A 57,671-nucleotide genomic window follows, 5' to 3' on the forward strand; every position below is an offset into this window, starting at 1 on the left:
ACTGTACCTTGAGTAAAGCCAGATTGGTAGTTAAGCATGAAACCCTGACCCCACTCTTCAACTTTTGAAGGTTTACGAGTTGGGTTGATCTGGTTGCGGTTATCGGTGTTGATGTAGAAGTTCCGCATCGAAAGCGTTGCTTTGCTGTCTTCTACGAACCCAGCAGCTTGAGCGGAGGAAAAGGCGTACAGAGACAAGCAAGCGCTGGCGACAGCCAGAGCCAAAGGCTTCTTACCCATGAAAATAGATGCTCCAAACTATTTTTGTGTTGCTACTGAACTTATCGGTCGATAAGAACAGAACTTAAGCGTAGACCACTAGCAACACCGTTTTAACGCTATTTGAAATAAGGTTTCCCCGTCTTATTTCATGTAGCTATTAAAACCGTCATTAGTGACCGGTTCCCTTGCAGGGGAGCAAACTAAATGTAAAAAGTGTTTTCGTCTAGCCCTGGACGATTTGATCTTTACCCTGCCGCTTGGCCTTGTACATGGCCTCGTCAGCACGAGCGTAGAGGGCATCGAGCCCTTTGTCGTCTTCCTTGAGAACGGCCAATCCCTGACTGATCGTGACCCGCAAGGGGCCCTGGGGAGTAGGCACCATCAATTGGCGTACCGCTCGTTGCAAGCGTACCCCGATTTGCTCCGCCAGCTCTCGATCACAGCCCGGTAGCAGCAGCGCAAACTCTTCTCCACCGATGCGGCCAAACAGGTCGCCCCGGCGGATCATTTGGGCTCCACATTCAGCCACACGCTGAAGCACCAGGTCGCCCATCTGGTGACCGAAACGGTCGTTGATTTTCTTGAAGTCGTCGATATCGAAAAGCAGAAAAGCCAGCGGCTCAGTGGTCGTTTTAGCCAACTCAAAGGCACGCTGTGCGCTCTCGAAAAAGTGACGTCGGTTACTGCTGCGCGTAAGCACATCAGTTGTCGCCAGGCGCTGGAGTTCTTCCTCCATGCGCTTTTTCTCGGTGATGTCCTCGGCGATACCGACGACCAGCAGCGGCATACCGGCTTCGCTGCGCTGGCTGACAAAGCACTTGTCGCTTAGCCAGCGAATTTCTCCATCCCCTCGAATGATGCGGTATTCACGGGATTCCATGGCGCCCTGCTGAAGCACCTGGTTAAGCGTTTCCTGAACATATTCGACGTCATCGGGGTAGACGTTATTTATCCAGACGTCGTAGCTGGTCATGGCCAGGGCGATCGGCCGACCAAATACCTGCTCATAGGCAGGACTTACGTAGATGATTTCACCAGTCTGCCAGTTGAGTGCCCACAGAACCGAATTAACGCTTTCCAGCAGAGCGCTAAAGAGTCTTTCACGCTCCCGCAGACGCTCAGCCTCAGCACGCGAATGCAGTAACGCGAGCATTGTTTCATCCGCAGAAAGCGGACCTAGCAGCTGTTCGTCCATAATGTCGCCGTTATATCAATCCAGCAGCATAAGAACATCATTCGGGTTTCCAGTTCCGCTGCCGAAAAGACAAAAGCCCGCCATTTGGCGGGCTTTTGTTCAAGTTTATTTAAGAAAGCGCTGAAGCCGTTGCTGGTCGCAGTGAGTACGTCTTCAAATGCTCTGCAAATTCCTTCAAGGATTGGATGCCACTTGTCTCCGCCTCGACAATCCACTCCTTCATGGCCGCTAGCATGTCATGTCCGTTGGCACTGGTCTTGACCCAGATATGCTGTAATGCCAAACGTTTCTCATAGATCAGTTTGAGCGACTGACTTTGCTCGAGCAGTGATTGAATTGTAGCGTGTTGGCGCTCTTTGAGCAGACTGGTTTCACGGGACAGCAACCGCTTTGCGCTGCGGATCAACGGCCGCTTGGCTGGATCGGCCGTGCGCCACTCCTGCTTGACCAGGGGAGCGATGACCTGCTTTCGATATTGCGCCATGATCTGGAAGCGATTGTTGAGAATCGCCATGGCCGTATCCATATCGAGCAGCCCTTTCCCCTCCACGCGATGCGCGATGGGTGCCACGCGATTGACCTTTGCCAGCTTGAGCCAGGAAAAGAGCTTGATCCAGGCCCAGCCCATGTCGAATTCCCACTTCTTGACCGACAGCTTGGCCGAGTTCGGATAGGTATGGTGGTTGTTGTGCAGCTCTTCGCCACCAATGATGATGCCCCACGGGATCAGGTTGGTAGCCGCGTCGCGGCACTCGAAATTGCGATAGCCCACCGCATGACCCAGGCCATTGACCACACCGGCTGCCCAGAATGGAATCCAGGCCATCTGGATAGCCCAGACGCTTATTCCGAGCGTACCAAACAGGGCGATGTCGATAAGGAACATGAGCAGGATGCCGCCGTTGGGATACCGGCTGTATACGTTACGCTCGAGCCAGTCGTCCGGGCAGTTCTTGCCGTAGATGCGCAGGGTTTCTTCGTTCTTGGCTTCCTCTTTATAGAGTTCGGCGCCTTTACGAACGACTGTACTGAGTCCCTTGAAAACCGGGCTGTGAGGATCGTCTTCGGTTTCGCATTTGGCGTGGTGCTTACGATGAATGGCAGTCCATTCACGGGTGTTCATGGCCGTGGTCAACCACAACCAGAAACGGAAAAAATGCTTGAGCGCGGGATGGAGATCCAGCGAGCGGTGAGCGGAATAACGGTGCAGGTACACCGTGACGCTTACGATGGTGATGTGCGTGAGCACCAGCGTAACCGCAATCAGTTGCCACACTGAAAGATCGAGCAAGCCGTTGTACCACATAGTGCTGGCATTACCTCAGAGGGGGTAAGAATGAATACGCTCAGTGAACAGGCGTTCGCCCATTATTACTGAGTATTTACAGATGTCTACTCATGCTTTTGCTACGAATAATGTCACCGCTCGGCTTCTTAAAACCTTAAAGCATAATAAAATCACTAAATAGTATTTTAAGAAATAAGCCGTTTCCATCACTATGCGCTCACGCCGTTAACACGACATGACGATCAGGAAGACTCCATGAGCGCAACGCCCTTTCGTAGTCTGGATAACCACAACGACACCATTCTTCACGATATTCAAAACGCTCTGCAGGGCCTGCGCTTCGGCTCGGTCGAGATCACCGTGCATAACGGGCAGGTTGTGCAGATTGAACGCAAGGAAAAGTTTCGCCCGCAGCTACCTTCCAATAATAAGGCTTGAACGTCTATGCGACGTTCGTGCCATGCCACCGTCTATCCTAGTAGCCAACTCTAAATAAAAAGTCACAAGGAGCCGTTTCATGTTCATCCGCCGTTTCGCTTTGGCCGCGCTGGCCAGCGTATTGATTGCAGGGCCGGCCGCAGCCGCAACGGAACTGTTGAATGTGTCTTACGACCCGACACGTGAGCTGTACCAGGAGTACAACGCGGCGTTCGCCAAGCACTGGAAAAGCGAAACGGGTGAAGGCGTTACCGTCAAAAATTCGCATGGTGGTTCAGGCAAACAGGGGCGCTCGGTGATCGATGGGCTACGGGCGGATGTAGTCACGCTGGCCCTTGCAGGCGATATTGACCAGATCAGCAGCATCGGCAAGCTGCTGCCAGATAATTGGCAGACTCGTCTTCCCGATAACAGCACGCCCTATACTTCGACCATTGTATTTCTGGTACGCAAGGGTAACCCGAAAGGTATTCATGACTGGGCCGACCTGACCAAAGAAGGTGTAGAAGTCATTACACCCAATCCGAAAACGTCTGGCGGGGCTCGGTGGAATTTTTTGGCAGCCTGGGCCTGGGCCAAGAAACAGTACGGCACTGACGAGAAGGCACAGGCTTATGTGCAAGACCTCTATAAGCATGTCCCTGTACTGGATACCGGGGCGCGCGGTTCGACCATCACGTTCGTGAACAACCAGTTGGGCGACGTGCTCATTGCCTGGGAGAACGAGGCCTTTCTGGCCAAGAAGGAACAAGGCGGCGATCAGCTCGAGATCATCGTGCCGTCACTGTCCATTCTGGCTGAGCCGCCGGTAGCGGTGGTGGACAAGGTGGTCGATCGCAAGGGGACACGCAAGATTGCCGAGGCCTACCTGCAGTACTTGTACAGTGAAGAGGGCCAGCGTATTGCCGCGAAGAACTTTTACCGTCCGCGTAACGAGAAGGTGGCTGCCGAGTTTGCCCAGCAGTTTCCGAAGCTTGAACTGGTAACCATCGATGACGCCTTTGGCGGCTGGAAATCGGCGCAGCCCAAATTCTTCAATGATGGCGGGGTTTTCGACCAAATCTACCAGGGCCACTGATGCCCGGATGAGCTCCACAGAATGGTCCCGGCTAACCGGGGCCTTTTGCCAGGTCTGCGGGCCTGACTAAGGACACACTATGTCGCGTCGTACTTCCCCGGTCATACCCGGCTTCGGATTGACCCTGGGCTACACCATTGTCTACCTCAGCCTTCTTGTGCTGATTCCGTTGGGGGCCATGTTTGTCCATGCCGCCCAGCTTACCTGGGACCAGTTCTGGGCCATTATTACCGCACCGCGTGTATTGGCGGCTTTGCGCCTGAGCTTTGGCACCGCGTTTGCGTCCGCTGTTATCAACAGTGTTATCGGGGTACTGCTGGCGTGGGTACTGGTCCGCTACACCTTCTCCGGACGCAAGATCATCGATGCCATGATCGATCTGCCCTTTGCGTTGCCAACGGCCGTTGCCGGCATTGCCTTAACGGCGCTGTATGCTCCGGCCGGGCTTATTGGCAGCCTGCTCCAACCGCTGGGCATCAAGATTGCGTTCACCCCGCTGGGTATCACCCTGGCGCTGGTGTTCGTCACGCTGCCGTTCGTAGTCCGTACCGTGCAGCCTGTGTTGGCGGACATTCCCAAGGAAATTGAAGAAGCGGCAGCCTGCCTCGGCGCCAAGCCGTTGCAGGTGTTTCGTCATGTTCTGTTACCGGCGATTCTTCCAGCGTGGCTGACCGGCTTCGCCTTGGCCTTCGCCCGCGGGGTGGGTGAGTACGGCTCGGTTATCTTCATTGCCGGCAATATGCCGATGAAGACTGAAATCCTGCCCCTGCTGATCATGGTCAAGCTCGATCAATACGACTATACCGGCGCCACGGCCATTGGCGTGATGATGCTGGTGGTGTCGTTCATCCTGCTGCTGGGCATCAACCTGCTGCAGCGCCGCATCGAGCATCCTTGAGGGAACACCATGAATACATCGAATCCATCCTCCCTCAGTGCCGCTCGGCGTGTCAGCCCCTGGGGGCGTCGTATCCTGATCACAGCTACCTGGATCGTATTTACACTGTTCCTGTTGCTGCCCTTGTATATCGTCCTGTCGGAAGCCCTGAAAGAGGGGTTCGGCACGTTCGTTAGTGCCATCATCGAGCCGGATGCGTTGTCGGCTCTGAAACTGACGCTCATTGCGACCGGTATATCGCTGCCACTGAACGTAGTGTTTGGCGTGGCGGCGGCCTGGTGCGTGAGCAAGTACGAGTTTCGTGGCAAGAGCATCCTGGTCACGTTGATCGATCTGCCCTTCTCCGTTTCGCCCGTCATTGCCGGTCTGGTGTATGTGCTGCTCTTCGGCGCGCAAGGGCTGCTGGGTCCGTGGCTGCAGGATCACGATATTCAGATCATCTTTGCCGTACCCGGAATCGTGCTGGCGACCCTGTTTGTGACCTTTCCTTTCGTGGCCCGCGAACTGATCCCGTTGATGCAGGAGCAAGGCACGCAGGAAGAGGAAGCCGCGCGGCTGCTGGGCGCCAACGGCTGGCAGATGTTCTGGCATGTCACCCTGCCCAACATCAAATGGGGCCTGATCTATGGCGTGGTGCTGTGTAACGCACGTGCCATGGGTGAGTTTGGTGCGGTATCGGTCGTATCCGGCCATATCCGTGGCGTAACCAACACCCTGCCGTTGCATGTCGAGATCCTTTATAACGAATATAACCATGTGGCCGCGTTCAGCGTGGCCTCGCTGCTGCTGGCCCTGGCCTTGCTGACCCTGCTGCTCAAGCAGTGGAGCGAAAGCCGCCTCGCCAACCAGAACAGCACCCAGGAGACGCATTGATGAGCATCGAAATCCGTAACGTCAGCAAGCGCTTCGGTGCTTTCCAGGCCTTGAATGACATCAACCTTGATATCCAGAGCGGTGAGCTGGTCGCCCTGCTCGGCCCTTCCGGCTGCGGCAAGACCACCCTGCTGCGGATTATTGCCGGCCTGGAAACACCGGACAACGGCAACATTGTCTTTCATGGTGAAGACGTCTCCGACCGTGACGTGCGGGATCGAAACGTAGGCTTCGTGTTCCAGCATTACGCCCTGTTCCGCCACATGACCGTGTTCGACAACGTGGCGTTTGGCCTGCGCATGAAGCCCAAGCGCGAACGGCCCAGCGAGAAAGTGATCGCCGAAAAGGTCCATGAACTTCTAAACATGGTTCAGCTGGACTGGCTGGCCGACCGCTACCCTGAGCAGCTGTCCGGCGGCCAACGTCAGCGGATCGCCCTGGCGCGTGCGCTGGCGGTAGAGCCGAAGATTCTGCTGCTCGACGAGCCCTTCGGCGCGCTGGACGCCAAGGTACGCAAAGAGCTGCGCCGCTGGCTGGCCCGTCTGCATGAAGAAATCAACCTGACATCCGTCTTCGTTACCCACGACCAGGAAGAAGCCATGGAAGTGGCAGATCGTATCGTGGTCATGAACAAGGGCGTGATTCAGCAGATCGGCTCGCCGGGCGAGGTGTATGAGCAACCTGCCAGCGATTTCGTCTATCACTTCCTGGGCGACTCGAACCGCCTGCAGGTTAATGGCTCGGAGATCATGTTCCGCCCCCACGAAGTCTCCATCAGCCGGGAGGCACTTACAGGGCATCAGCCTGCCGAGGTACGTGATGTTCGCCCGCTGGGTGCGACCACACGGGTGACGCTACGCGTGAATGGTCAGGATGAGCTGATCGAGGCAGAGGTCATCAAGGATCACGACAGCCTCATTGGCTTGCACAGAGGTGATGCCTTGTATTTCCGCCCCACCGTCAGCTGATCCTTACTATGAAAGCAGTCAGCCGTTGCCCGGCTGGCTGCTTTTTTATCGCCTGCTATAAATAGATCGCACCACGCGTATTCACATACAGCGAATAAAGCGAGTGGCTGCTCGCCATGAAGAGACGGTTACCGTTCAAACCACCGAAGCATAGATTCGGGCAGCGCTCCGGCAAACGGATATGACCGATCGCCTTGCCGGCCGGATTGAAAACCATCACGCCGTCCAGCTCTTCCGGCTTGGCCTCCGGGACACCTGGGCTTCCCCAGCCACACCAGAGATTGCCGTCTTCGTCGCACTTGATACCGTCCAGCGCCCCGTAATTTACGCCTTCGATATGCTTGCGCCGCTCACCTAACGTACCGTCATCGTTGACCACATAGGCCCAGACCAGACGGTTCGGCTTGGCACGCCCCTCGACCACATACAGGGTCTTTTCATCTGGCGAGAAGCATAGGCCATTGGGCCCTGCCAGATTATCGATCACCCGCGTGACCGCTCCCGTCTTGCCATCGATGCGGTAAACCCCATGCGGCAGCTCGGTCTGGACCTTATGCCCTTCATAGTTACTGTCGGCCTGGAACGGTGGATCGGTAAACCAGATGGAGTCGTCACGCTTCACAGCAATATCATTCGGCGAGTTGAAGCGCTTGCCTTCGAACTGATCCGCCAGAACAGTGATGCGACCGTCGTATTCCATCCGCGTGATGCGGCGGCCTTCAGTGGTGGTAGTTGATCCTTCGCAGATCAACAGGCGACCCTGACGATCCCGGCACAAGCCATTGGAATAATTGGAAGAATCACGGAAAACGCTCAGGCTACCGGTAACCTCGTCCCACCGCATGATGCTGTTATTGGGAATATCACTAACCAGCAGATACCGACCGTCACCAAACCAGACCGGCCCTTCGAGCCAGCGCATGCCGGTGCCGAGCTTTTCAATGCTCGCGTTGAAAATACGGTATTTAAGAAAGCTTTCATCCAGCACCTGGACCAGCGGATCCGGATAACGCTCACTGAGCGGTTCGGGGCTTGCGGCTTCTGCAAGACTGAAGCGGCACAGGGTTACAGATGCAGCCGAAAGGACGAGTGATGTTTTGAGAAAGCGCCTACGGGTATCGTCAGCCGTAGCGCCATGCTGCTGTTGATCAGCCATGGGGGCATTACTCCTTGTTCTTATTATGGATAGCCTGCCGAAACGTGGCGACGGGCCTGTCATCCTCCCGACAGCAACGCCCACATTGGCCGCTCGTGCTGCATACAGTACGGGAGCATTCGAAGAGGAAAGACAGACTCTAGACAAGTCATCGTATGACTTGCAAGGAAAAGGCTGCAGAACGCCTCACAAAGCGGCCTAAAGGCTCTAAATCAGCGCCTTAAATCATCAGACAACTTCTTCCCAGACAATAAAAAACCGCCGCGAAAGCGGCGGTTCTTGTCATGCTGCAGATCAGGCCAGTTCGTCGAAGCACTCGCCGATAATGCTAATACCACGCTGCAGGTCTTCATCGCTGACGGTCAGCGGAACCAGGATGCGCAGTACGTTCCCGTAGGTGCCGCAGCTGAGCATGATCAGGTTCTTTTCACGGGCACGAACCACAATCTGGCTGGCCAGTGCACCGTTGGGCTTGTGGACGTCACCGTCTTCACCCAGCTCGACCGCAATCATGGCACCCAGGCCACGTACATCGACAATTGCCTTGTGTCTGGCAGCAATGGCCTTGAGGCCTGCCGTCAGCTGCTCGCCCACAGCCTTGGAACGGTCCAGCAGTTTTTCTTCCTCGAAGGCCTCGATGACGGCCAGTGCCGCCGCACACGCCAGCGGGTTACCGGCATAGGTACCGCCCAGGCCGCCAGCGCCAACAGAGTCCATTACGGTTGCACGGCCCGTAACCCCCGATAGCGGGAAGCCACCCGCGATAGACTTGGCAAAGGTGACCAGATCAGCATCAACGCCCATCTGCTCCATCGCGAAGAAAGTACCGGTACGGCCCGCACCCGATTGAACCTCATCGGCAATCAGCAGGATGCCATGGTCGTCGCACAGCTTGCGCAGGCGAACCATGAATTCTTTCGGCGCCGCATAGAAACCGCCTTCGCCCTGTACCGGCTCAAGAATGATCGCTGCGATATCACCCGGCTGTGCGTCGTTCTTGAACACACGCTCCACGCTTGCAATAGCGTCGTCCACGGTGATGCCATGCAGCTCGCAGGGGTACAGAGCGCGGAACACACCACCCGGCATGAGACCCATGCCAGCCGAGTACGGAGCGACCTTGCCGGTAAGCGAAAGAGTCATCATGGTACGGCCGTGGTAGGCGCTGGTAAACGCGATGACACCGGCGCGCTGAGTGGCTGCACGGGCAATCTTCACCGCATTTTCAACGGCTTCAGAGCCTGAGTTGAACAGTGCGGTCTTTTTAGGGAAGTTGCCTGGCACCAGCTGGTTGAGCTTTTCGCAAAGGGCGACATAGGGCTCGTACGCCAGTACCTGGAAGCAGGTATGGGACACCTTCTTCAGCTGCTCCTGTACGGCCGCCACAACCTTGGGATGCAGATGGCCGGTATTCAGCACAGCGATACCGCCAGCAAAATCCAGGTATTCGTTGCCTTCGACGTCCCACACCTTGGCATTCTCGGCGCGGTCGACAAAGATCGGGTGAGTCTGCCCAACGCCACGGGGTACAGCGGCGTTACGGCGATGCATCAGGGAAGCGTTTGTATCAGTCATGGTGTCCTCTTGAGCTGCTCATCGTCAGCCAGATAGGGAGTAAAAGCGAGCACCGGTCACAGGGCAGCATACGATGATCGACTGCCAACAACGCCAGCCACTCGCCGGAGGTAGTGTGTTACTAACCGCTCGCTCAAGGCGATGACACCCTGAGCGAGGGAACCACAAGACAGCTACCAAAACTGGTCTGGCCTTGGGCCAAACGGGGTCCGATAGCCATCAACGTCTGTTAACCAGACGCCGTGGCAATCAAACACCCAGGCAGAGGTATTTGATTTCCAGATAATCTTCCATACCGTACTTGGAACCTTCACGTCCCAGGCCGGACGACTTCACGCCACCGAACGGTGCCACTTCGGTAGAGATCAGGCCAGTGTTGATACCCACCATGCCGGACTCCAGCGCCTCAGCCACACGGAAGACGCGGGACAGGTCGCGGGCATAGAAGTACGCGGCCAGACCGAACTCGGTATCGTTCGCACGGGCGATGGCTTCTTCTTCCGTCTTGAAGCGGAACAGCGGAGCCAGCGGACCGAAGGTTTCTTCCTTCGAGACTTTGGCGTCTGCCGGTACGTTAATCATGATGGTCGGCTCAAAGTAGCTGCCGCCCAGCTGGTGAGCCTTGCCGCCTGTGATCACCTGGGCACCGTGGGACACAGCGTCCTCGATGTGCTCCTTAACCTTGGCAGCCGCCTTGTCGTCGATGAGCGGGCCAATGGCTACGCCCTCTTCCAAGCCATTACCCACTTTAAGCTTCTCGACCGCTGCCTTGAACTTCTCGGCAAACGCGTCGTACACACCATCCTGCACATAGATACGGTTGACGCAGACACACGTCTGGCCCGCATTGCGATACTTGGAGATGAGCGCGCCCTGAACGGCGGCATCCAGATCGGCATCGTCAAATACAATGAACGGTGCGTTACCACCTAGCTCCAGAGACACCTTCTTAATGCCTGGGGAGCACTGCTCCATCAGCTTGGCTCCAATCTCGGTAGAGCCAGTGAAGGACAGCTTGCGAACAGTCGGATTGCTGGTCAGCTCGGCGCCGATTTCGGACGCGCTGCCTGTAACCACGCTCAGTACCCCTTTTGGAATACCGGCACGCTCGGCCAGCTCGGCCATGGCCAGTGCGGTGAATGGCGTCTGGCTGGCAGGTTTGATGACCATGGTGCAACCGGCTGCCAGGGCAGGACCGGCTTTACGGGTAATCATGGCGGCCGGGAAATTCCAGGGCGTGATTGCTGCTGTTACACCAATCGGCTGCTTGATAACGATAATGCGCTTGTCCGCCTGATGACCCGGAATGGTATCGCCATAAACGCGCTTGGCTTCTTCAGCGAACCACTCAATAAAGGACGCGGCATAGGTGATCTCGCCCTTGGCTTCGGCCAGTGGCTTGCCCTGCTCCAGCGTCATCAGGCGACCCAGGTCGTCCTGGTTCTCGATCATCAGCTCAAACCAGCGACGCAGCTTCTGCGAACGCTCCTTGGCCGTCAGATCACGCCAGGCCGGCAGGGCGCGCTCGGCAGCCTCGATGGCGCGCTTGGTTTCCGCGCGGCCCATCTTTGGTACTGTTCCCAGGGTTTCGCCCGTGGCCGGGTTGCCTACGTTGATCGTCTGGCCGCCGTCGGCATCCATCCAGGCTCCATCAATGTAAGCCTGCTGTCGGAACAGTGAAGCATCTTTCAATTGCATGAAGGTCTCCTCGAGAGATTTCAGTGTCGACGGGGCCACTTTATTAAACCCCGCTGACGATATTCTGAATGGGAAAGGCAACAGCGCTTTCCGTTCAACTCTTTTATCGCGAATCGATAACCATCCCTCACCCTGAATTCAAAGGGTTACGAAGAGGCAATGATTGGCGGTATACAGCGGAACACGGCCCATCGCCGGACGGGCCGATGGATGACACAGCGAACGTCTGCCAAAGCGAAGCGGCAAGCGTTCAAAATCTCAAACGCATGCTAGGCTTCCGCTAACATAAGCGCAATATGTGTTCGATAAAAACAACGCATGCTGCTTTATAGAAGAAATAAACCGTTAGAGAAGCTACGAAGCCAACCCGCTGATTTTGCTTGGAAACACGAACGCGCAACAGGGCATGGACGTTCCGCCCTGACATGAGTATCATGTCGCCCTCGTAACGCATCCGTAGCTCAGCTGGATAGAGTACTGCCCTCCGAAGGCAGGGGTCGTGGGTTCGAATCCCGCCGGATGCGCCAGATACCTGTTTCCACATGCGCTGCATGTAGCGAAACACCAAAAGCCCGCCTTGTGCGGGCTTTTTCGTTTCTTATCCTCTTTCAGCCTTGAGCAGTGCTTCGTAATGTGGGCTGATTTCGGACAGGATGACCAGGGCGGCAGCACCAAGGGCGACGGTGTCCGGGCCCGCAGCGCCGAGTTGGATGCGGGGGTATTCACGGTCCGGGCGGCGGCTGACCGAGACGGGTAGCGGCGCTAGCCGGTTTACCAGTTGCTTGAGAATTGGCTCAGGCAGAAAACCGCTGATGAGGATGGTTTGCGGGTCCAGGAGGGATTCGAGGATGTTGATGGCATGTCGCAGGGCGGGTACGGCCTCATTCAGCCAGGCATCGACGCCTTGCCTGAAGGCGGCGGTGTTGCAGTCCCAGGTGGCAATATCCTGATCAGCGGTTTGTCCCAGGTGTTCAAGCAGCGAGGCGATGGACACATACCGTTCCAGACAACCCGTGTTTCCGCAGTAGCAGACCTTGCCGTCAGGAATGACGGACATGTGGCCAATCTCCCCGGCGTTATGCCAGTGCCCGGGATACAGGCGATTTTCCAGATACAGCCCTGCTCCCAGGCCGCTGCCAATGAAGAGATGCACAAAGTTTTGCAGATCGCTGGCAACGCCATGTAGTCGCTCACCCATGGTGGCGGCGGTTGCGTCGTTTTCGATAAGCACAGGCAGTTCCAAGGCTTCTTCGAGGCGTGAAGGAATGGCAGGGTCATCCCAGCCGGATAGGGCCGTGGGGCCAACGGCAGTGATGCCTTCCACCTCGAACGGCCCGGGCAAGGCAATACCGACACCGATGAAGCGATGCGAGGGAAACTGTGCCCGGAAGCGGCCAACAGTTTCAGTGAGCAGGGGCAGCGCTTCGTCAAAGGTGGGGTAATCGACCGGCAGGCTGGCCTGCGCCTGACACTCTCCGAGTAGATCAAGCAGCACGGCAATGATGCGATGCTGCTCGACATGAAAGCCGATGGCATAGCCGCCCTGAGGGTTGATCGACAGGGGAACCGGGGGCTGGCCCCGGCCAACCTTTTCCGGCGCATGGGCGAGCAGCACGCCCTCCTCCTGCAGCTCCGTCACGATGTTCGAGACGGTTTGAGCGGTAAGGGAGGTCAGCCTTGTCAGGTCGGCACGAGTCAGCCGTCCACCCAGGCGGATGGCTTCCAGAATGACCCGGCGATTATGCAGGCGGGCGTGTTCGGCATTGGTGCCGGTGGTCACGATGCGTTTGGTAGATGCCTTTCTCATGTTTACATCATCAGGATCGCGCATTAATTAAATCAAGTTGAATTAATATAAAGCCTATGGTCTTCTAAGGGTGGTTCGCTGTTTGGCATGTGCTCACCTGACCAAAGCGATCCCTTCACTACAACAATAATGCCGAATCGGTAGAGCCGATCGATGGCACGAAGAATCTTTCATCTGCCCATCCTTTACCTTTCGAGCGAAGAGATCGTCCTATGCCGTCATCACCCGTAACCGGCCAGCCTTCCTCCGGCCTCAAGAAAAAACTTGGTCTGTTTCCCGCCACTACGCTCAACATGAGCCAGATGTGTGGTGTGGGGCCTTTCATTACCATTCCAACCATGATTGTCATCATGGGCGGCCCACAGGCCTATCTCGGCTGGATACTGGGCGCCCTGCTGGCCCTATGCGATGGTCTGGTATGGGCGGAGCTGGGTGCGGCATTGCCAGGTGCCGGGGGTACCTATGTGTACCTGCGCGAGGCCTTTGGCAAACGCACGGGAAAGCTGATGCCCTTTCTGTTCATCTGGACGGCAATGCTGTTCATTCCGCTGATCATGTCCACGGGAATCATCGGGTTCGTTCAATACCTCACCTGGTTCTGGCCGGACATGAGCCAGACAGCAGGTAATGTGATTGGCCTGGGACTTATCTGGCTGATCATCGGGCTGTTGTGGCGCAAGATCGAGTCGGTCGCCAAGCTGGGCATCGTGCTGTGGGTGATCATGCTGATCAGCATTGGCAGTCTCATTACTGCAGCCCTCTCCCACTTTCACCCTGAGCTGGCCTTCAGCTTTCCCGAGGGAGCGTTTGATCTTTCCGACAGTGGCTTCTGGCTTGGCATGGCTGGAGGGCTAACAATCGGCATTTATGACTACCTGGGCTACAACACCTCGGCCTACCTTGCTGGTGAGGTTGACCAGCCGGGCCGCGTGATTCCCAGGTCCATCATCTTTTCGATTCTCGGCATTCTCGCCATTTACCTGTTGATGCAGGTAGGCGTGCTGGGCGTCGTGGATTGGCATCGCATGCTTGATCCCAATTCGGCAGCTTATAAATCCGTGGCCTCGGTGGTACTGAGCGAAACATGGGGCGCTACAGCGGCCAATGTCGTGACGGTTCTGATTCTGATCACTGCGTTGGCTTCGGTGTTCGCAGGGCTTCTGGGAGGCTCGCGGGTGCCGTATGAAGCTGCGAGGGACAAGGTGTTCTTCCAGGCGTTTGCCAAGGTGCATGCCCGCCATGAGTTCCCGACGTATGGGCTGCTGAGCATGGGTGTGCTGACGTCGATCGGCTTCATGATCGGCCGGTTGAGCGACCTGACCACGCTGATCCAGCTTCTGACAACCGTCATGATTCTGGTGCAGTCTGTTGCCCAGATCATTGCACTATTCGTGCTGCGCAAGAACCAACCGCACCTGAAACGACCTTATGCGATGTGGCTTTACCCGGTGCCAGCCGTTATTGCGCTGGTGGGCTGGGTCTATATCTACATGGCCTCCAACCATAACGCACCCGGTGCCTACCCGATCCAGTGGTCATTGGTCTGGCTGCTGGTGGGTGGCGGCGCCTATCTCCTGTGGGCGCGTACACACCGGCTCTCCTGACTGTAGCGCCATGACACAAGCACTTGAAAAAGAGAGTCTCACGATGCCTGATCAGGGCGTACTGCTGGCCATCGATGTTGGCGGTACTAAAACCCACATTGCCTGCTATGACCCCGCCAGCGAGCAGCTGGCGACTCGGGTCCTGCCGACCCATGCCGAGGGCCTGCTTGGCGAGCCGGCCCTGATGCGCCTGCTTGAGGCCGCACGGGAATGTGCACAGCAACTCGGCGCAACGACCATTCGCAGCGTGGCGGGCGTATTCCCAGGCGTTGTACGTGCTCATACCTTGCTGATGGCACCTAATACACCCGGCTTTGAAGGGCTCGACCTGCACGGCTTGATTGCTCAAGGGTTGGGTACGCCTGCGGTCATGCTGGACAACGACGTCAAGGCCGGTGCATTGGCCGAGGCACGTTGGGGTAGCCTGCAAGGTATCGATCATGCCCTCTACCTGAATCTGGGCACGGGGCTCTCTGCCGCAGCCATTGCCAATGGGCAGCTGATCCGTGGGCATAACGGCGCCGCCATGGAAATTGGCTATATGTTGTCACCGTTTCTGGACCCTGAGCGCGTATCGGACTGGTACAGCCACGAGCAAGGCGGCGCCCCGCTGGAGGAGCTGTTTTCCGGAACGGCCCTGAATCAGCTGGCCGTTGAGCTGCTCGGGCCGGGCCACCAGGCGCTCGACCTGTTCACCAGCCAGGAGCCTCGCGCTCAGCAGGCGCTGCATGTGCGGATTGCTGCCTGCACCGCTCAGGTGGCCAATCTGGCGATCGCCCTGGATGTTGGCCGCATTGCCATTGGTGGAGGGCTTTATCGGCAAGCGGCAACGCTGGCCCCGCTCATCAAGCACATGATTAACCGTACTGTTCCCTTTGCGCCTGAAATCGTCACGGCGCATTTCACGCACGACGCGCCTCTATGGGGCGCGCTGAGTATGGCTATGGATGCCGCCGGGCTTGCTTTTATCCCCGAGCAGATCCTGAGCCAAACCGAGCTTCTTTCCACACCGGACGCTACAGCGTCCGAAGGTTGACGTCCCGAAGGTAACTGCAATGTCCCTGATGTTGAATGAAACCCAGTCCATTCCTGCCGTCCTGCAACGCATGCTGGACGACGACAGTGCTGTTACGGCACTGGCAGACCGTCTGGCTTGCAATCTGCCCGACCTCATGATGACCGTGGCGCGGGGCAGCTCGGATCACGCAGCCGCCTATTTTGCTCATCTGATGATGTGCCGGATCGGCATTCCCAGCCTTTCCATGCCGCTTTCGCTGGTCAGCCTCAATCAGCCGCCCCTGCGCCTCAACAATGCCTGGGTGGCGGCGCTTTCCCAATCTGGCAAGAGTCCGGACCTGATTGCCAGCGTTCGTTATTTGAAATCCCGCGGCGCTCGGGCGACTGCCCTGGTGAATACCCCCGATTCGCCTCTGGCGGCAATTGCTGATGGTGAGGTCTTGCTGCCTGCCGGACTTGAGCAAAGTGTGGCTGCCACCAAGAGCTATGTTGCCATGCTTATGGCAGCCGCCCAGACGGTAGGTTATCTGGAGCGCAACCTGGGTATAAAGTCAGACCTGCTACAAGCGCTCCAGGCATTGCCTCAGCAGATGGAGCGTGCCGTGGAAGCGGACTGGTCCAAGGCCATCGAGGTACTGACACCGATCGACAAGATGCTGGTCATCGGCAGAGGCCCGGCCCTCCCGATTGCCATGGAAGCAGCTCTGAAGCTTAAGGAAACCTGCGGCATACAGGCCGAAGCCTTTTCCAGTGCAGAGGTTAAACACGGCCCGATGGAGATCATCACCGAAGGGTATCCGGTTCTGGTTTTTGCACCTGCCGGCCCTGAGCAGGCCGGCACGCTAGCGTTCGCCCAAGAAATGCGTACCCGCGGAGCCAGGGTATTGGTGGCTGCAACCGAGAACAATGACGGCGTCGATTTACCCAGCGCCCGGACCGACCATGCCATGCTGGAGCCTTTTACCTTGATCCAGAGCTTTTATGTCCTTGCCGAGGCATTGGCCAAGGCGCGTGGCTGCAACCCTGATCAGCCGCGTTACCTGAAAAAGGTGACAGAGACGCATTGATGAGCGCCTGCACGCTCTCGCCATGAATGCCGCCTCTCCCATTCATCGGTGACAAAACAAAGCCCCGACACGCCACTGGTCGGGGCTTATTGCCTTCGACTTAAGCTTGAATGTCCTTTGCCGATAGCCCTCGCATATCAGGCGCACTGTGCGCCGCGCATCAGCCAAATGGATAGAGTCATGGGACGCATGCCGCTTACGCAAAAGGCATTCACTGGATCAGTGCTTTTTCTTCTACCCTACCTGACATGGGCTGGAGATGCGGCTGCCGGGGCACTTTCCGTCAGCGATGCCGCGATCATGCTGGGTATTGTTGGCGTGCTGGTAGCCTGGAGCGTCTATGAGGGGTTGCGCAGCAGTCGAATAACTCAAAAACCCGCGCCGCACCATTCGATCATTGCTGCCAATGCACCTTTGGTTACACCCTGGCAGGCCAACGCGGAGAATTGCCCGTTCTGCTCGGCGCCCATGAGCCTGCGCACGGCCAAGGCTGGCAAGAGCTTTTATGGTTGCAGCCGCGCCCCTGTCTGCCGGGGAACAAAGCTCATCAGCCACGCTGCAAGAACGCATGGCTCTCGTCTATCGAGTCTCTAACCATGTTGCTCCAGTCTGAGGGCACGTCCGCCCCTTGCCTTCAGGGCACACAGTACGAATAAGCCAGCCGCTGCGGCCAATACCAGTGGCAGGCCATTTGGTCCTGCGGACATGGCTGCGCCACTCAGGATGGGACCAGCAAGACTTCCCACGCCCCACAGAAACCCTGCACTGGCATTGGCGGTAATCAGGTCCTGCCCTTGAAAATGCTGCCCGATAAGGGTAATGGCCAGGGTATAGACGCCACCGGCTACCGCACCCAGTATGACCAGCACAGGCCAAAGCAACGCTTGCATCTGGATCAACCAGGGCAGCGCAAGACCAATCAACAAGGCAATCAGACCACAGCCGAGGTAAAGGTGGTTACGGTTGAAGCGATCGGACAGGCAACCCAGCGGGTATTGCAAGCAGGTGTCACCCAGCAGAATGACGGTCGCCATCAGTGCGGCCAGTGCAACCTCGTAACCGTGGCTCAAGGCAAACACGGGAAACATGGACAGCACGACGCTATCAAAAAAGGAGAAGAACACGACGCCTGCGCAGATCGCAGGGGCGACCTTCAGAAAGCCCAACACGGTAAAGGTTTTTTCCTCGACGATAGCCTTGCCGGCGATGGGGTTGGGCAGAAACCGCGCGGTAGCCAGCAAACACACAGCAAAGATCGCCAGAACGATGCCTGTCACCCAGGCACTGCTGGGTCCCAAGGCGGAAACCATGGCAGGCCCAAGCAGCTGAAAACCAGTGAAGAATGTGGCGTACAGGGCAACGACACGGCCACGGTTGGACTCATCGGCAATCTCGTTGACCCAGGCCTCCCCCAGAATGACGATCAGCCCCGCCCCTACTCCCATCAGAAAGCGGAACAGCCCTAACAGGATGAGTTCGGTTCTGAAGACTTCCAGCATGGCGATGCTGATCATGGAGAGGAAAAAGCACAGCAGGTAGATGTGCTTGCGACCAAGCCGTGCGGTGAGCCATTCGACGATAAAGGCCGTCACGAGCATACCGGCGGCCGGCAAGGACGAAAGAATGCCAATGGTCAGGTTGGGGATATCCGCTTCGTGCAGGCGTAGCGCCACGACAGGAATGGTGGCGCCGATACTGAGGCCGACGACAGAAATGCCGACAATCAGCACGGCAAGAATCAGTTTGTTGGGCAGCACACATCAACTCCACGCAAGCCATTCGGGCTGCGTCTCGATACTCATCAGGTAATGGGTGTCCGGCGTTATGAGGTGCCGGTTCAATAGGCTTATTCATACTCAGGGATAAGCGTGTCTTATTAGCTAGCTTACTGTAAGCAACATACCCTTACTAATCGGCGGTTCCTGTACCTCCTCAAGATTGCCGTGCCGCTGATCAAGCGGCTTATTTTCAAGCTGTTCTCACTCAAGACTTACCAGGTCCAGCCGATGTTCTGTAACAACTTTCACGAGCTGAAACGTGCAGCGCCATGCATGTATAAGTCGGGTCGGACTTAATGAGTAATGATCTTTCGGCGTCTGATCGCGCCCAGATTTTGGAAACAGCAACGGATCGTTTCTGGAGCAGGGGTGTACTTGGTATCAAGGCGGTGCTGGGTATTCACATCATTTTTCTGGTGACGTTCATTGCACTGGATGTAAAAGCCCTCTGGCTGACTAACATTGGCAGCGTGGCCATTCATTTCTATTGCCTTCAATTACTCAAGGCCAAGCGCTATCGACTGACAAGCACGCTGCTCATATCAGAAATCGTCGTGCATGCCGTGGTCGCAACCGTGGTCATAGGATGGCATACCGGGTTTTACTACTACTTGCTCTGCATCGTTCCGATTGCCTTGTTCAATTACACCGTTGCCCCCTTCTGGCGCTGGGTAACCTGCATACTGATTTGTACTTGCCTACTGATAGGCAAGGTTACGGATCTGTTTTTCGCCGTTGAACCCCTGCTCATGTTGAGCCCCAAGGTTACAGAGCTGTTCAGCCTGTTCAATCTGAGCTCGGCCATCGTGATGCTGGTCTATATTTCGGCCCTGACGGCTTCCAGCTCGATTGCCATGCAGGCAGACCTGTTTACCCTGGCCAACAAGGACAGCCTGACCAATCTATATACCCGCGGACGCCTGCACAGCGAGGCGCAGCGGTTGTACCGCAGCCCTCAAACGTTCAAGCCGATCTCACTGATCATGCTGGATGTGGATCACTTCAAGAACATCAACGATACCTTTGGCCACGACGTGGGCGATACGGTCCTGCAGCGGGTGTCATCAGTCATTGCCGCCTCAGTGAGAGGCACAGACGTGGCCTCACGCTGGGGTGGTGAGGAGTTTTTGATCCTGATGCGTAATACCGATCTGAAAAATGCCGACAAGATTGCCGAGCGGATCTTGAATGAAATTCGCGCAATACGTTTAGAGGTAGAGGGTGCCACCATCATGGTGACGGCCACGCTGGCGACCTGCGTGATTGGCGAGAGTGAGTGTCTGAAGGATGCAATCAAGCGCACCGACAAGGCGCTTTACCAGGGTAAACAGCAAGGCCGCAACCGAATCATGCGAGCCGCTCAAGCTGTAGCAGCCTGAGCGGCATCAACGGGTGCCCTACCCTGTCAACGGGCTTCTAGCGGAAAGCGCAGCAGCAACCAGTGCAGGAAGACGCGGTTGACCTCATCGGGCCGCTCCTGCTGGGTCCAGTGACCGGAAGATTGGATGGCGCCTCGCTGAAGGTCATGCACGTACGTTTCCATGCCTTCCGACATGGAAGGCGGCAGGAAGGCATCCTGATCTGCCGTGACCATGAGCGAAGGCACGTTTATCTCCGTCGGCAGATTGGCCGAACGCTCCCAGTTACGTGTGATGTTGCGATACCAATTAATGCCACCGGTAAAGCCGGTCTGGCTGAAGGTTTCAACAAAGACGTTGAACTCCTCCTCGGTCAGAAAGGTTTCCCGGGTATCCTGTTCGGGCTGATAGGCCTCCAGCCAGCGCACCAGTGCAAAGGCTGAGCCCTGCTCGGATGCCTTGGCCTTTGCGATACCCGCCCCGTCGACCTCGTCTCCTCCTGGCTTTTTCATCAGGAAACTGAACACTTTACGGGCATCTCGGTTGAAAACGCTGTCTGCCTCGCCGGGCTTCTGGAAGTGCACCTGATACATCTCGTCTCCCATGCGCTGGCGCATCGCCTCGATCGGTTCGACAGGCGGACGTGGCAAATACGGCGTGTTAAGGCCGATCACACCGGCGGTACGGTCAGGATGCAGAAGCGGCATCTGCCAGACCAGCAGACCGCCCCAGTCATGACCACAAAAAATGGCTTTTTCTACCCTCAGATGGTCCAGCAGACCGACCAGATCACCGGTCAGGTGCTCCATATCGTAGGCCTCAACAGCCTGGGGCCGATCGGTCAGTCCATAGCCGCGCTGATCGGGCGCGATGACCCAATACCCCGCTTCACTCAGCGCCTTGATCTGATGACGCCAGGAAAAGGCCAGCTCGGGAAAACCGTGGCAGAGCACAATGGGAATGGCTGGTTTGGAGCCGGTCATTCGAGGGCCGGCCTCGTAATAGGCCATCTGGATACCGTTGACCTGGGCTATACGAGCCGGCGGCATCATGGGAAGTGCTGGGGCAGACATGACGTTCTCCTCTGGTAGACCGTTCTTTAACGGACTGCGGCCAGTAGGAAGGGTTTTATTTCGTAGCGTTTTGTTGCGTTTAAGCGGAATGTGCAGCGGAAAAGATTCGATTCGCTCCAAACGAGACGGTAAGGCCAGGGTTTTGTATACAAAATGCTATCTATTGTCATTCATCAACGCCATTCATGAACAGTCGATAGCAGGGCTTGTCCAGAGTTAGGAAGGCTTGTGGCCAGTACGCACGCCATAACAACGATGCCACATAACGCACCCTGATGAGCTGAGGACTTTCCATGTCGACCACCCTTCCCATTCGCCCACTGCTGTTTGATCCATCATTTGAACAGATCACGGAGGATGAGGCCGAGACCACTCGCGAGCTTGTCGAAACGATGCGCAAGATCATCGAGACGACCTCCGAGGATTATGGGCACGCCGTACGCAGTGTTCATGCCAAGAGCCATGGCTTGTTGCAGGGACGTCTGAAGGTACTGGAAGGTCTGCCACCGGAGCTTGCCCAGGGTGTCTTTGCCAAGATGGGTGACTACCCTGTCGTGCTGCGCTTTTCGACCAACCCTGGAGATCTGCTGGACGATAGCGTCTCCTCGCCGCGGGGGCTTGCGATCAAGGTCATTGGTGTGGAGGGAGATCGTCTACCGGGTAGTGAAGGCCAGCTGACTCAGGATTTCGTAATGGTGAATGCACCGGCTTTTTCGGCAGCAACACCAAAGGCTTTCCTGAAAAGCCTGAAGCTTCTGGCCGAAACCACCGACAAGGCACCGGGCCTCAAGAAAGCGCTGTCGGCTGTTCTGCGCGGTACTGAAAAGGTAATCGAAGCCGTTGGCGGTGAAAGTGCAACGCTCAAATCCTTGGGTGGCCATCCGGAAACCCATATCCTGGGCGAAACCTTCTACACCAGCGTGCCCCTGCTGTATGGCCCTTATTACGCCAAACTCAGCGTGGCGCCTGCTTCTCCCGAGCTGACGGCCCTGACCGACGCACCGCTGAATGTAAACGGCAAACCCAATGGGCTACGCGAGGCGGTAAGCGAATTCTTTGCCAGGCAGGGTGGCGTATGGGAGATGCGGGTTCAGCTGGCTACCGATGCGAAGAAGATGCCCGTCGAGGATGCTTCAGCACAGTGGCCGGAGGAAGAAAGCCCTTATATCACCGTAGCCCGGATCGAAGTCGATCCGCAGCCCACCTGGACGGAGGCCCGCGCCAGGGAAGTAGACGACAGCATGGCGTTCTCACCCTGGCATGGCCTGGCAGCGCATCGTCCCATTGGGGGTGTGATGCGTTCTCGCAAGCCGGCCTACGAGATGTCATCCGGGTTCAGGGGGCAGTTCAACGGTTGCCCCATTCATGAGCCACGCTCACTGAATAGACTGCCTCAGTGAGCGTGCCCTGCCGGTGTCTCAGAAAGTGACGCCAGCAATCAATGCAATATTGGTATAGGGCTGGCATTCGCCGGTGCGGACCTGAACGCGCGCCTTTTTGCATAGCGCCTTGAGGTCCTCATGGCTTACCAGCTGGCGCTTGCCCAACTCGCCCGCGGCGCTTAACCGCTGGATTTCAGCTAAGGCAGGCGGATGCTGGACAACAGTCTCCTCGGCGAGGACATGGGCCTCGACCTGCATTTCACTCACGATGACGCGTAGCGTAGTGGCGAAGTCGGGCACGCCATGAGTCACAGCCAGATCGATACATTCCACGCCGGGCGGTACGGGCATGCCGGCATCACCGATCACGATCACATCACCATGACCAAGGCTGGCGATCACGCGGGATAGCGCACTGTTAAGCAAAGGAGTCTTTTTCATGGGCGCTCTCAGATGTTCAATTCGCGGCGATAGGGAATGGAGGGTTGCGCTCCGGCACGGGTGACGGACAGCGCAGCCGCCTGCTGGCCCAAACGAACGGCCTCTTCCAATGGAAGACCTTCACCCAGGGCAGCGGCAAATCCGCCAACAAAGGTGTCTCCGGCCGCCGTGGTATCCACCGCCTGGACAACCTGCGCCGGGAAGTGCTGCTGCCGTTCGGTATCCTTATACAGCACGCCCTGTGAGCCCATCGTCAGCAGGATACGCTTGGCGCCTGCGTCGAGCAGTTGTTGGGCAGCCTGGGCGGCTGTTTCCAGCGAGTTGACCTCAATACCGGTCAGAAGGCCGGCCTCGCTCTCGTTTGGAACCAGGTAATCCACATGACCATACCAATGAGCAGGCAGCGGGCCTACGGCTGGTGCTGGATTGAGAATGACCGTCTTTCCCAGCTCACGAGCGCGGGTCAATGTCTTTTCGACCGTGGCGACCGACACTTCCAGCTGGGCGATGACCACATCGGCAGCCTGCAATGCGGCGTCGTGGCGGGTCAGGTGCTCGGGCGACAGCTCGCCATTGCTCCCTGCCACGATCACGATGCAGTTCTGCCCATTGTCATCAACCAGAATGGAGGCGATACCGGTCGGTACACCCTCTACGGATTCGACCGTGGAGCACTCGATGCCTTCGGCTTCCAATCCACTGCGCAGCTGCTCGCCGTAGGCGTCACGGCCTACGCAGCCGATCATGGTGACCTGGGCGCCCAAACGGGCACACGCCACTGCCTGATTGGCACCCTTGCCACCAGGCGCTGTCACGAAGCTGCGGCCCGCCAGGGTCTCGCCGCCTACCGGCACGCGGGGGGTTCGTACGACCAGGTCCATATTCAGACTCCCCACGATCACTATTTTTGCTTGCATCTTATGGACTCTCGTTCAATTCGATAGACGCAGTGGACTCGCGTACCATCAGGGTAGGCGCCACCACGGTATGTTCGGGTGTGGGCCGGTGCCGCTGCCCGAGCCGGGCCAGTAGCTGTCCGGCGGCGCGCTCGCCCAATTGCAGGATGGACTGCCCCACCGTGGTCAATGCCGGATAAAGGTAGCGGCTCACGGCAATATCGTCGAAACCCACGATGGACAGCTCCTGCGGAACGCGCAGGCCGCGCTCGGCGGCGGCGCGCAGGATACCGATTCCGATCATGTCGTTCCCGGCAAAAATGGCCGTGGGCGCATTCTTTTCCAACAAGTATGCGGCAGCGGTATAACCGGCGGCGCTGGTAAACTCGGTATTGAGCAGCCACGCAGGCTGTATCGTCTGCCCAGCTTCCTTCATCGCACGGCAATAACCGGCCAGACGTTCCTGAGCGACCAGCGTTTCGGCAGGTCCACCCAGGCAGGCGATACGCCGATGACCCAACTCCAACAGGTGCCTTGTTGCCAGATAGCCGCCCTCTTCATGGTCGATCTGCACCAGATCCGCCTCCACGCCTTCCAGCGGGCGGTCGACCAGTACCATCGGCACCTTGACTGCAGCCAAGGCCTGGGCGAACTCACCGTCGCCGCCCACGGTGGCCACGATCAAGCCGTCGATACGACGCTCCAGCAGCACACGCAGGTAACGGCGCTGCTTGTCGTTATTGTCATCGGAGTTGCAGAGGATGACGCTGTAGCCGTTACGCTCGCAGTGATCCTCGATACCCCGCGCCAGCTCCGCGAAGTACGGGTTGCTGCCATTGGGCACGAGCAGCCCGATGGTGCTGGTGGCCTTGGCCTTGAGCGAGCGGGCTACACCGCTGGGAACGTAGCCCAGCTGGTCAATGGCCGCCTCGACCTTGGTGCGTACTTCGGGGCTAACCGGGCGAGTACCATTGAGCACGTGCGACACGGTGGTATAGGAGATACCGGCCAGTGCCGCAACGTCCTTGATGGTCGCCATGGTTAGGCTCGGCGCTTGGCGCGATGGCTGCGGTAGGTGTCCAGCACCACGGCCACCACGATCACCGCACCGGTAATGATGCGTTTGGTCGGCTCGCTGGCACCAATCTGTGCAAGCCCGGCGGCCAGCACGGAAATGATCAGCACGCCAAAGAACGTGCTGATGACCGAACCGCGTCCACCCATGAGGCTCGTTCCGCCGATCACTACCGCCGCGATGACCTGCAATTCAAGCCCGGCGCCTGCGTTGGGGTCAGCCGCTTCCAGACGGGACACCTGAAACAACGCGGCCAACCCTGCCAACAGACCCATCAGGGCAAAAACCAGGATTTTGTAAGGCTTGGGGTTGATACCCGCCAGGCGCACTGCTTCTTCATTGGTGCCGATAGCGACGAGATAGCGGCCAAACACGCTACGCGTCAGCAAGGCATGGGCAACAGCAATCACCAGCAGCGCGATGATAAAGGAAGGCGAAATCCCAAAGGCGAACGGCGTGGATAGCCAACCATAGGCGTCACCGATGTAGGCCGTGCGCGAATCCGTCAGTTGGTAAGCCAAGCCCCGCGCCATTTCCAGCACACCCAGGGAGACGATAAATGAAGGAATTCGCCACGCCACGGTTACGCTGCCCGTCACGGTGCCTGCCAAGGCTGCACAAACCATACCTAGGGCCGCTGCCGGGAAGATACCCCAGCCCCAGTTGAGCGTAGCCACACTGACAACCGATGCCGCCAGTGCCAGCACCGAGCCTACGGACAAGTCGATCCCACCGATGATGAGGATCAGCGTCATGCCCACCGACAGCACCATCAGGTCCGGAATCTGGTTGGCCAGGGTGGTGAAGGTGTTATAGGACAGGAAATGGCTGCTCATGGCGGAGAACAGCACGATCATGGCCAGCAAGGCACCGGCCAGTCCCAGGTAGGTGCCCAGGCCGGACACACTGCTGCTGCGCTTGGGCGCGGCCGGAGTTACGGTAGTGTTCATACGGAGAGTTCCTGTATGGGAGAAACCGCTTCGCCCAGCATCGCTTCACGGCTGCTGTATCCGGCAAAGGCGGCGGCCAGGAGGCGATCCTGGCTCCAATCGTTACGGTCAAAGGTTTCCATGAGACGGCCGGCAGACAACACGGCAATCCGATCGCAGATCAACATCAGCTCACGCAGGTCACTGGACACGACAACGAGCCCCTTGCCCTGCCGGGTCAGTTCGCCCAGTAAGCCGTAGATATCGAACTTGGCGCCGATGTCGATGCCCCGGGTAGGCTCATCGAACAACAGCACCTGACAATCACGCTCCAGCCAGCGGCCGATTACGACCTTCTGCTGATTACCGCCGGAAAGCTCACCCACCGGCTGATGGGGGCTGGAGCTGCGAATGCGCATGGCCTTGATCTGCCGCTCAGCCAACGCAAGTTCGGACGCAGACTGAACCACGCCGCGCTTGGCAACGGCAGGCATATTGCCCAGCGCCAGATTCGCGCAGATGGACTGGGTGAGTAACAGCCCCTCCCCCTTGCGATCTTCGGTGATCAGGGCGATGCCATTGCGTACCGCCTCGGCTGGCGAGCTGACGTTGACTTCACGCAGCGGATTACCCACAAAAACACGCCCGCTATCGGCCCGGTCGGCGCCGTAGATGAGCCGCAGCAATTCGGTACGACCCGCGCCGATCAAGCCGGAAATACCGAGAATCTCTCCAGCGCGAACCTCGAACGATACATCGCAGACCTTGCCGGCACGGCTCAGCTTGTCCACTTTCAGTATCGGCGCGCCAATGTGGCGCTCGCCCAGGTCAATATGCTCACCCAGCTCACGTCCCACCATCAGCGCTACCAGCTGATCGGTGTTGTAACGGCTAATGGACTCGGCGGCGACCAACCGGCCATCGCGTAGAACCGCGATCCGCTGGGAGATGCGCTTGAGTTCTTCCAGGCGGTGGGAGATGTAGACGATGGCGACACCACGGGCCTGCAGGCGCTCGATCTGCTCGAACAACAGGTCGACCTCGCGCGCCGTCAGCATGGCGGTAGGCTCGTCGAGAATCAGGATGCGGCAGTCACCGATCAGATTACGGGCGATCTCGACCATCTGCTGGTGGCCGACCCCCAGATCAGAGACCAGGGTATCCGGATCAATAGCATCCAGCCCGACCTGCGCCATGGCCAGCCGTGCCTGCTCACGCAACCTCCCGCGGGAAATCCACCCGCCCCGACTGGGCAGGTTATCGAGAAACAGGTTTTCGGCAACGGTCAGGGTCGGCAGCAGGTTGAGCTCCTGCATAACCATGCGCACGCCCAGGCGCTCGGCCTCGGTGCGGCTACCGGGGGTGTAGGGCTGATCGAGAAAGGTCATCTGCCCGGTCGTGGGCGGAGTCAGCCCCGCGATGATCTTGGACAACGTACTCTTGCCGGCGCCGTTCTCACCTGTCAGCGCCAACACCTCGCCGGGATACAGCTCAAGGCTGACCTCTCCCAGAACGGGTTGCGCATAGGTCTTGCCGATGCCGGTAATGGAAAGGACTGGCCTGCCCGACATGACGGTCTCCTTTAAAACTCAGGTGCCCCGCAAGACTCCGGTGCAGAGGCGAATACGATCGACTCCGCGCCAAAGCCCGGCGGGTAAGGATGAATTACGGCTTGGTTACCAGCTCGACAGGCGTTTCGATCACACCGTCGACAGCACCGGTGGACTCACCCTTGACCAGCTTGAGCGCAGCGTCGATACCAAAGACCGCCTGCTTGCTGGCGTACTGGTCAGCCGTAGCCAGAACGCGGCCGTCCTTGAGCATGGGCTTGATGGCATTGATGTTGTCGTAACCCACTACCAATACTTCGCCCTTTTTGCCCGCAGCGCGAACGGCAGAAACAGCGCCTAGGGCCATGCTGTCATTACCAGCCAGCAGCGCCTTCAGATTGGGATGTTCGTTCATCATGGCAGAGGCCACGGCGTTGCCCTTGTCGATCTCCCAGGAGCCGGACTGGACACCCACGATCTTCATGTTGGCCGCTTCCATAGCGTCCTTGAAGCCAGCGGTGCGCTGCTGGGCATTGAAGGTAGTGGAAACGCCCTCGATGATGCCAACTTCGTCACCGGCCTTGAGCTGCTTGGCCAGGTACTCACCTACCAGACGGGCACCCTTGCGGTTATCCGGGCCTACGAAGGGCACCTCAAGCTGCTTGCTCTTGAGTACGTCCTGATCCAGACGGTTGTCGATGTTGACGACCTTGATGCCTGCATCCATGGCTTTCTTGATGACGGGCACCAACGCCTTGGAATCTGCCGGTGCGATGACGATGGCATCGACCTGGGACACGATCATCTGCTCGACAATACGAATCTGGCTGGACGTGTCGGTTTCGTCCTTGATGCCATTGGAGATCAGATCGAACTGGTCAGAATGCTCTTTTTGATAACCCTTGGCACCGTCTTCCATAGTGCGGAAGAACTCGTTGGCGAGAGACTTCATCACCAGCGCGACCTTGGGTTTATCCGCATCCTGAGCATAAGCCGCGGACAAGGGCAGAAAAGCGGAAGTCGTGGAAAACAGAACAGCAGCAGCGAGAAGCCGCATAGGGCGGGATGCGTTCATGGTGCACTCCATTGTTGTCTTTGTTATGGCGCAAACGTTTGCGTGGCAAAACTATGAGAAGAATTGGCAGAATTGTCAATCTGCGAAGTGTGATGGCGGACGGGTTGCCAGAGAGAGAAAAACAGGGAAAACAGGCATGTCGAGCCGGCAAGGACCGGCTCGACGAATAGCTTACGGTTTGGCGTGCTGAGTTTTCTCGATCAGGTCGAGGCGCTCTTTCCAGGGGTCCTCTTTAAGAACCGGACCTTCATCGGCCGTGAAATCCATGACCAGATTGCCCTCACGGTTGAACGGTAGCCAGCGCGCCACATTTGTACCGTTGGGATTACCCGTCTTGATGAAGTTGACAAAGATGGCGTGAGCATCGCTGGCCATGTCCTGATCCTTGTCCGTTACCTTGTCGCCATATCGCGCTTCCAGCGTTTTGAAGAAATAGGGAATTTCGCTGGCATGCTGCGCCCCTTTGGTCTCACTGCGCAGCGAATCGGCGACGTAGGAGAAGCGATAAAGAAATGCCTGGCGATCATGCTGGGAGATCTTGTCGGCCACGAAGCGAGCCGGCTCGGTCATCATCCGGTCCATGGCAACCGCAGCCCCTACCGCCTGCACATCACCTGTATTTTCCGGGTCGTATAGCTGACGAGCCCGCTCTGCCTCACGCCCAAACGGTGCGAACAGCTCATCCATTGTCTTGGCCGTATTGAAGCCAAGATCGGCGCTGGTCGAACCGCTCAGCATAGGCACCTTGTTTTCCTGACCAGCGCTGTAGACCTGTTCCGGTGTACCCACCACGACCCGCCCGTCGAGTACCGGTCCGCCCACGTAAGTAGAGGTATTGCTGCCCATGGTCATCATGTTCAGGTCGCCCAGCACACGGCTGGCCGGCAATTCACGCAGCGCCTTCAATGCCTCGGAACCAGTGCCTTCAACACCAACACTGCGGGCGAAATTCTTGCCGATGGTCTCGGCGGAGGGATTCCCGGGCAAGTCACGGCTGACCTCATGCAGCTCACCCATCAAGGAACGTCCGCCCCCTGACATGACGATGGCACGGTCAAACAGCCCCCGCGTCAGTGGTGTGGTCGTGATATTGAGCACCGAGCCGCCGCCAGCAGACTCACCCATGACGGTAACGTTGTTTGGGTCACCGCCGAACTGACGGATGTTGCGCTTCACCCATTGCAGCGCAGCGATCTGATCCATGTAGCCATAGTTACCCAGCGGACCTTCCTTTGCAGCCGTTAGCGCGGGATGTCCAAAAAAGCCGAAGCGGCCAAGCCGGTAGTTGAAACTGACAAAGACCACGCCATCGCGGGCAAAAGCACTGCCGTCATAGACCGACGGCGAAGCCCCGCCATTTACATAACCGCCCCCATAGATCCAGACGACAACCGGCAACGTGGCCTTGCGGTTTGCCGTCTCCTGCGCCGGACGCCAGACGTTGAGGTACAGGCAGTCCTCGGAGGGCTCTACGCCCAAGGGAGCTGCATCGCTGGCCATCGGCTTTTGCATGCAGTCTGCACCATAGGCAGTCGCCTCACGCACTCCGCGCCAGGGCTTCACACGCTGAGGCGCACGCCACCGGTTCTCACCCACCGGCGGGGCCGCAAAGGGAATGCCTTTGAAGGAGATGACATCGCCCGACTGGCTGCCTTTCAAGCGGCCACTGTCGATGCCTACCTCAGTCAACGCGCCGGGTTGAGCGAAGGCACCCAGAGGCGCCATGAGCAGCCCCAGGGTTATCAGTTTCTTTAGGGATGGAGTCATTGTTTTTCCTTTTGGCAGATCAACGGCGCCAGCCGCCTGCAGAGCATCTGGGGCTCCTGCGGGTGTGACTTGCAGGCCGCTGTCGTGGTTCCACCACCAGACCTTGCGCCAGCGTGTCTGGTACGCAGCCCGAACCTGTTTTTCCACACGAATCCATACCGCGACGGCGACCTTTGGTCTGCGAACGCGGTTGCATTGAGGATCAAAACATCATTTGCACTGTCACAGCGGGAGTTGATGGCAATAGAGCATCATCTCGCCCTTAACCACAGATCGGCGCGCCTTTAAAAGCGTAGCCGAGACCAGACGCGGTATCGACTCGCCATACTTTCCGAGACTCATGCGGGAAAGCCCCTGGTAATGGAATGCCGCAGTTTGATGACTGCCGATAAAAGGACCCCACCCATGAGCATCGCCTCGATCATTGCCCTGATTCTTATCGTCGTCGTAGGAATTCCCTCCTTCAAGATCATTAGGGAAACGTTAGGCCGCGCGCGCCTGCTGGAAGATCAGCTGGTGGCCATCAGTACGCAACTCAGAGACGTCGAATTCAAGCTGGAAGAGCTGGATGACAAAGTGGCCGCTACACCGACCTTGCGCTCTTCAGAGCGTGTGGCGCGAGCCGAGGAAGAGGCCGCTCATCACTGAATGAGCGCTTAGCCAGGCTAACGCTGCGCGCCTGGGGCGTAGATGCCAGCAGGGACCGGTCTATGGTGAACGTCTTCTTTTAGGAGCTTTCGCCATGCTTACACGCACGCTCGGCAAGATCGGCCCCCAGGTATCCGCGCTGGGCCTTGGATGTATGGGCATGTCGGACCTGTATGGTCCGGCAGACCGTACAGAAAGTATTGCCACGATCCACGCGGCGCTGGAAGCGGGCGTCAACCTGCTCGACACCGGTGATTTCTACGGCATGGGCCATAACGAGCTGTTGATTGCCGAAGCGCTCAGGGATCGCCGGGAGGCAGTAACGATCAGCGTAAAGTTCGGTGCCCTGCGAGGGCCAGACGGGGCTTGGATGGGTTACGACGGCCGCCCCAAGGCTATCCGGAATTTCCTGGCGTACACGCTCAAACGCCTGAATACGGATCATGTGGATATCTACCGTATTGCCCGCCTCGATCCAGACGTTCCTATCGAAGATACCGTGGGCGCCATCGCCGAAATGGTCAAGGCAGGCTATGTGCGCCATGTCGGCCTCTCCGAAGTTGGGGCCGATACGATCCGCCGGGCCGCGGCCGTTACCCCTATCGCTGATCTGCAAATCGAATACTCACTAATTTCACGCGGAATCGAAGCGGACATCCTGCCTACCTGCCGTGAACTTGGCATCGGAATCACGGCCTATGGCGTGCTCTCACGTGGACTTATCAGCGGTCACTGGTCAAAAGACCGCGGAGGTGAGCAGGACTTTCGCGCCATCAGCCCGCGCTTTCAGGGCAGCAATCTGGACGCCAACCTCAAGCTGGCCGACACGCTCAAAGTCATTGCTCAAGAGAAAGGGGTTACCGCGGCACAGATGGCAATCGCCTGGGTGCTGGCGCACGGTGAAGATATTGTCCCGCTGGTAGGCGCACGTACCCGTGAACGTTTGCATGAGTCGCTGGGTGCACTGGATATCATGCTAACCGCCGAGGAGCTGGCCAGAATCGAGCAGGCCATTCCCGCCAACGCCGCGGCAGGAGAACGCTATCCCGCCGCTCAATTGGCTCACATGGACAGTGAGAAGCGGCACGACTGAGCGGCTTGTCTGATTCCCTTTATGAATGAATGGGTGAATTTTTGTCATTTGTAAGGCAGGAAAGCGGCCAGCAGAATGGACTGATACCTCTATAGTCCGGCCCATCTAAGGAGCGGTATGCCATGACGACGCAGGCTTTTGTCGATCCCGATGAGATTCGCGCCCGGTTCTCCCGAGCCATGTCCGACATGTACAAGGCCGAAGTGCCCCTGTACGGAACATTGCTGGAGCTGGTGAGCGATATCAATCAGCGTACGCTGGCAAACAATCCGACCTTGGCAGAGCAGCTGCGCCAGACGGGTGAAATCGAGCGGCTGGACCAGGAGCGCCATGGGGCGATCCGTGTAGGTACGGCGCAGGAGCTGGCTACGCTGCGGCGCCTGTTCGCAGTCATGGGCATGTATCCGGTGGGTTATTACGATCTTTCCGAAGCAGGCGTGCCAGTGCATTCCACTGCGTTTCGGGCCGTCCACGAGGCTTCGCTGCAAAAGAGTCCCTTTCGCGTGTTTACTTCTCTGCTCCGTCTGGAGCTGATCGAGGACGAAGCACTCAAGCAGAAAGCCGCAGCGATTCTGGCGCAGCGCATTATCTTTACATCACGTGCACTGGAACTGATCGCCCGCTGTGAGACCGAAGGCGGCCTGAGCGAAAGCGACGCCGATGCCTTCGTGCGTGAAGCCCTGGAAACCTTCCGTTGGCACGGCGAGGCCACAGTCAGCGCCGAGGTATATCAGCAGCTGCACGACCAGCATCGTCTGATTGCCGATATCGTAGCGTTCAAGGGGCCGCACATCAATCACCTGACGCCCCGGACCTTGGATATTGATGCCATCCAGCAAGACATGCCGTCACGGGGGATTACGCCCAAGACGGTCATCGAGGGACCACCCCCCCGCCGCTGCCCTGTTCTGCTTCGCCAGACAAGCTTCAAGGCGTTGCAGGAAAAGGTGACCTTCATCGATGAACAGGGCAATGCCGTTGCTGGCAGCCACACGGCCCGCTTTGGCGAGATCGAGCAGCGTGGTGTTGCATTGACGCCCAAGGGACGTGCGCTCTACGACAAGCTCCTGAACATTGCCCGCACCCAGGCTCCCAGCGAGAGCAACGCCCAGGCATACATGCAGGCACTGACCGACATATTCGCAGAGCTGCCGGACAGCTATGAATCCTTGAGAAAGCAGGGGCTGGCCTATTTTCGTTACTTCGTCACCGACAAGGACGATGCGGTTACCCAGGATGGGCCAAGAGATCTGGATGCCTTGATCCAATCAGGTTATATCCACTATGAACCACTGGTATATGAGGACTTTCTGCCGGTCAGCGCGGCCGGTATTTTCCAGTCTAACCTGGGCGATCAGGCTCAGACGCAGTATGCCGAGGCGTCCAGTAAGGACCGCTTCGAGCAGGCACTGGGCGCGTCGGTACTGGATGAGCTGGCCCTGTACGCCGAGACCCAGGCGCGCTCGCTCAAGCGCTGTGAAGAGCAGCTGGGAATACCCCTTTCATAAGGCCGCAAGGCTCAAAGCGCTCCTCTTACCAACGGAGCGCTTTAGATAGCCGCGCTAGAGCGGCTGCCGAATAATCGCCATCTGCAGGGTGCGTCCAGCCTAAAGATATTTCATTTTTTTACCGATACAGAGCAGGTGAAACCTTTACTGCCTTCTCCTATCGGAGCGCGTCCCATGTTGTCCAATTTAAGTATTGCCAAAAAGCTTGGTGCAGGCTTTGGGCTTATCATCGCGATCATCTGCATCCTGGTGTATGTAGCCCGCCACGGCTTTACCGAGGTCGATAATTCGGTCAAGTGGAACATCCATACCTATCAGACCATTGATGGGGCTAACAACCTGTTGATTAGCCTGACCAACATCGAAACGGCTATGCGTGGATTTGCCCTCAGCGGTCAGGATGACTTTCTGGAACCTTACAACGCTGGGAAAACGGCGTTCGAGCAAACCTGGACGAAGCTTAAAAACCTGACGTCGGATAACCCGACCCAACAAAGCCGTCTGGATGAACTCAAGGCCACGCAAATGAAGTGGCTGAGCGAAGACATCGAGCGTTCCATCCAGCTACGCCGCGCAGTCGTACAAGGTGCCTCCTCCATGGACGACATGGTGCAACGCATCATCGACCGTCAGGACAAGGCCAAGATGGACAAGATGCGCAAGATCATCGCTGACTTCAGCAACGATGAGTCCAAGCTGCTGGGCGTGCGTAATGAAGCCATGCAGTCTGCCGAACAGGTTGCTATCTGGACGCTTATCGGGGGTGGAATCCTGGCTGCCCTAGCGGCCATAGTCATTGCCTTCAGCCTATCCGTATCCATCAAGCGCCGTCTGAATGATGCCATTCAGGTTGCTCAGGCCATTGCCGCTGGCCGTCTGGATACTCAGATCCGCAGCACCGGCGAAGATGAAATTGGCAGCTTGCTTAAGGCCTTCAACGCCATGCAGCAGCGCCTGCGGGAAATGATTTCCGAGATCAAGGGTGGTGCCGAGCAGCTTCTGACGGCCGCTCGCGATATCTCCAACACCTCGGAGCAACTGGCTGTCGCCGCACGGGACCAGTCAAGCTCGGCATCCTCCATGGCCGCTACCGTGGAAGAACTCACCGTCAGCATCAGTCATGTCTCGACCAGCGCGAACGAGGCCCATGGTATTTCTACTGACTCCGGCAAGCGCTCCATCCAGGGTGGCAATGTCATCAAGCAAACCTTGGACAGCATGACGCAGATCGCCGGTACGGTGCAGAGCTCGGCTGAACAGATTTCCGAGCTGGACCGCCACGCCGATCAGATCACTTCCATCGTGAACGTGATCAGCGAGATTGCCGAGCAGACTAACCTGTTGGCCCTGAACGCAGCCATCGAGGCCGCCCGTGCAGGTGACCAGGGCCGCGGCTTTGCGGTGGTCGCCGATGAAGTTCGCCTGCTGGCGCAGCGCACCGGCAAGTCAACCCAGGAAATCGCCGACATGATCAAGAAGATCCAGGCGAGTACCCAGGACGCGGTTAGCAGCATGAACGTGGGCGTGACTCAGGTGAACCAGGGTGTGGAACTGGCTCACTCGGCCAGCCAGGCCATCGACGAGATTCGCAGTGGCTCGGATCGCATCATCTCCGTGGTTGACCAGATCTCCATGGCACTGCGTGAACAATCTGCTGCCAGCCAGGATGTAGCTCGCAGCGTGGAGCGCATCGCACAGATGGCAGAGACCAACAGCCATTCCATTGAAAGCGCCTCGCGCAATGCATCGAGCATTCAGCATCTGGCCCAGTCATTGGACAAGCAGGTCGCGCAGTTCCGCTTGTAAGCCCTGTGTGTTGAAAAGCCCACCGCCTGGTGGGCTTTTTCCTGGGTGCGTCAATAACGCCCGGCGAATTTCGCTACGTTTTAGTCGGCACTGCGCTTAGAATGCGCGCCCTGCTCCCAAGAGCAGATCAACGTCATGGGTTCCCTCACCCCATTCCACTAAAAAGGATGCATCATGCAACTGACCTCTTCCGTCAGGCGCTCGGCATTGGCCGGCCTGATTGGCTTTCATATCCTGATCATCATCGCAAGTAACTACCTCGTCCAGCTGCCGCTCAACCTGTTTGGCTGGCATACGACCTGGGGCGCATTCAGCTTTCCGTTCATCTTTCTGGCCACTGACTTGACGGTGCGGATTCTCGGCAAGGGCCCGGCGCGCCAGGTCATTGCCCGGGTCATGGTGCCGGCGCTGGTCGTTTCGTACATTCTTTCCGTGCTGTTTCAGGAGGGTGCGTTCCGCGGTCTGGATGCCTTGGCGCAATTCAATACCTTTGTACTGCGTATCTCATTGGCGAGCTTTTTTGCCTATGTGCTGGGCCAGCTGGTGGACATCCATGTCTTTGATCGTCTGCGTCAGCTGCAGCAATGGTGGATAGCACCTACCGCCTCGACGATACTGGGCAACCTGCTCGATACCTTCGCCTTTTTCTCTATTGCCTTCTGGCACAGCGATAACCCTTTCATGGCCGAGCATTGGGTGGAGATTGCCTGGGTCGACTATACCGTCAAGCTCAGCGTCAGCCTGCTCTTGTTCCTGCCGCTCTACGGGGTGCTGCTGAGTGCCATCGAGCGCATGCTGCTGCGCCACGCCTGACAGGATTCGTGTCGGACTATGTCTCATCTGCCCCAGCGGGACAGATGAGACAACCCCTGGAAACACCCTGAAAAGGCATTCCAGACCCAAATCGACAGCTTTGTGCGGTGTTTTACAGTTTCCGAAACAGAATCGAACTGTTCTCGTTCGCAAACATCTCTTACCCTCAGCCGCTGCGTTGAGGATTATTCGAGACAGGTCTTTGTTATCGGACAGAGCCGGCCCCGTTGCCACAGCGCTTGACGACACCTTAGTCACATAGGTTCATGTATGCACCGCAGAGATCTTCTGAAAGCTTCACTGGCCTTTGCCGCGTATACCGGTCTTCCTTCGACGACCGTATTCGCCGCTCAATCCCTGTCTGGCGCCTCCAGCCAGGATGTAGAACCGTTCGAGTTCGATCTGCTGAAAAATCAGGCCAAGCAGATGGCAGCCAGTGCCTATGTGGATACGTCTCAGCAGTTGCCGCCCACGCTGGCAAAAATGACGCCACAGCAGTTCAACGCCATTCAGTACGATGCCAACGAGTCGCTCTGGCATGACCTGAAAGGCCAGCTCGATGTTCAGTTCTTCCATGTTGGCATGGGCTTCAAACAGCCGGTCCGCATGTACAGCGTTGATCCCAAGAAAAAGCAGGCCACGGAAATCCATTTCCGGCCTCAGATGTTCAAGTACGAGAACAGCGGCGTCGACCAGTCACAGCTCAAGGGCGACCTGGGCTTTGCAGGCTTCAAGGTGTTCAAGTCTCCTGAGCTGACGCAGCATGATATCGTCTCGTTCCTGGGGGCAAGCTACTTCCGCGCAGTGGACGACACCAAGCAGTACGGCTTGTCTGCTCGTGGCCTTGCCATCAATAACTTCTCGGATACGGTGGAGGAATTCCCGAACTTCACCAAGTTCTGGTTCGAGACGCCCGAGCCGCACAGCACGCGCTTTGTAGTCTATGCCCTGCTCGACTCGCCCAGCGCGACCGGTGCATATCGCTTCGACATCGACTGCCGCGCCACGCAGGTGGTAATGGCAATCGACGCTAATATCTATGCGCGCAAGGAAATCAAGCAGCTGGGTATTGCGCCGATGACGAGCATGTTCAGCTGCGGCACCCATGAGCGCCGCATGTGCGACACCATCCACCCGCAGATCCACGACTCCGACCGCCTCTACATGTGGCGCGGTAATGGCGAGTGGGTGTGCCGTCCGCTGAATAACCCCGCCAAGCTTCAGTTCAATGCGTTCGAAGACAAAAACCCCAAGGGTTTTGGCCTCGTGCAGAGCGACCATGAGTTTTCCAGCTATCAAGATACGGTGGACTGGTACAGCCGCCGCCCAAGCCTGTGGGTCGAGCCCACTACGGAATGGGGTGAAGGCAGCATTGATCTGCTGGAAATCCCGACAACCGGCGAAACGCTCGATAACATCGTGGCCTGCTGGAATCCCAAGGTGCCTATCACGGCGGGCAAAGAGCTGCGCTATGGCTACAAGCTCTACTGGAGCGCGCTGCCGCCGGTTAGAACACCGCTGGCACAGGTCCATGCGACGCGCTCCGGCATGGGCGGCTTCGTAGAGGGGTGGGCGCCGGGTGAGCACTATCCAGACGTCTGGGCCCGCCGCTTTGCGGTGGACTTCGTGGGCGGTGGCCTGGATACCCTCCCCCAAGGCACCGGAATCGAGCCCGTCGTCAAGGTCTCGAGCGGTGAGCTGAAAGACTTCCACGTCCTCTGGATACCGGACATCAAAGGCTATCGTGTGATCTTTGACTGGTATCCGACCAGCGATAGCGTGGACCCGGTAGACATGCGCCTGTTCATCCGCACCAACGACCGAACGCTCAGCGAAACATGGCTGTATCAATACTTCCCGCCAGCGCCTGAGCGCCGTCGCTACCCTTGATCTGTAGGAATAGTGCATGAAAAAAGCGGCTCTTGTGAGCCGCTTTTTATTGCGCGAAAAGAAGTTACAGCCGATAGGCGACTGAGTTACAGAGCGAACCGCCGGATCATGCCGTTGAGGTCCGTTGCCAGACGCGACAATTCATGGCTGGCCACGCCTGTCTGTTCTGCGCCAGAGGCTGTCTGCTGGGACAGGTCGCGGATGCGCACCAGATTGCGATCCACCTCGCGAGCAACCTGCGCCTGCTCTTCAGCGGCAGTTGCGATAACCAGGTTACGCTCGTTAATACCCATGACCGCACAGGTAATGCTGTGCAGAGCCTGTTCAGCAGCGCTCGCCTTATCCATAGTCTCCCCTGCCTGCTCGGCACTGCTTTGCAATGCACTTACAGTTTCGCGCGTACCGACCTGAATCTGGCCGATCATACTCTCGATTTCGCGAGTCGACTCACCGGTCCGGTGGGCCAGGGCGCGTACTTCATCGGCAACCACTGCAAAGCCCCGTCCGGCATCTCCAGCTCGTGCAGCCTCGATCGCTGCGTTCAGGGCCAACAGGTTAGTCTGTTCTGCCACAGCACGAATAACATCGAGAACCTTGCTGATGTTTTGCGTTTGCGCAGCCAACGCTTCCGCTCGCTGAGAAGCTCCCAGCACGTTGCTCACCATGGACTGGATCGACTCAATGGTTTCGCTGAGTTGAGCCTGGCCCTGCTCGGCGGTACGGGTGGACGCTTTGGATTCCTCCGAAGTAGCCACTGCATTGGAGGCCACTTCATCCACCGCAGCACTCATCTCGGTTACGGCCGTCGCTGCAAGATCCAGTTCACTGTTTTGCTGTTGAATATCCCGCTTGCTTTCCTGGGTAATGTTGCTCATTTCCTCCGCAGCAGCTGCAAGCTGGTTGGCAGAACCCTCGATTTCGCCCAATGTTGTACGCAGGTTTTCCTGCATGAGGTTCAAGGACTGAAGCAGTTGAGCTGCTTCATCTACACCTTGGGTATCGATACGCCCCGTAAGATCGTTTTGCGCAATCTGTTGGGCCACGCTGACCGCCGAACGAATTGGTAAAATGATGCTACGGCTAAAAAACCAGGCAAGCAGTGCACCAAACAAGACAGCCAAAGTAATGGCTGTAATGGCAATGGTGCGTGCCTGAGTGTAGGCATTGTTGGCATTATTACCTGCACCTTGCGCTTCTTTCTGGTTATGGTTTGCCAGAACTTCAATCTGCGCATTGATAACGTCTGCGTAGGAAGAAACACTGCGAAGAACTTTCAACGCCTCTTCCGGCTTTTTAGCCTCCATCAGGGAGATAACCTTATATATGGCTTCTTTATAAACCTGATAAGAGTCGCCTAGCGTCTTCATGGCATTAACTTCTTCCGGCGCATCGGCATCCTTGTTGTAATCTGCCATGACGCGCTCGACCTTAGCCGTTATTTTGGAAAATCGCTCCTTATATTTGGTTTGCTCTTCCGGCAGGTCGTATACATAGAGTTGCAGTGCTGTGGTACGCAAACGGGCAAGTGCAATGCCAAGCTCATCGCCTAAAGCCAGACTGGGTAACGATTCGTTCTGAATGACCTCGCCGGACTTTCTGATCTCCGCCATCTGGAGCAGGCAAAAGACACCAAGCCCAAACAGCAGGATAATAATGAGACCAAAACATAATACGGTCCGTTGTGCGATTCTCATGCGTCTTAGCATACACACATCCTTTGCCTGAAAAGGCAAACTGCAGGGCTATAAAGATGCAGATATTTAATCTGCAAAAAGAATTCTGGCAAACAAACTTATCGGCTAAAAATCAGGGACCATGAATAAATTTTCAATATGAAGGATCAATAAAATACTTATTACCAAGCACTATGTGAAAACCTTGTTAAGATCTTTAAAAAAGCAGCTGGTTATAATTAAATAAACTACTTTTTATTACCGTTCATCATGGTTATCCACCGTCTTTGTCCAGATCATGCAATCAGTTACCGCACCCTGATGCTTGAGGCTTATGCCTTGCATCCGGAAGCTTTTACCTCCAGCGAGGCGGAGCGCGCGGTGCTACCGTTGGACTGGTGGCGATCCCGGCTGGAAAGCGATGCGGTATTTGGCGCATTCGACAAGGATCAGCTGCTGGGTGTAACAGGACTTTCCTTCGAATCTCGAGAAAAGATCAGGCACAAGGCCACTCTGTTTGGCATGTACGTTCCACAGCGGTTTGGCCGTCAAGGCATCGGCTTTCATCTGATCCAAGCTGTACTGGAGCATGCCCGACATCGCGAAGACATCAGGCTGGTACAGCTTACCGTCACGGAAGGCAACCACACCGCACTGCGCCTGTATGAACGTTGCGGTTTTGAGGTGTTCGGGGTAGAGCCGATGGCGGTCTCCATTGGCAAAGCCTTCGTCAACAAGGTCCACCTCTGGCAAGAAATCCATCCAGCCAAATAAAACCAACTGCCAGCTCAGGTTATCGGGTCAAAACGGTCGCGGTACAGGTCAGTCAGCCACTCCACAAAAACTCTCACTCGAGGCGATATCTGCCTGTGTTGGGGATAGAGCAATGAAACCGGCAGGCCCGGCGTAGCAAACTCTTGTAGAACCGCCTTCAGCCGCCCCGCTTTCAGGTATTTTTCCACCCGAAAGCGAGGCACCTGAATCAAACCGCAACCGCTCAGGGCTGCGCGGGTATAGCACTCGGCATCGTTGACGGAGATCCAACCGCCAAGATCGCACTCGATAACCTCCCCCTCAACCTGAAAGGTAAAGGGGTAACGAATGTCGTGGCTGCTGGCGAAGAAGCCGACGGCCTGATGCCGGGTCAACTCATCTGGATGCTTTGGCACACCATAGCGGGCAAAGTAGCCAGGGCTTGCACAGACCACCTCGGGCATGAGCGCCAGCCTTTTTACGATCAGCGTTGAGTCCCTAGGGTGCCCTGCCCGTACCACACAATCGATTCCTTCACGCACCAGATCCACCAACCGATCACCGCTGCTGATGGACAACTCAATGTCTGGATAACGCTGCCGGAATTCGGCGATTCGAGGAAGGATGATTCGTGTGGCATGACTGCCGTGCAGATCGACGCGAAGCATGCCGCGCGGATTGGCCGCAATGGCGCTCAGGGAAGACTCAGCCTCTTCGAGATCTGCCAGAATACGAGAGCATCGCTCGTAATAGGCCTGACCATCGAGCGTTGTGCGGACCTGCCGGGTGGTACGTTCCAGCAGGCGCGTTCCCAACCGCTTCTCCAGCTCCTTAACCGCGTGGGTTGCCGTAGCCCGAGGGATACCTAGGGCATTGGCTGCCTGCGTGAAGCTGCCCAGCTCGACGATACGGGTAAACAGCCGCAGCGACTCGAATCTATCCATGACTTCAGCCCATTGTTGGTGCCTGTTGAACGGTCTTACCAAGTTCTGTGCATTTATCCAATGCCAATGAATTGCAAAAAATGACAGCCATGAAAGGGCTGGACGTTCCGGCCCTGCCTTTAGGAGTCGGACATGCCGCATTCATCCCGTACAGCCATTGTTACCGGCGCTTCCCGTGGTATCGGACACGCCATTGCCAAACGTCTCGCCCAGGCAGGCTTTTCCGTTGCCATTCAGTACGCCCACAGCCGAGGCCCTGCGGAGGCTTTGGTGGCTGAAATAGAGTCACTGGGAGGTAATGCCCTCGCGGTCAGAGGCGACGTTGCCACTCTGGAAGATGTGCAGACCCTGTTCAAGGCGGCCAAGGAAGCCTACGGACGGATCGATATAGTCGTGAACAGCGCCGGTATCATGACCAATACTCCTGTTTCGGCAGGTGACCTGGAGGCGTTTGACCGAATGATGGCCGTCAACCTGCGCGGCACGTTTCTGGTGTTGAGCCAGGCGGCGCAGCAGGTGGAGCGTGGCGGCCGGATCATTGCGCTATCCAGCAGCGTGATCGCCAAATCGCTGCCCACGTACGGCCCCTATATCGCCACAAAGGCTGGCGTTGAAGGTTTGGTCAGAGTATTGGCTAATGAATTGCGCGGTCAAAACATCACCGTCAATGCCATTGCGCCCGGCCCGGTGGCAACCGAGCTCTTTCTTAGTGACAAAAGTGAGGAGCAGATCCGGCAGATCGAACAGGCTACACCGCTTGAGCGCCTCGGAACGTCTGAGGACATCGCCGAGGTGGTGGCGTTTCTGGCAAGCCCTGCAGGCAGCTGGATCAACGCGCAAGTCATCCGCGCCAATGGCGGGTTCGCCTGATCCTATCGTCCGCCCCTGCTCTGTCCCAGAAAGTACACCATGCGTCTTTCCTAGGGTATACAAAGATCCGATCTATAAAAAGGTATGTAAAGCTGGCCCGCTGTTATTTCCAGGCGGGCCTGCTTGCCGAGGCGTCAGACATCGGCGTCCGGGAGCACCTTCCCTGGGTTGAGAATTCCCTGGGGGTCCAGCGCCATTTTGAGGGTGCGCATGGTGTTCACTGCGGCGCCATGCTCAAGCGTCATGAACTTGATCTTGCCCGACCCTACGCCATGCTCGCCCGTGGCGGGCCTTCCAGAGCGCGTTACGCGAGTCGGCATCGGCCGCAGCGACAAAGCTCAGCGCCCCGTTGCCCTCGGTGATTGATTGGGTCAGCTCTACCTGTTCGGCAACGCCTGCCGGTGAGCCGTGAAATTCGAAGAACAAGGTGGGCCGCTCATCCAGCGTCATCTTTGAATAGCGGTTCACAGCCATGATAGTCCGCGCATCCAGCAGCTCGACCCGGGCGACAGGAATACCGTATTGGATGATCGTTACCACCGAGGTCACAGCGCTCTCTACATCGGGAAAGGTACATACCGCAGCGGACGTGATTTCCGGAATGCCATAGAGCCTCAAGGTCACTTCGGTGATGATCCCCAGCGTACCTTCCGAGCCCACAAACAGCCGCGTCAGGTCATAACCCGCCGAGGACTTGCGGGCACGGTTGGCCGTCTTGATGATTTGGCCATCGGCCAACACTACGGTCAGCGACAGGACATTCTCCCGCATGGTCCCGTAGCGTACGGCATTGGTCCCGGAGGCACGTGTTGCCGCCATGCCGCCCAGGGTGCTTTCTCCGCCCGGATCGATAGGGAAGAACAGTCCCGTGGCCCGCAGTTCGGTATTGAGCTGCTGGCGCGTCACTCCGGCTTCAACCGTGGCATCCAGATCGCCCGGGCGGACCGCCAGGATGCGCTGCATGCGACTAAGGTCTATACAGATACCACCCTTGAGCGCACAGACATGCCCTTCCAGCGAGGTGCCGCCCCCAAAGGGAACGATGGGAACGCCGTAGTGGGCGCAGACCTTGACGATGCGGGAGACTTCTTCGGTGCTATGTGCATAGCAGACGGCATCAGGCATCCGGGTCGCATGGTAGGACTCGCCATGACCATGCTGTTCACGCTCCGCGAGACTGGTTACGATCCGCTCACCGAGAAACGCCTGAATCTCCTCGATGACAGCAGATAATGGAGAGAGAAAGGGTTGTTGCGCATTCATGGGCCTTTCACCTTGTTCTTGTTGTATATAGCGAGTGCTCTAAGCTTAGCCCTTTCCTGCTGGCTTATTATTCAATCCATTGAACGTTTTCCGATGATATATAGATAGCCTAGAAACAATGTCTTGAACGGAGCCGTCATGCCTGAACTTTCACACCTGCTCGCCTTTGCGGCCATCACCCTGGGCATGGCGCTGACACCCGGACCAAACATGGTCTATCTGATTTCCCGCTCCATCTGCCAGGGCCGAACGGCTGGCATGATTTCCCTTGGCGGCGTGGCCCTGGGCTTTGCGTTCTACATGGTCTGTGCAGCCCTTGGAATCACTGCTCTGCTGATGGCGGTGCCCTTCGCCTACGATGCGCTGCGGATAGGCGGTGCGCTGTATCTGCTATATCTGGCCTGGCAGGCCGTGAAACCCGGCGGACGGTCTCCGTTTCAGGTCAGGGACCTACCCAAGGACAGTCCGCGCAAACTCTTCGCTATGGGCTTTGTGACCAACCTGCTCAATCCTAAAATTGCCGTGATCTACCTGTCCTTGCTGCCGCAGTTCATTTCGCCTGAGCAGGGCAGCGTGTTGACCCAGTCCCTGCTCCTGGGCGCGACGCAGATTCTGATCAGCGTAACCGTGAACGGATTGATCGCCTTTACGGCAGGCTCTATTGCAGCGTTTCTGGCAGGCCGCCCGTTATGGCTGACTGTTCAGCGGTGGCTGATGGGAACCGTACTGGCAGGGTTGGCCGTGCGAATGGTTAGTGAAAGCCGGCCAGCATAAATCCAAAACTGATCGAGGCGTGTTCTAACGGCAGGCTTCGGTCAGGCTAGGCACGCTCCATGGTTCTCCGCGGAAAGGTCGCGATAAAGGTTGTGCCTTCCCCAGCCGATGAGCGAACACGAATATCACCTTCATGGGCTCTTACAATTTCACGCACGATGAACAAGCCGAGCCCTACGCTGCGTGCCTTGCTGTTACCACTGCCACCGCGGGTCATGGGCTCAAACAATCTAGGCAATACATCGTCTGGAATAGGTACGCCATGGTTATGAACCGAGACCCAGAAGGTATCGCCCTCAATACCGGATGCTACAGTCACCGTACGGTCTGGAGCGCCATAGGCCATGGCATTGGAGACCAGGTTCCCAATGACCTGAGCAATGCGATCAGCATCCCCCATACACATGCCTTCCCCAAATGCTCCATGTTCCAGAGCTCGTCCGGGAAATGCGAGGGTCAGCTCGGTAACGTTGGCCGATACCAGTTTATGCAATTGGATAGGTTCGGGGGACAATGTGATTCCCTCTCCCACACGCGCCACAGTAAAGTCTAGCAGGTCGGCAATCAGCCGCTGCGCACGGTCCGTGGAATGCGTGAGATGCCCCAGCACCTGAGTTTGGGCAGGCGTGACTTCGCCTCGCTCTAACAGATGAATTCCCATCCTGATAGCTGATAGCGGGTTACGCAGGTCATGACTGACGATGCCTACCATCTGCTCGGCAAACAACGCGCGATCTTCCGCCTCTGCCCGCTGCTGGCTCAGCTCGGTAATATCCTGCAGGATGCCTACAAACTGATGCAGGGAGCCATCCTCCTTGAATAGCCCTCGCCCCGAAGAGCTCACTGTCCGCTGAACCCCATCCACACCATTAAGCCGATACACACAGCGATAGGCTTCACCATAGACGTTTAACGCCTGTGAGAAGGCTAGCTGCTCCCGCTCACGGTCTTCAGGCTCGATGAACGAGGCATACTGCTCTTCGGTGATGGTCTGGGGCGTCTCGAACCCCAGCAGGCTGGCAACTCCCTCTTCATAACGGCGTTCAGTGGTTTCGGGATTAACATCCCAGACCAGCAATTGACCAGACTCGAGCGCCAGCCGAAGTTTTGCCTGAGCCACTTCAAGAGCCTGCTGCGCCTCAAGCTGCTTGATCAATAGTTCTTCGGCCCGCCGCCGCGCCAGGATATGCTCGCGCTCGTATTTATGCCGATCTTCGGCCACGAAAATGGCCAGCTCATGAAAAACACCAGTGGCATACTCACGGCGTACGGCATTGAGAATAATCGGGATCGTATGCCCTGCCTGATGAACCAGATCAAGCTTGACCTCAGCCACGGAGCCTTGAATCTGTAACAGCGGCGCCCAATGGGTCTGGTGAAAAATACGCCCGCCCATCGTCAGCAGATCCTGTATCCGCCGCAAACCGACCAGTTCGGACGCACAGTAGCCCATCCACCGGCAAAAGGTTTTGTTGACGCGGCGAATGACCCCGTCCCGACTGGTAACCAAAAGCCCACAGGCAGCTTCTTCAAAGAGCGCCTCAGCATCCGGCAAACCGCTAGCGTCAAACGCCACTGGCGTCACGGCAACGCGTGCTGAGGAAAGCATTCATAGCGTTGATACTCGCATCCGGCTCACTCAGGTGAGGGCAATGCCCTACGTTATCAATGATCTTCAGTACGCTGTTCGGTAGCGTCCGATGCATATATTCACCTACCTGAATCGGTGCGATCAGATCATCGCTGCACTGAAGAATCAATGTATCGGTTTTGAGCCTGGCGAGTTCTGCCCGGTTATCCGAGGTAAACGTGACGCGAGCAAACTGTTTGGCAATCTCTGGATCGGTGCGGCAAAAACTGTTGGTCAGCTCCGCCCCCAGTTCCGGCTGGCCTGGCGCCCCCATGATGGCTGGAGCCATAGTGCTAGACCATCCCAAGTAGTTACTTTCCAGGGTTTCCAGCAGTGACTCGATATCACTACGGGTAAATCCGCCGAAATAGTCGCCATCGTTGATGTAGCAAGGCGACGGGCCAATCATGATATGGGCAGCAAAACGCTCTGGAGCAGCGATGTCTGCCAACATGCCAATCATCGCACTGACCGAGTGGCCAACAAATATCACCGGTCCTTGCGCAAACTCATCGATGATCTCAAGCACATCATCTGCGTAGCCCTTCAATGTGTTGTACTTTACACGATCATAGGCATTCAGATCTGAAGAGCCGCTTCCGACAAGGTCGTATAGCACTGTCCGGTAACGCCTGGCAAACACAGGGGCAAGAAAGCGCCACATATTCTGGTCGCAGCCAAAGCCATGGGAAAATACGATGGTAGAAGGCCCGCTACCAGTGACGTGAACGTTATTACGCGTCTGAACATTCATGCCCTTAGCTCCCAAAAGATGGCAGCGCCGGATTGTTTCACAAGCGGGCCCCCACGTCAGCCGGGATGACCATTGCCTTTCAGGTGAAGACATCCAGTTCTGTATGCGCTTATACAGGGAGAGCTAGTTGCTTGAGGCTAGTTGACACCAGATTAGAGCCGCTAGATAGGCGATATGATGTGTAAGCGGCACGTCCTGCCCAAAGGGTACAGAAACGTGCCGCAGAGCGGTCAGGACAGGCTCATATCGATCACGATACGTCCTTCGATTTTGCCTTCGTGCATCCGGGAAAAGATATCGTTGATGTTTTCGAGGGGTTCGGCTGCAACCGTCGCCTTGACCTTGCCCTCACCGGCAAACTCCAGGGCTTCCTGCAAATCCAGCCGCGTCCCGACAATGGAGCCGCGAACGGTCGTGCCGTTGAGGACCATGTCGAAGATCGATAGCGGAAACTCTCCCGGCGGAAGCCCGTTCAGGGCAATGGTGCCACCACGACGGGTCATGCCGATAGCCTGCTCGAATGCCTTGGGCGAGACAGCCGTGACCAGGGCACCGTGGGCGCCGCCGATTTCCTTTTTCAGATAGCCCGCCGGGTCCAGCTCACGGCAGTTGACCGTAACCTCGGCCCCCAGCCGGCGCGCCAGTTCCAGCTTCTTATCGTCCACATCGACTGCGGCCACGTTCATGCCCATGGCCTTGGCATACTGCACGGCCATGTGCCCAAGGCCCCCAATTCCGGAGATCACTACCCACTGCCCGGGCTTGGTTTCGGTCATCTTGAGTCCCTTGTAAACGGTCACCCCGGCACACAACACCGGCGCAATCTCCACAAAGCCCACATTATCCGGCAGCCGTCCCACGTAGCCGGCATCAGCCAGGGCATATTCGGCAAAGCCGCCGTTGACCGAGTAGCCCGTGTTCTTCTGATCCTCGCACAGTGTTTCCCAGCCCCCGAGGCAGTGTTCGCAATGACCACAGGTGGAGTACAACCATGGGATACCGACCCGATCCCCCTCCTTCACATGGGTGACGCCAGCGCCCACCCCGACCACATACCCAACCCCTTCATGCCCCGGGATGAAGGGCGGATTGGGTTTGACCGGCCAATCGCCTTCGGCGGCATGCAGGTCGGTATGGCACACCCCGGAGGCTTCGATCTTCACCAGGACCTGTCCTGCGCCTGGGGTAGGGACATCCACCTCCTCGATTTCCAGCGGTTTACCAAACTCACGAACGACGGCAGCTTTCATTGTTTTAGGCATGACGTGATCCCTCATGGATACATGACGTATGGAGTCGTGCTGGCAAATACAGGTCAATCGTTCCGGCGCTCCATACTGCAAGCCTGGAGCAAACAAGGCATAGAAATGATGACCTGGCTCAAGGAAGGCTCAGGTTGAGCCTTCACAGGAGTAGATACGCCGCAGTCCCAGGGGCCGATGAGGATTCACCGGCCCCCATGACGAGCCTAGAAGAAGCCCAGCGGATTCGTGTCGTAGCTGATCAGCAGGTTCTTGGTCTGCTGATAATGATCCAGCATCATCTTGTGGGTCTCGCGACCGATGCCGGACTTCTTGTAGCCACCGAATGCCGCATGGGCAGGATAGAGGTGATAGCAGTTGGTCCACACACGCCCGGCCTTGATGCCGCGACCCATGCGATACGCGCGATTGATATCCCGCGTCCAGACCCCCGCGCCCAGGCCAAACTCGGTATCGTTGGCAATGGCAAGCGCTTCGGCCTCGTCCTTGAACGTGGTCACGCCGATGACCGGCCCGAAGATCTCTTCCTGGAATACCCGCATCTTGTTGTGGCCCTTGAGCAGGGTCGGCTGGATGTAATACCCATTGGCCAGGTCGCCCTGCAGGGTTTCTACAGCGCCGCCAGTCAAAAATTCGGCCCCTTCGCCACGCGCGATTTCCAGGTACGAAACTATCTTTTCGAACTGCTGCTGAGAGGCCTGGGCGCCGACCATGGTGTCGGTGTCCAACGGATCACCGCGCTTGATCTGCGCAACCTTTTTCATGACTTCCGCCATGAACGGCTCATAGATAGATTCCTGCACCAGGGCGCGGGATGGACAGGTACACACCTCTCCCTGGTTGAAGAAGCCAAGCACCAGCCCTTCGGCCGCCTTTTCAATAAAGCTTTGCTCCGCACCCATGATGTCGTCGAAATAGATGTTGGGTGACTTGCCTCCCAACTCGACCGTACTTGGAATGATATTGGCCGCTGCGCACTTGAGGATGTGCGAGCCCACCGGCGTCGAGCCGGTAAAGGCAATCTTGGCGATGCGTGTGCTGGTCGCCAGGGCTTCCCCCGCCTCCTTGCCGTAGCCCTGCACAATATTGATCACACCGGGTGGCAGCAGGTCGCCAATCATCTCAACGAAGAGCGTAATGGAGAGCGGCGTCTGCTCGGCCGGTTTGAGCACCACACAGTTACCTGCAGCCAGCGCGGGCGCCAGCTTCCAGGCAGCCATCAGAAGCGGGAAGTTCCAGGGAATGATCTGCCCGACCACGCCGAGCGGCTCATGGAAGTGATACGCCGCCGTATGCTGGTCGATTTCGGCCGCCGTCCCCTCCTGAGCCCGGATACAACCTGCAAAGTAGCGGAAATGATCGGCAGCCAGCGGCACGTCGGCATTAAGGGTTTCACGCACGGCCTTGCCGTTGTCCCAGGTTTCGGCAATGGCCAGTTTTTCCAGATTCTGCTCGATGCGGTCGGCAATCTTGAGTAGGGTCAACGAGCGCGCTTGCACTGAGGTCTTGCCCCAGGCATCTGCCGCCGCATGGGCAGCATCTAACGCTTTTTCGATATCTTCAGCAGAGGAACGGGGAAACTCGCCAATCACAGAGCCATTGACCGGCGAGGTATTGGTGAAATATTGGCCTTTGACCGGCGGTACGAATTCGCCGCCGATGTAATTGCCGTAACGGGATTGCAGGGTGATCAGAGCACCTTGGCTGCCAGGGGCTGCGTAACGCATGGTGGTTCTCCCGATGTTGTGTTTGTTATGAGGACCGGTAATACCTGAGAAATAGCAAGGCCTGGGCCAACTGTGGCAAATGTGCGCCGCAGGCGGCTTCGGCTGTCCGGCGCGAACCGGCAGGTGTCACATCGTGTGTCAGCGCCAGGACAGCAGGCGTGACAGGCTGTACCACTTCTGACACAGTCGATGATCTGCATTGCATTTAACCTGCGCCTGATCAAGCATAGGCGCTATTACGCACTTCGCTGAATCGGAGGGTTCCTGTGAATCAAGGACCCGGAATTCACCTTGCGGAGCACAATAAGAATGACTGCCACACCCATGAGTCGTCACACGCGTCAGGTGCTTGCCGTTGGTCATGGTCTGGGCCAGGCCGACACCGATCCAGCCATTGCCCGTTCGTGGCGTCGCTGTCTCGAACAGCACCGCCTGGATCCGTCCACTGCCACCTCGCCCAGCGTACTCGAGCACCCTCGTATCCTTGAGCAGCGCGAGCGCTCACAACGGGTGCTGGAAATCGCCCATGGCGAGATGAATCGCCTGCATCAGCAGCTCGCGGGTGCCGGTCATGCCGTCCTGCTTACCGATGCCAGCGGCCTTATTCTCGATTGCATCACCCACGAGGCCGAACGAGACACCTTTCAGCGGGCAGGCCTGTGGCTGGGAGCAGACTGGAGCGAATCCTGCGAGGGCACCAATGGCATCGGCACCTGCGCGGTCGAACGGCATGCACTGACGATTCATCAGGATGAGCACTTCCGCAATCGCCACACCATCCTGACATGCTCCGCCAGCCCGGTATTCGACCCTGCCGGAGACCTTTTGGCCGTACTGGATGTGTCCTCGGCGCGGCGCACCGTTTCCCGGCAGAGCCAGTTTCACACCATGGCGCTGGTCAACCTGTCGGCCAAGCTCATCGAAAGCTGCTATTTCCTTCGTCAATGCGAGGACAGCTATCTGCTGCGCTTCCATACCCAGCCGGACTACGTCGGGCTGCTGAGTGAAGGCTTGCTGGCGTTTGATGAGTCTGGCCGAATCAGCGCCATCAACGAAAGCGCGCTGAACCTGCTAGGCACGACGCGACCGGCCCTTCTGAGGCAACCCGTAGAGACGCTCATCGAGCTTCCCCTTGCTTCGTTACTTGATCGTGCACAACCGCATCCTACACATTGCTGGCCGCTGTACAGCACTGAAGGAACACGCTTCTATGGACAGCTGCGAGCGCCGCACAAGCTTGTTCATTCCGTACCTGTCCGTACCCCGCCGCGTCCAGCGCTGTGCCTCGAAGATCCTGCCCTTGCACGGGAGTTCGAGCGCGCCCGCAAGGTCATGGAGCGCGATGTTCCGGTGCTGCTCACCGGTGAGACGGGGACCGGCAAGGAGGCCTTCGCCAAAGCCCTGCATCTGGCCGGTTCGCGCGCCAAAAAGCCTTTTATTGCTCTTAACTGCGCGGCGATCCCGGAATCACTTATCGAAAGCGAGCTGTTCGGCTACGCCGGTGGCACGTTTACCGGTGCGCGCAAGGAAGGCATGCGTGGCAAGCTACTCGAAGCCCACGGCGGCACCCTGTTTCTCGATGAAATCGGCGATATGGCCCTGATGTTGCAGACCCGCCTGCTGCGCGTACTGGAGGAACGGCAGGTCGTTCCGCTGGGCGGACAACCGCAGGCGATCGACGTCCGCATCATTAGCGCCACCCACCGCGATCTCAGGATACGGGTAGGCGACGGCAGCTTTCGAGAGGATTTGTACTACCGGCTCAACGGTCTGGTGGTGAGCCTGCCGCCGGTACGTGAGCGGCTCGACAAGGCCGCGCTGCTCAATCACCTGCTGCTTGAAGAGGCGCAGGGCCAGAATCTGCACCTGGACGCCGAGGCTCGCCAGGCCCTGCTTGGGTATCAATGGCCAGGCAATGTTCGTCAGTTGCGCAATGTCCTGCGAACCCTGGTGGCCTTGTGCGAGGATGGGGTGATTCGCAGGGGTGATCTGCCGCAGGAGATTTCCAGCCCAGCGAGCCTGCCCGCCCTGACGCTGGATGCGCCCCTGGAAGATGCCGAAAAGACCGCCCTGCTCCAGATACTGGAGCAGGAACATTGGCAGATGACACGCACGGCCGAACGCCTTGGCATAAGCCGAAACACGCTTTACCGGAAGCTACACAAACACGGCATTACACCCAGACGCTAGCAATCCCGCTTGCTGGAGCCGCTCAAGACCAGTTGTTTGGCGGAATGACCACTGGTCGTATCGCGCCTTCTAGATCGAAAGATGCCTACGCTGATGCGAAACCCATCGCCAACTACTGGCACCTTTACGGTACTATCCGCGCTTTCTCGCCTCGCCGGGCCAGCAGGCCTGACGATGGCCTGCCCAGGCATTGAACACGTCAAGTTGCCAAGACCATGAATGGATTTTCAAACCGCTACCGTTTTCATGCGGTGTTATTTTTTTTGTTCCTGCTTACTCTGGCCGTCGCGTCCAGGCTGGTCTATCTCCGAGTTCATGACAGTGAGTTCCTGATCGATCAGGGCGAACGGCGCAGCGTTCGTCATATCCCCATCCCCGTTACCCGCGGCCTGATTACCGACCGCAATGGCTCCCCCCTGGCCGTCTCAACCGAAGTGTCGACGATCTGGTGCAACCCTTCGGAAATGAAGGAGAGCATGGACCGGGTGCCTGCGCTGGCAGCGGCACTGCATCGTCCCGCAGACGAGCTCATGTCCTATATCAAGGCCCGCTCGGAAAAGCATTTCCTTTACCTGGCCCGTGGCCTGTCCCCCATCGAAGGCGAGGACATCATGGCGCTCGATATCAAGGGCGTGCACCAGCTCAAGGAGTACAAGCGCTATTACCCCACCTCTGACCTGACAGCCCAATTGATTGGTCTGGTGAACCTGGATGGCGAAGGCCAGGAGGGCGTGGAGCTGGGCTACAACGAATGGCTCAGCGGGAAAGCAGGCGTTCGCGAGGTGCTGATCAACCCGCGCGGCTCCATCGTCAAGAACATCAAGGTCGACAAACAGCCCAAGCCCAGCCAGGACATTGCCCTGTCCATCGACTTGCGCCTGCAATTCGAGGCCTATCGCGCTCTGCAGGAGGCCGTAACCAAGTTTGGTGCCCTGTCCGGCTCGGCCGTACTGGTCAACCCCAAGAATGGTCAGATCCTGGCCATGGCGAACTTTCCGTCTTATAACCCGAACAACCGGGCATCCATCAACCCGACTTTCATGCGTAACCGCGCGCTAACCGATGTGTTCGAACCCGGCTCGGTTATCAAGCCGTTCAGCATGTCAGCGGCGCTGGCCACGGGAAAATTCAACGAAAATACCCAGGTGAGTGTGGCGCCGGGCTGGTTTGTCATCGACGGCCACACGATTCGCGACGTAGCACGTCGGGACATCCTGACCATGACCGGCGTGCTGATCAACTCGTCGAACATCGGCATGAGCAAGGTTGCCTTGGAAGTCGGTCCCAAACCTATCCTTGAACAGCTGGCCCGGGTCGGCTTTGGCTCGCCCCTGTCTCTGGGTTTCCCGGGTGAAAACGCAGGTTATCTGCCCAACCATGTGAAATGGTCCAGAATCGCCACAGCCAGCATGTCCTATGGCTATAGTCTGGCCGTCAATACCGCCGAGCTGGCCCAGGCCTATACGGTCTTTGCCAATGACGGAAAGCTTGCCCCACTCTCGCTGCTGCGCGATAACCCACAACAACTGGTACCTGCGATGGACCCACAGGTGGCGCATCGGATTCGCATGATGCTCAAGGAGGTAGTGGAAGATCCCAGCGGCGTCGTGCGCGCTCGAGTGCCGGGTTATCAGGTGGCAGGAAAAAGTGGTACTGCCCGTCGCTCCGGGGGCGGCGGCTACAAGGAGCATGCCTATCGTTCGATGTTCGTAGGCATGGCGCCCGCTAGCGATCCCAAGCTGGTACTGGCCGTGATGATGGACTCCCCGACCAAGATCGGCTACTACGGCGGTCTGGTTTCGGCACCGGTGTTCAGCCAAATCATGTCAGGTGCGCTACGCGCGCTGGCCATTCCGCCCGACAACCTGCCGCCTACCAATACCGCCCAGAGCGAAACACCAGCCCCTCACTCCCATACGTGAGTGAGGGCTTGCCGGAGAGGATTTCGAGGAGATCCTTTTTCCGGCCCAACGAAAAAACCCCGCCTAGGCGGGGTTTTTGTTGACCGCTCGATATCCTTATCGAGTGCCATCCTGGCGGGTCTTTCATCCTTGAGGCTCATGAGCGCGTCCCGCGCTGCATTCCATGGGTAAGAAGACTACGCCACCGCCGCCTTCTTCCCTAGCGTCAATCACAGTCACTTCCTGTAAGCCTTTGCCTACATAGATAGCTTTCTGAGCAGATATGCCATTACCGTAATCTCATGAAACAAAGCGTCCGCTATCCTGCAGAACACCCACAGCCTGGTTCTTTCTAAACCTTCGCTTGTCCCCATAAGGGCACCCCTACATACCAACGTCACATACCTGTGCTTAGCTCGGCCGACGCGACGTAATGACGCCTGTTGTTATCCGGACTTTGACTGTTGAGGTTATCATTTGAACACCAGGACACTTCCCCCAGGCTCACTGATACCGGCCGATATCGAAGCGGCCCTGTCCGAACTGATTGCTCTGCGTGACGAGATGATCACGGCGGCCTGTGACGCACCCATCCTGGCGGAGCATGTGCACCAGAGCTATACCGAGAGCGCACATAACCTGCTTAACTATCTGGCGCTACGCCGTCATGACATCCGGCCGCTACAGGCACGCCTGGCACGGCTGGGACTGTCGTCGCTGGGTCGTTCGGAAGCCTACATCCTGGCTGCAATCACCACCCTTATCGAAATCCTGCAAAAGCTCTCTGGCAGCAAGAGCGCGCCTCCTCCCTATGAGCCGCTGGGCATGAACCGGGGCGAACAGCTGCTGCATGAGCACACCGAGGCTCTGTTTGGCGCAACGCCTGTCGGGCGTGGAGTCCGAATCATGGTGACCATGCCCAGCGAGGCCGCACAGGACTACTCGCTTGTGCATGATCTGCTGGCGGCCGGCATGGACAGCATGCGCATCAACTGTGCTCATGACGACGCCAAGACCTGGCAACAGATGATTGAACATGCACGCCGAGCGGAAAAGGCCCTTGGCAAGCCTTGCCGCGTCATGATGGACCTTGCGGGTCCCAAGCTGCGCACCGGGCAAATCAACGCCGGGCCGGCCGTGATACGCGTCAAGCCGACCCGCGATGATTTCGGTCGAGCAGTCAAGCCAGCCCGCCTCTGGCTGACTGCCAGAGAAAATCCCCAAGCTCCACCGACCCAGGCAGATGCCAGCCTGCCGGTGGCAGCGGACTGGTTATCGAATCTACAGCCACATACACAGGTAATCCTTCACGATGCCCGCGGCTCGAAGCGGCAGATCGAGATCGTTGATACCTCCCGCGAAGGGTGCTGGAGCGAACTCTACAAGACCGCCTACCTGACGCCGAACACAGCCCTCTCGATCAAGGACAGGAAAGGCCGGAAACGCGAGACACGCATTGCGCCCTTCCCGGCTCAAGAGCAGGCCATCAAGTTAGTGGAGGGCGATGTGCTGATTCTGACCAAGGATCAACATACCGGGCATCCGGCAACCTACGACAGTTTCGGAGAAGTCCTGACCCCAGCTTCCATCGGCTGCACGCTGCCGGAAATCTTCGAAGATGTACGGGCTGGCGAGCCGGTCTGGTTCGATGATGGCAAGATCGGCGGAATCATTGATTCGGTGCAGAGCGAGACGCTGCGTATCCGTATCACCCACGCGCCTGGGGGTGCCAAGCTCAAGAGCGACAAAGGCATCAACTTTCCGGACAGCCATCTGCGTCTCGATGCGCTCACGCCCCATGACATCGAAGCCCTGTCGTTCGCAGCCGAGCATGCCGACGTGGTCGAATTCTCTTTCGTTAACACGGCAGATGACGTCAGGACCCTGCTCCATCACATTGATCGACTGAACGCCCATGGGCTGGGCGTCGTGCTCAAGATCGAGACACGTCGAGGCTTCGAGAACCTGCCGGCGCTGCTCTTTGCAGGCATGAATCTTCCGCGTTTCGGCGTCATGATCGCGCGGGGCGATCTGGCGGTAGAAAGCGGCTTCGAACGACTGGCTGAGCTTCAGGAAGAAATACTTTGCCTGTGCGAAGCGGCCCATGTGCCGGTGATTTGGGCGACCCAGGTACTGGAAACCCTGGCCAAGAAAGGCGCGCCGTCGCGGGCCGAGATTACGGATGCCGCCATGGGTGTACGGGCCGAATGCGTGATGCTGAACAAGGGTCCGCACATTCTGAAGGCCGTCCATACCTTGCACGATCTGCTGGCACGCATGCAGGCGCATCACTCCAAGAAGCGGGATCTCCTGCGAAAACTTCAGGTAGCGCAGCAACCTACTCTGGCGGCCAGCTGCCCGGAGTGACGCCTTACCGTGCCGATAGCGGGCACCATTTTGCAGCCAGGCGCTCTACAAGGGATGTTCCATAGCCCAAAACAGTGCCAGAGCCGCGTGCCTCTGGTACGTTCACCACAGACATAACGGGTGTGATACGCCCTCGGCAGTGCCTGGCCCTGCCCTTGCAAAGCCGTTGGCCTCGCCATAAGCGAGCCCGTTATAGTCACGTGCGTGACCGCTAATCCCAATGGAGATCCCATGAGACATATCTTTGCCGGCGCCGTTTGTGTACTGGCGTTGAGCGCCTGCGGTAAATCGGAATTTGTCCAGCCCCAAACCCCTGCCAACACGCTGCAGTCCGGCATCAAGAAGGAGAACTTCGATCCCGGCGTCCGGCCTCAGGATGATTTTTTCAACGCCATTAACGGTCAATGGTTGAAAAACACACCTATCCCGGCCGACAAGACCAGCTACGGCGCTTTCCATGCCATTGCCGATACCACCGAGAAACAGCTGCACGCCATCATCGAGGCGCTGGCCGCCAAGCCCGACAAGGCTACTGGCAGCGACGAGCAGAAAATCGGCGACCTGTATGCCTCCTTCATGAATGAAGCCGCCATCGAGGCGCAGGGGCTTAAACCCTTGCAGGGTGCGTTCGATGCTATCGACTCCATTCATGATCGTCGCTCGCTGCTCATCACAATGGCCCGCCTCCAGCAGCTGGGTATCGATGTTCCGCTCGAACCCTATGTCACCCAGGATGCCAAGGACTCCAAGCGATACGTAGCCGAGATTGCCCAGTCCGGTCTCAGCCTGCCCGACCGGGATTACTACCTGATCGATGACACGTCATTCGCCGAGATCCGCTCCGGCTTCGTTTCGCACGTGCAGCGCATGTTGGACCTGGCCAACCTCCCTGACCCTGCCGGTAGTGCCCGCAAGGTGGCTGCACTGGAAAAGCAGATCGCCCTGGCCCAGTGGGACAAGGTCGACAACCGCGACCCCATCAAGACCTACAATGCCTATGAGCCCACCCAACTGCGTACGCTGACCCGTGCCATCGACTGGCCGTCGTACCTGAAGGAGACCGGCTTTGTCGGTCAGCATCCGATCATTGTCGAGCAGCCCAGCTACATCACGGGGCTTGGCAAGCTCTTGACGTCTACATCGCTCTCCACCTGGAAAACCTACCTCAAGTGGCACGTGCTGCATGCCTATGCTCAGGCACTACCGCACGCCTATGCCCAGGAGGATTTCGCATTCTTCCAGCAGACCCTGAACGGCGCCAAGGAGCAGCGTCCACGGTGGAAGCGTGGCGTAAGTGCGGTTGAAGGCAGCCTGGGTGAAGCCCTGGGCAAGGAATATGTCGCGCGTCATTTTCCGCCGGAAAACAAGGCCCGCATGGAGGCGCTGGTTCGCAACCTCATCGCCGCCTATGGGCAGGCTATGGATAAGCTGGACTGGATGAGCGAAGACACCCGCCAGGCAGCCAAGGCCAAGCTGGCGAAGTTCACCTACAAGATCGGGTACCCCAACCAGTGGCGTGACTACTCATCCTTGCACATTGCCCCGGATGACCTGATCGGCAACCTGCAGCGGGCCCAGACATTCGAGTATCAGCGCAA

47 protein-coding genes, 1 tRNA gene and 2 pseudogenes (2 of these 50 running past the window's edge) are annotated in these 57,671 nt (G+C 57.6%); 25 read left to right on the plus strand and 25 right to left on the minus strand.

Annotated elements, in window-relative coordinates:
• From AC4LF3_RS16445 to desA, 3 genes are all read right to left on the minus strand, one after another.
• Nucleotides 1-239, minus strand: partial view of an OprD family porin gene (locus AC4LF3_RS16445; RefSeq protein ID WP_407362286.1) — the beginning only. Its footprint begins 1,111 nt before the window's first position; the window shows 239 of its 1,350 coding nt (coding positions 1-239); its start codon is at nucleotides 237-239; its stop codon lies off the left edge, out of view.
• 205 nt (nucleotides 240-444) lie between these two features.
• Entirely contained in the window at nucleotides 445-1,416 is a 972-nt protein-coding gene (locus AC4LF3_RS16450; protein WP_407362287.1) for a sensor domain-containing diguanylate cyclase, read from the minus strand.
• Nucleotides 1,417-1,525: 109 nt separating this feature from the next.
• Nucleotides 1,526-2,722: a delta-9 fatty acid desaturase DesA gene (desA, locus tag AC4LF3_RS16455; protein ID WP_491835842.1), complete on the minus strand. Its 1,197-nt coding sequence runs from the start codon at nucleotides 2,720-2,722 to the stop codon at nucleotides 1,526-1,528.
• A gap of 237 nt (nucleotides 2,723-2,959) precedes the next feature.
• On the opposite strand from desA, the gene oscA reads away from it, so the two are divergent.
• The 5 genes from oscA (at nucleotide 2,960) to AC4LF3_RS16480 (ending at nucleotide 6,959) form a co-directional block, all read left to right on the plus strand.
• Nucleotides 2,960-3,142 carry a sulfur starvation response protein OscA gene (gene oscA, locus AC4LF3_RS16460; protein WP_010795676.1) on the plus strand — a complete coding sequence of 61 codons (183 nt, stop codon included), beginning with the start codon at nucleotides 2,960-2,962 and terminating at the stop codon, nucleotides 3,140-3,142.
• Between the two features lie 79 nt (nucleotides 3,143-3,221).
• Entirely contained in the window at nucleotides 3,222-4,220 is a 999-nt protein-coding gene (locus AC4LF3_RS16465; RefSeq protein WP_286787855.1) for a sulfate ABC transporter substrate-binding protein, read from the plus strand.
• Between the two features lie 79 nt (nucleotides 4,221-4,299).
• Nucleotides 4,300-5,118, plus strand: coding sequence for a sulfate ABC transporter permease subunit CysT (gene cysT, locus AC4LF3_RS16470; RefSeq protein ID WP_491835845.1), 819 nt, complete (start codon nucleotides 4,300-4,302; stop codon nucleotides 5,116-5,118).
• A gap of 9 nt (nucleotides 5,119-5,127) precedes the next feature.
• Complete coding sequence (gene cysW / locus AC4LF3_RS16475; protein WP_491835847.1) at nucleotides 5,128-5,991, plus strand: sulfate ABC transporter permease subunit CysW; 864 nt, start codon at nucleotides 5,128-5,130, stop codon at nucleotides 5,989-5,991.
• On the plus strand, nucleotides 5,991-6,959 hold the full coding sequence (locus AC4LF3_RS16480; RefSeq protein WP_074822213.1) for a sulfate/molybdate ABC transporter ATP-binding protein: 969 nt from the start codon (nucleotides 5,991-5,993) through the stop codon (nucleotides 6,957-6,959). The genes cysW and AC4LF3_RS16480 overlap by 1 nt, the downstream gene beginning before the upstream one ends.
• Nucleotides 6,960-7,014: 55 nt before the next feature.
• Here the strand turns inward: AC4LF3_RS16480 and AC4LF3_RS16485 are convergent, their stop codons facing one another.
• The 3 genes from AC4LF3_RS16485 to gabD form a co-directional block, all read right to left on the minus strand.
• Nucleotides 7,015-8,115 carry an SMP-30/gluconolactonase/LRE family protein gene (locus tag AC4LF3_RS16485; RefSeq protein ID WP_491835849.1) on the minus strand — a complete coding sequence of 367 codons (1,101 nt, stop codon included), beginning with the start codon at nucleotides 8,113-8,115 and terminating at the stop codon, nucleotides 7,015-7,017.
• A 294-nt stretch (nucleotides 8,116-8,409) separates the two neighbouring features.
• Complete coding sequence (gene gabT, locus AC4LF3_RS16490; RefSeq protein ID WP_491835850.1) at nucleotides 8,410-9,690, minus strand: 4-aminobutyrate--2-oxoglutarate transaminase; 1,281 nt, start codon at nucleotides 9,688-9,690, stop codon at nucleotides 8,410-8,412.
• A gap of 249 nt (nucleotides 9,691-9,939) precedes the next feature.
• Entirely contained in the window at nucleotides 9,940-11,388 is a 1,449-nt protein-coding gene (gene gabD, locus AC4LF3_RS16495; protein ID WP_010795683.1) for an NADP-dependent succinate-semialdehyde dehydrogenase, read from the minus strand.
• A 450-nt stretch (nucleotides 11,389-11,838) separates the two neighbouring features.
• Between gabD and AC4LF3_RS16500 the strand changes: the two genes are divergently transcribed.
• Nucleotides 11,839-11,915, plus strand: a tRNA-Arg gene (locus AC4LF3_RS16500).
• 71 nt (nucleotides 11,916-11,986) lie between these two features.
• Here AC4LF3_RS16500 and AC4LF3_RS16505 read toward each other — a convergent pair.
• On the minus strand, nucleotides 11,987-13,195 hold the full coding sequence (locus AC4LF3_RS16505) for an ROK family transcriptional regulator (protein WP_491835852.1): 1,209 nt from the start codon (nucleotides 13,193-13,195) through the stop codon (nucleotides 11,987-11,989).
• A gap of 212 nt (nucleotides 13,196-13,407) precedes the next feature.
• On the opposite strand from AC4LF3_RS16505, the gene AC4LF3_RS16510 reads away from it, so the two are divergent.
• The 4 genes from AC4LF3_RS16510 (at nucleotide 13,408) to AC4LF3_RS16525 (ending at nucleotide 17,477) form a co-directional block, all read left to right on the plus strand.
• Entirely contained in the window at nucleotides 13,408-14,799 is a 1,392-nt protein-coding gene (locus tag AC4LF3_RS16510; RefSeq protein WP_125887499.1) for an APC family permease, read from the plus strand.
• 10 nt (nucleotides 14,800-14,809) lie between these two features.
• Nucleotides 14,810-15,835 (plus strand): ROK family protein, encoded by a 1,026-nt coding sequence (locus AC4LF3_RS16515; protein ID WP_491835855.1) that lies wholly within the window; start codon nucleotides 14,810-14,812, stop codon nucleotides 15,833-15,835.
• Nucleotides 15,836-15,854: 19 nt separating this feature from the next.
• Nucleotides 15,855-16,883 carry an SIS domain-containing protein gene (locus tag AC4LF3_RS16520; RefSeq protein WP_491835857.1) on the plus strand — a complete coding sequence of 343 codons (1,029 nt, stop codon included), beginning with the start codon at nucleotides 15,855-15,857 and terminating at the stop codon, nucleotides 16,881-16,883.
• 180 nt (nucleotides 16,884-17,063) lie between these two features.
• Nucleotides 17,064-17,477 carry a topoisomerase DNA-binding C4 zinc finger domain-containing protein gene (locus AC4LF3_RS16525; RefSeq protein ID WP_491835859.1) on the plus strand — a complete coding sequence of 138 codons (414 nt, stop codon included), beginning with the start codon at nucleotides 17,064-17,066 and terminating at the stop codon, nucleotides 17,475-17,477.
• Here the strand turns inward: AC4LF3_RS16525 and AC4LF3_RS16530 are convergent.
• Nucleotides 17,474-18,640, minus strand: a complete 1,167-nt coding sequence (locus AC4LF3_RS16530; protein WP_491835861.1) for an MFS transporter — start codon at nucleotides 18,638-18,640, stop codon at nucleotides 17,474-17,476. The genes AC4LF3_RS16525 and AC4LF3_RS16530 overlap by 4 nt on opposite strands.
• A gap of 317 nt (nucleotides 18,641-18,957) precedes the next feature.
• Between AC4LF3_RS16530 and AC4LF3_RS16535 the strand changes: the two genes are divergently transcribed.
• Nucleotides 18,958-20,040, plus strand: a complete 1,083-nt coding sequence (locus AC4LF3_RS16535) for a GGDEF domain-containing protein (protein ID WP_491835863.1) — start codon at nucleotides 18,958-18,960, stop codon at nucleotides 20,038-20,040.
• A gap of 26 nt (nucleotides 20,041-20,066) precedes the next feature.
• Here AC4LF3_RS16535 and AC4LF3_RS16540 read toward each other — a convergent pair whose 3' ends face one another.
• Nucleotides 20,067-21,092 (minus strand): alpha/beta fold hydrolase, encoded by a 1,026-nt coding sequence (locus AC4LF3_RS16540; RefSeq protein WP_491835865.1) that lies wholly within the window; start codon nucleotides 21,090-21,092, stop codon nucleotides 20,067-20,069.
• A 166-nt stretch (nucleotides 21,093-21,258) separates the two neighbouring features.
• Entirely contained in the window at nucleotides 21,259-21,387 is a 129-nt protein-coding gene (locus AC4LF3_RS16545) for a hypothetical protein (RefSeq protein WP_258019711.1), read from the minus strand.
• Here AC4LF3_RS16545 and AC4LF3_RS16550 point away from each other — a divergent pair.
• Nucleotides 21,386-22,492, plus strand: coding sequence for a catalase family protein (locus AC4LF3_RS16550; protein ID WP_491835867.1), 1,107 nt, complete (start codon nucleotides 21,386-21,388; stop codon nucleotides 22,490-22,492). The genes AC4LF3_RS16545 and AC4LF3_RS16550 overlap by 2 nt on opposite strands.
• Nucleotides 22,493-22,510: 18 nt before the next feature.
• Here AC4LF3_RS16550 and rbsD read toward each other — a convergent pair whose 3' ends face one another.
• The 7 genes from rbsD to AC4LF3_RS16585 form a co-directional block, all read right to left on the minus strand.
• Entirely contained in the window at nucleotides 22,511-22,915 is a 405-nt protein-coding gene (rbsD, locus tag AC4LF3_RS16555; RefSeq protein ID WP_010795711.1) for a D-ribose pyranase, read from the minus strand.
• A gap of 8 nt (nucleotides 22,916-22,923) precedes the next feature.
• The gene (gene rbsK, locus AC4LF3_RS16560) at nucleotides 22,924-23,832 is read right to left on the minus strand and encodes a ribokinase (protein WP_026003976.1); all 909 of its coding nucleotides are present in this window, start codon (nucleotides 23,830-23,832) and stop codon (nucleotides 22,924-22,926) included.
• Between the two features lies 1 nt (nucleotide 23,833).
• On the minus strand, nucleotides 23,834-24,850 hold the full coding sequence (locus AC4LF3_RS16565) for a LacI family DNA-binding transcriptional regulator (RefSeq protein WP_491835870.1): 1,017 nt from the start codon (nucleotides 24,848-24,850) through the stop codon (nucleotides 23,834-23,836).
• A 2-nt stretch (nucleotides 24,851-24,852) separates the two neighbouring features.
• Nucleotides 24,853-25,836: an ABC transporter permease gene (locus tag AC4LF3_RS16570; protein ID WP_197872636.1), complete on the minus strand. Its 984-nt coding sequence runs from the start codon at nucleotides 25,834-25,836 to the stop codon at nucleotides 24,853-24,855.
• A complete protein-coding gene (locus AC4LF3_RS16575) occupies nucleotides 25,833-27,386 on the minus strand; it encodes a sugar ABC transporter ATP-binding protein (protein ID WP_074822175.1) in 1,554 nt (517 codons plus the stop codon). Before AC4LF3_RS16575 ends, AC4LF3_RS16570 begins: the two co-directional genes overlap by 4 nt.
• Nucleotides 27,387-27,480: 94 nt before the next feature.
• Complete coding sequence (locus AC4LF3_RS16580; RefSeq protein ID WP_150346648.1) at nucleotides 27,481-28,440, minus strand: sugar ABC transporter substrate-binding protein; 960 nt, start codon at nucleotides 28,438-28,440, stop codon at nucleotides 27,481-27,483.
• 171 nt (nucleotides 28,441-28,611) lie between these two features.
• Entirely contained in the window at nucleotides 28,612-30,207 is a 1,596-nt protein-coding gene (locus AC4LF3_RS16585; RefSeq protein ID WP_491835874.1) for a carboxylesterase/lipase family protein, read from the minus strand.
• Nucleotides 30,208-30,612: 405 nt separating this feature from the next.
• Here AC4LF3_RS16585 and AC4LF3_RS16590 point away from each other — a divergent pair, with 405 nt between their 5' ends.
• From AC4LF3_RS16590 to AC4LF3_RS16615, 6 genes are all read left to right on the plus strand, one after another.
• Nucleotides 30,613-30,855, plus strand: a complete 243-nt coding sequence (locus tag AC4LF3_RS16590) for a hypothetical protein (protein WP_434134890.1) — start codon at nucleotides 30,613-30,615, stop codon at nucleotides 30,853-30,855.
• Between the two features lie 94 nt (nucleotides 30,856-30,949).
• The gene (locus AC4LF3_RS16595; RefSeq protein ID WP_491835876.1) at nucleotides 30,950-31,948 is read left to right on the plus strand and encodes an aldo/keto reductase; all 999 of its coding nucleotides are present in this window, start codon (nucleotides 30,950-30,952) and stop codon (nucleotides 31,946-31,948) included.
• Nucleotides 31,949-32,070: 122 nt separating this feature from the next.
• Entirely contained in the window at nucleotides 32,071-33,456 is a 1,386-nt protein-coding gene (hglS, locus tag AC4LF3_RS16600; RefSeq protein ID WP_491835878.1) for a 2-oxoadipate dioxygenase/decarboxylase HglS, read from the plus strand.
• Between the two features lie 174 nt (nucleotides 33,457-33,630).
• Nucleotides 33,631-35,262: a methyl-accepting chemotaxis protein gene (locus AC4LF3_RS16605; protein WP_491835879.1), complete on the plus strand. Its 1,632-nt coding sequence runs from the start codon at nucleotides 33,631-33,633 to the stop codon at nucleotides 35,260-35,262.
• 174 nt (nucleotides 35,263-35,436) lie between these two features.
• Entirely contained in the window at nucleotides 35,437-36,075 is a 639-nt protein-coding gene (locus AC4LF3_RS16610; RefSeq protein ID WP_491835881.1) for a 7-cyano-7-deazaguanine/7-aminomethyl-7-deazaguanine transporter, read from the plus strand.
• Nucleotides 36,076-36,345: 270 nt separating this feature from the next.
• On the plus strand, nucleotides 36,346-37,965 hold the full coding sequence (locus tag AC4LF3_RS16615) for a glucan biosynthesis protein D (RefSeq protein ID WP_491835883.1): 1,620 nt from the start codon (nucleotides 36,346-36,348) through the stop codon (nucleotides 37,963-37,965).
• Nucleotides 37,966-38,051: 86 nt separating this feature from the next.
• On the opposite strand, the gene AC4LF3_RS16620 is transcribed toward AC4LF3_RS16615, so the two are convergent.
• Complete coding sequence (locus AC4LF3_RS16620) at nucleotides 38,052-38,915, minus strand: methyl-accepting chemotaxis protein (protein WP_349681643.1); 864 nt, start codon at nucleotides 38,913-38,915, stop codon at nucleotides 38,052-38,054.
• Nucleotides 38,907-39,671: pseudogene (locus AC4LF3_RS16625) on the minus strand (MCP four helix bundle domain-containing protein); the annotation flags it as partial. The pseudogene AC4LF3_RS16625 and the gene AC4LF3_RS16620, both read right to left, overlap by 9 nt.
• Before the next feature lie 237 nt (nucleotides 39,672-39,908).
• On the opposite strand from AC4LF3_RS16625, the gene AC4LF3_RS16630 reads away from it, so the two are divergent.
• Nucleotides 39,909-40,412 carry a GNAT family N-acetyltransferase gene (locus tag AC4LF3_RS16630; RefSeq protein ID WP_074822156.1) on the plus strand — a complete coding sequence of 168 codons (504 nt, stop codon included), beginning with the start codon at nucleotides 39,909-39,911 and terminating at the stop codon, nucleotides 40,410-40,412.
• A gap of 14 nt (nucleotides 40,413-40,426) precedes the next feature.
• Here the strand turns inward: AC4LF3_RS16630 and AC4LF3_RS16635 are convergent, their stop codons facing one another.
• Nucleotides 40,427-41,335 (minus strand): LysR family transcriptional regulator, encoded by a 909-nt coding sequence (locus AC4LF3_RS16635; protein ID WP_239382479.1) that lies wholly within the window; start codon nucleotides 41,333-41,335, stop codon nucleotides 40,427-40,429.
• A 132-nt stretch (nucleotides 41,336-41,467) separates the two neighbouring features.
• On the opposite strand from AC4LF3_RS16635, the gene AC4LF3_RS16640 reads away from it, so the two are divergent.
• Nucleotides 41,468-42,205, plus strand: a complete 738-nt coding sequence (locus tag AC4LF3_RS16640) for an SDR family oxidoreductase (protein WP_491835886.1) — start codon at nucleotides 41,468-41,470, stop codon at nucleotides 42,203-42,205.
• A gap of 134 nt (nucleotides 42,206-42,339) precedes the next feature.
• Here AC4LF3_RS16640 and AC4LF3_RS16645 read toward each other — a convergent pair.
• Nucleotides 42,340-43,468 (minus strand): annotated as a pseudogene (locus tag AC4LF3_RS16645) (FAD-binding oxidoreductase).
• Between the two features lie 138 nt (nucleotides 43,469-43,606).
• Here AC4LF3_RS16645 and AC4LF3_RS16650 point away from each other — a divergent pair.
• Nucleotides 43,607-44,242 (plus strand): LysE family translocator, encoded by a 636-nt coding sequence (locus AC4LF3_RS16650; protein ID WP_312270436.1) that lies wholly within the window; start codon nucleotides 43,607-43,609, stop codon nucleotides 44,240-44,242.
• A 46-nt stretch (nucleotides 44,243-44,288) separates the two neighbouring features.
• On the opposite strand, the gene AC4LF3_RS16655 is transcribed toward AC4LF3_RS16650, so the two are convergent.
• The 4 genes from AC4LF3_RS16655 to exaC all read right to left on the minus strand — a co-directional run bounded on the left by AC4LF3_RS16655 (nucleotide 44,289) and on the right by exaC (nucleotide 49,615).
• Nucleotides 44,289-45,851, minus strand: a complete 1,563-nt coding sequence (locus tag AC4LF3_RS16655) for a sensor histidine kinase (RefSeq protein WP_491835888.1) — start codon at nucleotides 45,849-45,851, stop codon at nucleotides 44,289-44,291.
• Entirely contained in the window at nucleotides 45,808-46,626 is an 819-nt protein-coding gene (locus AC4LF3_RS16660; protein ID WP_491835891.1) for an alpha/beta fold hydrolase, read from the minus strand. Before AC4LF3_RS16660 ends, AC4LF3_RS16655 begins: the two co-directional genes overlap by 44 nt.
• Nucleotides 46,627-46,856: 230 nt before the next feature.
• Nucleotides 46,857-47,888, minus strand: a complete 1,032-nt coding sequence (adhP, locus tag AC4LF3_RS16665) for an alcohol dehydrogenase AdhP (protein WP_491835893.1) — start codon at nucleotides 47,886-47,888, stop codon at nucleotides 46,857-46,859.
• 206 nt (nucleotides 47,889-48,094) lie between these two features.
• A complete protein-coding gene (exaC, locus tag AC4LF3_RS16670) occupies nucleotides 48,095-49,615 on the minus strand; it encodes an acetaldehyde dehydrogenase ExaC (RefSeq protein WP_019366011.1) in 1,521 nt (506 codons plus the stop codon).
• A 309-nt stretch (nucleotides 49,616-49,924) separates the two neighbouring features.
• Here exaC and AC4LF3_RS16675 point away from each other — a divergent pair, with 309 nt between their 5' ends.
• The 4 genes from AC4LF3_RS16675 to AC4LF3_RS16690 all read left to right on the plus strand — a co-directional run.
• Nucleotides 49,925-51,805 carry a sigma-54-dependent Fis family transcriptional regulator gene (locus tag AC4LF3_RS16675; RefSeq protein ID WP_491835895.1) on the plus strand — a complete coding sequence of 627 codons (1,881 nt, stop codon included), beginning with the start codon at nucleotides 49,925-49,927 and terminating at the stop codon, nucleotides 51,803-51,805.
• A gap of 215 nt (nucleotides 51,806-52,020) precedes the next feature.
• Nucleotides 52,021-53,727, plus strand: coding sequence for a peptidoglycan D,D-transpeptidase FtsI family protein (locus AC4LF3_RS16680; protein ID WP_019366014.1), 1,707 nt, complete (start codon nucleotides 52,021-52,023; stop codon nucleotides 53,725-53,727).
• 456 nt (nucleotides 53,728-54,183) lie between these two features.
• Nucleotides 54,184-56,073, plus strand: coding sequence for a pyruvate kinase (locus AC4LF3_RS16685; protein ID WP_491835897.1), 1,890 nt, complete (start codon nucleotides 54,184-54,186; stop codon nucleotides 56,071-56,073).
• Nucleotides 56,074-56,304: 231 nt separating this feature from the next.
• On the plus strand, nucleotides 56,305-57,671 hold the 5' portion of the coding sequence (locus AC4LF3_RS16690; protein WP_491835899.1) for a M13 family metallopeptidase. It continues 679 nt past the right edge of the window; only the first 1,367 of its 2,046 coding nucleotides appear in the window; it begins with the start codon at nucleotides 56,305-56,307; its stop codon lies off the right edge, out of view.

The sequence above is a fragment of the Pseudomonas sp. C2.3V genome, from assembly GCF_058536325.1.

Bases quoted from the DNA above. Each gene is read 5' to 3' on its own strand.
- AC4LF3_RS16450 (WP_407362287.1), bottom strand. From the start codon at position 1,416: ATGGACGAACAGCTGCTAGGTCCGCTTTCTGCGGATGAAACAATGCTC.
- desA (WP_491835842.1), bottom strand. From the start codon at position 2,722: ATGTGGTACAACGGCTTGCTCGATCTTTCAGTGTGGCAACTGATTGCG.
- oscA (WP_010795676.1), top strand. From the start codon at position 2,960: ATGAGCGCAACGCCCTTTCGTAGTCTGGATAACCACAACGACACCATT.
- AC4LF3_RS16465 (WP_286787855.1), top strand. From the start codon at position 3,222: ATGTTCATCCGCCGTTTCGCTTTGGCCGCGCTGGCCAGCGTATTGATT.
- cysT (WP_491835845.1), top strand. From the start codon at position 4,300: ATGTCGCGTCGTACTTCCCCGGTCATACCCGGCTTCGGATTGACCCTG.
- cysW (WP_491835847.1), top strand. From the start codon at position 5,128: ATGAATACATCGAATCCATCCTCCCTCAGTGCCGCTCGGCGTGTCAGC.
- AC4LF3_RS16480 (WP_074822213.1), top strand. From the start codon at position 5,991: ATGAGCATCGAAATCCGTAACGTCAGCAAGCGCTTCGGTGCTTTCCAG.
- AC4LF3_RS16485 (WP_491835849.1), bottom strand. From the start codon at position 8,115: ATGGCTGATCAACAGCAGCATGGCGCTACGGCTGACGATACCCGTAGG.
- gabT (WP_491835850.1), bottom strand. From the start codon at position 9,690: ATGACTGATACAAACGCTTCCCTGATGCATCGCCGTAACGCCGCTGTA.
- gabD (WP_010795683.1), bottom strand. From the start codon at position 11,388: ATGCAATTGAAAGATGCTTCACTGTTCCGACAGCAGGCTTACATTGAT.
- AC4LF3_RS16505 (WP_491835852.1), bottom strand. From the start codon at position 13,195: ATGAGAAAGGCATCTACCAAACGCATCGTGACCACCGGCACCAATGCC.
- AC4LF3_RS16510 (WP_125887499.1), top strand. From the start codon at position 13,408: ATGCCGTCATCACCCGTAACCGGCCAGCCTTCCTCCGGCCTCAAGAAA.
- AC4LF3_RS16515 (WP_491835855.1), top strand. From the start codon at position 14,810: ATGACACAAGCACTTGAAAAAGAGAGTCTCACGATGCCTGATCAGGGC.
- AC4LF3_RS16520 (WP_491835857.1), top strand. From the start codon at position 15,855: ATGTCCCTGATGTTGAATGAAACCCAGTCCATTCCTGCCGTCCTGCAA.
- AC4LF3_RS16525 (WP_491835859.1), top strand. From the start codon at position 17,064: ATGGGACGCATGCCGCTTACGCAAAAGGCATTCACTGGATCAGTGCTT.
- AC4LF3_RS16535 (WP_491835863.1), top strand. From the start codon at position 18,958: ATGAGTAATGATCTTTCGGCGTCTGATCGCGCCCAGATTTTGGAAACA.
- AC4LF3_RS16540 (WP_491835865.1), bottom strand. From the start codon at position 21,092: ATGTCTGCCCCAGCACTTCCCATGATGCCGCCGGCTCGTATAGCCCAG.
- AC4LF3_RS16550 (WP_491835867.1), top strand. From the start codon at position 21,386: ATGTCGACCACCCTTCCCATTCGCCCACTGCTGTTTGATCCATCATTT.
- AC4LF3_RS16545 (WP_258019711.1), bottom strand. From the start codon at position 21,387: ATGGAAAGTCCTCAGCTCATCAGGGTGCGTTATGTGGCATCGTTGTTA.
- rbsD (WP_010795711.1), bottom strand. From the start codon at position 22,915: ATGAAAAAGACTCCTTTGCTTAACAGTGCGCTATCCCGCGTGATCGCC.
- rbsK (WP_026003976.1), bottom strand. From the start codon at position 23,832: ATGCAAGCAAAAATAGTGATCGTGGGGAGTCTGAATATGGACCTGGTC.
- AC4LF3_RS16565 (WP_491835870.1), bottom strand. From the start codon at position 24,850: ATGGCGACCATCAAGGACGTTGCGGCACTGGCCGGTATCTCCTATACC.
- AC4LF3_RS16570 (WP_197872636.1), bottom strand. From the start codon at position 25,836: ATGAACACTACCGTAACTCCGGCCGCGCCCAAGCGCAGCAGCAGTGTG.
- AC4LF3_RS16575 (WP_074822175.1), bottom strand. From the start codon at position 27,386: ATGTCGGGCAGGCCAGTCCTTTCCATTACCGGCATCGGCAAGACCTAT.
- AC4LF3_RS16580 (WP_150346648.1), bottom strand. From the start codon at position 28,440: ATGAACGCATCCCGCCCTATGCGGCTTCTCGCTGCTGCTGTTCTGTTT.
- AC4LF3_RS16585 (WP_491835874.1), bottom strand. From the start codon at position 30,207: ATGACTCCATCCCTAAAGAAACTGATAACCCTGGGGCTGCTCATGGCG.
- AC4LF3_RS16590 (WP_434134890.1), top strand. From the start codon at position 30,613: ATGAGCATCGCCTCGATCATTGCCCTGATTCTTATCGTCGTCGTAGGA.
- AC4LF3_RS16595 (WP_491835876.1), top strand. From the start codon at position 30,950: ATGCTTACACGCACGCTCGGCAAGATCGGCCCCCAGGTATCCGCGCTG.
- hglS (WP_491835878.1), top strand. From the start codon at position 32,071: ATGACGACGCAGGCTTTTGTCGATCCCGATGAGATTCGCGCCCGGTTC.
- AC4LF3_RS16605 (WP_491835879.1), top strand. From the start codon at position 33,631: ATGTTGTCCAATTTAAGTATTGCCAAAAAGCTTGGTGCAGGCTTTGGG.
- AC4LF3_RS16610 (WP_491835881.1), top strand. From the start codon at position 35,437: ATGCAACTGACCTCTTCCGTCAGGCGCTCGGCATTGGCCGGCCTGATT.
- AC4LF3_RS16615 (WP_491835883.1), top strand. From the start codon at position 36,346: ATGCACCGCAGAGATCTTCTGAAAGCTTCACTGGCCTTTGCCGCGTAT.
- AC4LF3_RS16620 (WP_349681643.1), bottom strand. From the start codon at position 38,915: ATGCAGGAAAACCTGCGTACAACATTGGGCGAAATCGAGGGTTCTGCC.
- AC4LF3_RS16630 (WP_074822156.1), top strand. From the start codon at position 39,909: ATGGTTATCCACCGTCTTTGTCCAGATCATGCAATCAGTTACCGCACC.
- AC4LF3_RS16635 (WP_239382479.1), bottom strand. From the start codon at position 41,335: ATGGATAGATTCGAGTCGCTGCGGCTGTTTACCCGTATCGTCGAGCTG.
- AC4LF3_RS16640 (WP_491835886.1), top strand. From the start codon at position 41,468: ATGCCGCATTCATCCCGTACAGCCATTGTTACCGGCGCTTCCCGTGGT.
- AC4LF3_RS16650 (WP_312270436.1), top strand. From the start codon at position 43,607: ATGCCTGAACTTTCACACCTGCTCGCCTTTGCGGCCATCACCCTGGGC.
- AC4LF3_RS16655 (WP_491835888.1), bottom strand. From the start codon at position 45,851: ATGCTTTCCTCAGCACGCGTTGCCGTGACGCCAGTGGCGTTTGACGCT.
- AC4LF3_RS16660 (WP_491835891.1), bottom strand. From the start codon at position 46,626: ATGAATGTTCAGACGCGTAATAACGTTCACGTCACTGGTAGCGGGCCT.
- adhP (WP_491835893.1), bottom strand. From the start codon at position 47,888: ATGCCTAAAACAATGAAAGCTGCCGTCGTTCGTGAGTTTGGTAAACCG.
- exaC (WP_019366011.1), bottom strand. From the start codon at position 49,615: ATGCGTTACGCAGCCCCTGGCAGCCAAGGTGCTCTGATCACCCTGCAA.
- AC4LF3_RS16675 (WP_491835895.1), top strand. From the start codon at position 49,925: ATGACTGCCACACCCATGAGTCGTCACACGCGTCAGGTGCTTGCCGTT.
- AC4LF3_RS16680 (WP_019366014.1), top strand. From the start codon at position 52,021: ATGAATGGATTTTCAAACCGCTACCGTTTTCATGCGGTGTTATTTTTT.